Below are 57,671 nucleotides of genomic sequence, written 5' to 3' on the forward strand. Positions count from 1 at the left end.
AAAGCCAAAGCGGATGCAGAAGCATTACAAGCAAAACTTGCAGCCGATGCAAAAGCAAAAGCAGATGCAGAAGCACTACAAGCAAAACTAGCAGCTGATGCAAAAGCCAAAGCAGATGCAGAAGCATTACAAGCAAAACTAGCAGCCGATGCTAAAGCCAAAGCCGATGCAGAAGCATTACAAGCGAAATTAGCAGCAGACGCAAAAGCCAAAGCCGATGCAAAAGCGAAAGCCGACGCAGAAGCATTGCAAGAGAAATTAGCAGCTGATGCCAAAGCGAAAGCCGATGCAGAAGCACTACAAGCAAAACTAGCAGCTGACGCCAAAGCGAAAGCGGATATGGAAGCATTACAAGCTAAGTTATTGGCAGATGCTAAAGTTAAGGCGGATGCAGAAGCTACTGCCAAAGCACAAGCTGATGCAGAAGCTAAAAAATTACAATTAGAAGAAGAAGAGCGCCAGGCAAAATTAGCAGCAGATGCCAAAGCCAAAGCGGATGCAGAAGCATTACAAGCTAAGTTAGCAGCCGATGCCAAAGCGAAAGCTGATGCAGAAGCGTTACAAGCTAAGTTAGCAGCCGACGCAAAAGCGAAAGCCGATGCAGAAGCAGATGCCAAAGCGAAAGCTGATGCGGAAGCATTACAAGCGAAATTAGCAGCCGACGCTAAAGCGAAAGCCGATGCAGAAGCGTTACAAGCAAAATTAGCAGCAGACGCCAAAGCGAAAGCTGATGCAGAAGCATTAGAAGCGAAATTAGCAGCAGACGCCAAAGCGAAAGCCGATGCAGAAGCACTTCAGGCGAAATTAGCAGCCGACGCAAAAGCGAAAGCCGATGCAGAAGCATTACAAGCGAAATTAGAAGCTGATGCCAAATCTAAAGCCGATGCAGAAGCACTTCAGGCAAAACTAGCAGCAGATGCTAAAGCTAAAGCAGATATGGAAGCAGCGCAAGCTAAGTTATTAGCAGATGCCAGAGCTAAAGCGGATGCAGAAGCAAATGAAAAATTACAAGCTGAAGAAGAAACAAGACAATTAAAACTGGCTGAAGAAGCACGTGAAGCAAAATTATTAGCAGATGCCAAAGCCAAAGCTGATGCGGTAGCGCTACAAGCAAAACTAGCGGCAGATGCAGCAGCAGTAGCAGCAGCAAAAGCGGCTTCAGCACCGAAAGATGATACAGCAAGAGCGATTGACAATTTAACGCAGTCTTTAGATGCTTCAGGAAAAACACAAAGTGATTTATTGGAACAGTTTAATGCAACGGTAGCCAACAAACAAAAAGATTTGGACGACTTAAGAGAAGAGAATGACTTAAGCGATAAAGGGATCTACAAAGAGCCTAAACCGTTCAAAAGTGTTGCTGCTGAAAACAGTCAGTTAGAAGCTTTAAAATCACAATTGGCTGATGCAAACAGAATACAAAAAGACGAGATTGCTAAACTGACAAATTTATACAACGAAAGACTTAAAAAAGTACCAAATAAAAATGATGCTTTAAACAAAGCTTATTTGGAGAAAATAAATCAGTTGAAAGCAGCACAGCTTAAAATGGAACAAGACAGTGCAGCTTTACTTGCCAATTTAGAACGTATTAAGGCAGAAACTGAAATTGAGAAAAAACGTAGAATTAAACGAGCTGCATACGAAAATGATCAAGGAAGATATGAACAGGATTTGGCTGCTCTTAAACGTATAAAAGAAACAACAAAACTAAGTAATACACCACTAACAGCAAGTGATTTTGATTTTGGAGAAGATCAGTCAAACATGCAGATTATTAAGAATATTAAAAATTCTGACAATGGGTATTATTTAATTGTTGCTGTACACAGCAGTGTGGAGAAGAGAGATGAATTCCTTGCCAAAGCAGTAGCTTCAGGAGTTTCAAATGTGAATTTCTTTTATAATGTGACAACAAGTAAATATTACATTTATTACGATAAATTCGAAGGATTATCAGATGCTCAAAAAGCACTGGAAGCTAAAGGCAGCAAACCATACAATGGGAAAATGGTTATCGCTAAAGTGGAAAATTAATATCAATAAAAAGTTGTGCCCTTCTTAATTTTTGGGAAGAGTCTAAATAATAAAATTTTAAAATACTAATTGTTTTTATTCACTAATGCCCCTTAGAGAATAAAGTTTAAGTAAATAAAAAGGACTATGAAAAAACCTACTATTTTTAAAACGTTAATCGCAGTTGTACTGTTATTGCTAAGTTTTTCTTCTTATTCTCAGTTAAGAAAAAGCTTCAGTTCGCGATATACGACCAGTTTGAATGGAGATATTTTAGTTATTGGAAACAATATCTTAAATAGAGATAACGGAACTGGGCAAAAGCCAAATGATGCGTATAATGATGTTGGTAGTGGAAGTCAGTACAATGACCGATTCGATATGCGAAATATTGATATCGACAATGAAACCAGCTTTAATTCAAGTTCTGCAACATTAACAATTCCACAAGCCAGTAAAAGCTGTTTTGAAATTGTTTATGCTGCTTTATATTGGTCAGGAACCTATCAAGGATCTGATCGAAGCAAAATCAATCAAGTTAGATTAAAAACACCTGAAGCAGGTGCTGCTTATAAAGCGATTACCGGTACACTAATTTATGATGAAGGAGGTACAGGTGTTACGGATGTATATAAATCAAAGCCATATGCTTGTTTTAAAGACATTACTGACGAAGTTAAAGCAGCGAAAGAAGGTGTTTATACAGTAGCTGATTTAGTATGTTCTGAGGGGATCTTAAATGGTGACGGTGGTAATTCTGCCGGTTGGTCTATTTTTGTGATTTATAAAGATCCGTTGCTTCCAAGTAAATATATTACCAGTTTTGATGGTTTTAGTATTATCAGAAGTACTGATGCACCATTAGATATTCCTATTTCGGGTTTTAGAACGAATCCTTTTGGAGACGTAAATGTAAAATTAGCTTTTAGTGCATTAGAAGGGGATAATAGAATTACAGGTGATGGTCTTTTCATTAAAGGAGCAAAATCAGCTGCTTACGGACCGATTAAATCTCTAGTGAGACCCATCACATTCAGTGAGCCAAACTTTTTTAACAGTACCATAACTGATGGAGATATTATTCTGGCGGGTCGACAACCAGCCAGTAGAAATACATTAGGTTATGATGCCGGTGTTATTAAGGTTGATAATGATAAGAATAAAATAATGCAGAATGATGAGACCAATGCTACGCTTAGGATTAGTACATCAGGAGACTCTTATTTTATGTTTTTTAATGCATTATCGGTAGAAATTATCGCTCCGAAAATAGTACTTAAAAAGAATGTATTAGATGAAGATGATAATAATATAGGATCGCAACCGGTAAAACTGGATCAGGAACTTAGATATGAAATTAAATTTAGAAATGAAGGTAATGACAATGCTAAAAGGTTTACTATTACCGACGTTCTTCCTAATAATGTAATTTTTAATGGTACAGCGGATATCTTAAAAACGTATCCGGGTATTAATGCTACTTATACAGCGGCAACAAGAACACTGGTATTTAGTATACCGGATAGTTTTGTTCCTGCAGATGGAGCAGAGTACATTCTTAAGTTTAAAGTTAGAGTCGTAAAAGATTGCAATGAATTAGTGGATGCCTGTTCTAATGAAATAAAAAACACGGCTATTTCTAAATATTATGGAGATAAAAATACCAGTCCGGAAGGATTTGGTGAAGGTAGTTTTTCTACTATTTCTTCCTGTAATGTTGGAGAGCCTACATCGACCAATTTCTTAGTTGGTATTGATGATTGTAAGTTTATAAAGGATGTATCAATATGTGATAGTGCCATTCTAAAAGCAGCGGGTGGTTATACTACTTATGTATGGAAGGACAAAAATGGGGTTGTTTTTGGGGGTAATAATCAGCAAGTAACAGTAACTAAAGCTGGAACTTATACTGTCGAAAATAGTGGTACGGTAGATTGTAAAGACATCATACAAACTTTTAACGTAATTGATTATCTTACAGGAGCTAAGAAAAATCCAATTAAAGGAGACAACATAGATCCTCTAACAGGTGAGGTGATTAATTGTGTGCGAGACGGTAAACCTTTTCCTAAAATCTTTTTATGTGGTTTAAACGATAAAAGACCATTAGTGACCGGAATTATTGGAGCAGAAAGTATTGTTTGGCAGGAAACTAAAGATCTTCCGGCAACTCCGGGCCCGGATACCTGTCCTTATGAAGGAGCAACAAACTGGACAACTGTTCAAACCGGACCTGACTATATTGCCGACAGACCTGGTGTCTTTAGACTTGTAGTGAATTATGGTAATACTTGTATCGCGACTTATTATTTTAATGTATATCAAAATTTACTAGATCCAAAAGCAGATAAACAAGATATTATTTGTGATACTAAGGGATCGATCACGGTTACAAACCCGCTTCCAAATACCGGATATTCTTATAGTCTTGACGGTGTAAACTACCAAGCTTCAAATGTATTTAATAATTTAGCGAAAGGGTCTTATGATGTTCAGATCAGACAGACTGTATTTGTAAACGGAGAAATTTCATCTTGTCCGTTTCATGTTCAAGTGAATGTCGAAGAACTTATTTTTAGCACAGAAATTACAGCAACACATCCACGTTGTAACGGTGAATTAGGGACAGTAAAAGCGGTTATTAATAATGTACCGGGTCAATTCAGATTTATCTTAAGAGCAGTGGGAAGTACTGTTGAGATTCAGAATTCAGGACTTATTGATAATAATTATGTAACATTTACAGGTGTTGCACCAGGTAAGTATGAGGTTTTAAGCACAACAAATCATAATGGTTGTAACAAAATCGACGAAATAGAAGTTTTCGATTATCGTTTAACAGCTTCGGCTAATCTTACTAAACCACTTACAGCTTGTGCTAATGGTGAAATTTTAGTATCAGTAAGCGGTGGAACTCCAAGACCAGGACCACCACCTTATTATTTATACTATGTAAATGGTAGTACAGATTATGTTACAGATCCTAAAATTCCGGTAACAAGACCTTTACCGGCTAGTGGAGAATACAATATTGTGGTAGTAGATGATAAGGGATGTCGTGTTACAATACCACCAATAAAAGTTACGGATATTCTTAAACCTACTGTAACATTCAATACCAAAAATGGTAAATGTTATAATGATAACGGAGGTGAAATTTCAATGGTGGTTACGCCATCAAATTCTGGTTATACAGTTTCTTATAATGTAGATGGTGGTGCTTATACTACATCGCCTACTACTAACCTGAATCCGGGTAAATACAGTGTAATCGTTAAATATACTTATGGTACAGATGAATGTTTTGATCTGGCCAGAGAAGTAATTGTTGGAGGTCCAGCATCAAAATTGACTGCATCAGCGGGAGTTGCCGAATTATCAGGTTGCGGACCAACTGGTCATGAAAACCAAGGATTGGTAAGAATTACAAATGCTCAGGGAGGTATTCCTTTCGCTGCGCCAAATTTATACCGTTATAGTTTTGATGGTGGAGGTACATGGATTACTTCAAATCAGGCTTATGTAGAGCCAAGAGCCACACCTTATGTTTTATTGATTAAGGATGCTGCAGATTGTATTTATGAAATGTCGGGTATTGTTTTAGATCCGAAACCGGCTGATCCGGTTTTCACTGTACAACCAACAGCCTATACTTGTGACGGAAAAGGAACCACTACGGTTACCGTAACAACCGATCCAAGTACGTCTTATACCTATGAGTATTATTTAGGAACAACCTTAAATACTAATGTGCCACCAAATGTCTTTAAAGATGTTCCGGCCGGTACTTACGATATTATTGTAAAATATAAATTAGTTGGTGCTCCAACTTTCAGTAATTTATTAAATGAAGATTTCAGCAATGGACCTGATACAACTTCCCCTGGAATTAATACCGTTTATTGTCTTGAAAGACAAGATAACGTGGTTGATTGCGCCCGATTTAATTCGGTTTTACTTAATGACGGAGAGTATGTTGTTACAAAGGCATTATTAGCAGCACATAATCTTTATTTTGGATGGGTATTACCAAAAGATCATACAGCGGTATTAAATAACACCCCTAATATAAAAGACGGACGATTTTTAGCAATTAATATTGGTGGTAAGGATGAAGATATTCCTGAAGGAACAATCATATACAGTAAACCAATACACGATATCATACCTGATCAGGATGTTAAGGTTACTTTTTATGCTATGAACTTGTTGAAAAAGACTACTCGAAAAGAAGCTCCGGATTTAACAATTGAACTTCATAAAAATGGTTCTGTAGTTCCAGGAGCTACAGTAAAGACCGCTAAAATTTCCGCAAACGAGCAATGGAATAAATTTGAGTTGACAATAAATCCAGGGAATAATAAAGATTTGGATTTTGTAATTAAAACAAACGTTGCAATCTCTGAAGGTAGTGATTTGGCTGTTGATGACATTTTGGTATATCAATTACCAAAATCATGTTTGTCTGAGCAGAAGCTTAAACTTATTATTCAAGATAAAAAAGCATTTACAGCTACTGTAAAAGGAATTAAAAATATAAAATGTAACGGAGACAAAGATGGTGGTTTCAGTATTGTTGCTGAAAATTTCGATACAGCGAAAGGTTACTTTTATTCCATAGATGGAGGAGCGACATGGGCAAAATCAACAACTGCTCAAGTCGATATTTCAGGTAAAGCAGCTGGTGACTATGATGTTCGTGTAAGATACGATGACCCTGCAGCACCGTCAGGAATACTTTGTAGTGTTACGATACTTACAAAAATTACGACACCTACTCCATTCGTTCTAACAGCTAAAGCAAGTATTGCAAATTGTAAAACCAATGCAACCGTTACAGTAACGGCGGCCGGAGGGGTTGAACCTTATGTTGTAACATTAAAAGATAAAAATTCACCGTTTACTAAAACTTTCCCAGCGGATGGAATACTAACGAATATCCCACCAGGAACTTATACGGTAACCGGAACAGACGGAAATTTATGTCCGGGTACTACAGGTACAGATTTAATTATTGATAAACCGGTAAAACCTACAGCAGAAGTAGTGGCCAATACAGGTTTGTGTTTTGATAATAATAAAGCGGAAATTACGGTTACTATTAACGGTGGTATAGGACCATATACTTACCAGGTAAAAGTTAACGGCGGAACTTACAGCGATCCTAGTCCTAGTTTTGCAGGGCCAAGTTTTAAGTACACGGCAACGGCTACAGGAACGTATGACTTCTTAATTACAGATGATAATAATTGTGAAGCTCTTGCAGTAAGCCAAAAAATTGACGCCAAAATTACGGCGAAAACAGAAATTAAAAATACACTAAGCTGTGACCCGGTTGCGCCAAATGCTACTATAGAAGTTACTATAGAAGGTGGTACTGCGCCGTATAAGTATGTGGTTAAAAGAGGTGCTACTATTTTATTTACAAGTGGTACTATTACAGGACCAACTTTTACCTATTCTGCAGATACAGCCGGAACATATACTTTTGATATAGAAGACGCTAACAAATGTACTTTTAGTATTGACCGAAAAGTTGACGGTAAAGTAGCTGTAACAGGAAAAGAAGAAGTAGAAAATGTAACTTGTTTTGGAGCTAACGATGGTAAAGTTAAACTTATAGGTTTAACAGGAGTAGCTCCGTTTACTTACCAGTTTAATGGTGTTGGAGCCTTTACTACTACAGATACTTATGGTCCGTTGGTAGGTTCAGTTGCTGGTACTACTTATACTTATATCGTTAAAGATGATAAAGGTTGTACCAAATCGTACTCGTTTAAGGTTTTCCAACCTGCAGATTTAGCAGGTACAGCTTCAATAACAACCCCATATACTTGCGATAATCCTGCGACTATTACAGTTGCAAGTGCAAGTCTTTTTGGTGGAAATGGTTCTTATAAGTTTACATTGTATAAAGATGGAGTAGCAGTAGCCGGTCCACAATCAACATATGTATTTGGTAATTTAACAGCAGCGGGTGTTTATACCGTAACTATTACAGATGCCAAATCATGTCCTAAAACAATTCCTGCGGGAACTATAGTAGCGTTAAACCCGCCTAAGGGAATGACACTTACTCCTACAGCAGTAACTTGTCCAACTAATAAAGCGGATGTAACCATTTCAAATGTTGTCAATGCAGCAGGAATTGCTGTGCCAACTACAGGGTTAAAATATAGAATGCTTTTACCTACAGTTGGTGCTTATCAGCCAAGTAACGTATTCGCTGGTTTAGATGCCGGTATTACTTATAAGTTTGAAGTAGCAGATGCAAATAATTGTAAATTCGAGAAAGAAATTTCTATTGCCTCATTGCCAACTATTTCGCTAACAGTTAAATCACAAATCAATGTGATGTGTTTGGGAGATTCTAAAGGATCAGCCATATTTACCGTTTCAGGAATGGGGAATAGTGTAGCTTATAGTTATACAGTAGATTCTGGGGCAGTTCAAACCGGAACATCTCCGGCAGCAGGAACTTCATTTGAGATCTCTGTACCAAATTTAAATGCAGGTACACATTCAATTATTGTTACTAATACAGCAACTACTTGTTTTGCTACGCAAACGGTAAATATTTTAGCACCGACAGTAGCTTTAGCTTTAAATTTACCAACATTAACGCATGTTACTTGTAAGGTAAAAGGAACCGCTATCATAAACGCAGTTGGAGGTTGGTTGCCATACACTTATGTAGTGACACCAACTGCTCCGGCAGGTACTGCTATTACACAAACGGTTAAAACTTTTAATAATTTAACAGCAGGAACGTATTCTGTTGTCGTAACCGATTTAAATGGCTGTTCAAAAACTCAAGATTTCACGATCAATGATAAAGTAGCTATAGACGTAAAAATAGATGTAACCTCAGATTTTTGTGCTAAAGGAGCCGGAGCTACCATAAAAGTATCTCCTAATGCAGCACCAAACTATGTCTATAAGTTAGACAACGGAACCACTCAGAATCATGGAACGTTTACAAATGTAACTCCTGGGGATCATAAAATACTTGTAACAGATACTTTTACAGGGTGTTATGAAACTTTAACAGTGCCAACGATTGCTTCACCAATAACAGCAAGTATCAAGATAGATAAAGATTTGGATTGTTCTCTTGGTTCACCGGATGCAGTAATTAGTGTATTTAATATTGCGGGCGGTTATCCAAATTATAAATACAGAGTTAATACAACAGGTACATTTACTTCGGAACCTTTCACGACACTTTCGACGGGACAAACATCGTTTACGCATCCGGTTAGTAGTGCTGCTACTTATTATTTTGAGATTTCAGACACTAAAACTTGTTCAGCAGTTGTAAATCAAAAGATAAACACATTGGTAAAACCGATTGTTACTTCTGCAACTCCTACTGCTATAAAATGTAAAGGAGGCGCTACAGGAACAATTACGGTAGTAACAAATCCTGTTGCAGGAAGTTATACCTATGTTTTAACACCAACTGCACCAACAACAGGTTCAGTAGTTTCACAAACAACAAGTAATGTATTTACAAATGTAAAAGCAGGAACATATAGTGTTACTGTGATAGATGCAAAAAGCTGTCCTTCTCTACCTGTATCCGTTACAGTTACAGAACCTGCGATTGCTTTGAGTGCTACTGCTAATGCAACAAAATTAAAATGTGGCCCGGCAAATGCACCAGAAGCTGCTACAGTCACTGTAACGGCAATTAATGGTACTCCATTTACAGGAGGAAAATACAAATACGATTATGGTGATGGAAGAGGGTTTGTAGATTCAAATACATTTACAACCGATAAGCCTGGTTTGGTAACAATTACAGTAAAAGACGCCAATGATTGTACAACAACAGCAACTACTACTATACTTGCATTAAAACCACCAAGTGCTTTGATTTTTGCACAGCAACAAGTAATCAGTTGTGATCCTACGAAATTAGATACTGATTTAACAGTAACAATAACGAATGGTATATCACCATTTAAATTCGAAATCACTAGTACAACAGCTGCAATTGCACCGGCAAGACCTGTTGAAACAGGAATTGTTGCGCAGTCGCACACTTTTACAGATTTAGCACCTGGTAAATACTACTTTACTATTACAGATGCTAACGGTTGTACAGTAAGTGATAATTTTGAAATTATCAATGTAACACCAATTAATGTGAACGGTGTAGTTGATACAAACGTAAGTTGTAATGGAGTAAGCGATGGTAAAATTAAGTTTACTGTTGGAGGAAATTCAACAGGTTTTACTTATGTGTTAAAAAACAGCGCTAACGCTACTATTGCTGGAGGAGTTAGAACAGGTAATGTTGTTGTTTTCAGTAACTTACCAGGAGGAACAATATATACGATTACGGTAACAAATCCAACTACAAAATGTAGTAACACGGCTTTTGTAGACCTTGCTAATCCAAGTGTAATTACTATTGCCAGCGCGACGGGGACCAAAGTGTACTGTGACAAGCCTAACACAGAAATTACAGTAACTGCTTCTGGAGGTACAGGTACATTGTATTATGCTGTAGTTTCTGCAAAAGCAGGAACACCAACACCGGTATTCCCGGCAGATTTTACAAATACAAGCGGAATATTTGCTAAAAATACGCTTGTAGATGGTGAAAGTTTCAATGTATTTGTTAGAGACACTAAAGGTTGTCCGGCTACGGGAACTGTTTCTGTAGTACGTGATGCAACACCAACAATAAATCCGATTCCGGTAACTTGTTATACAGGAGGTAATCTTAGTATTACAATGTCAGGAACTGTTTACGCAGGTTCAGGTATTTTATATGGTGTTGACGGGAATTACTCTTCAAACGCAGTTAAAACTATTCCGGGACCTGGTTCTTATGATTTGACTATTAAAGACGATAACGGATGTATATCACCTGTTTTTGTTTTAAATATCAGTAACCAATTAAAACTTACCGTAACACCGGTTAAAGATGTTACTTGTAGTATAGTTGCTCCTTTTACAACCACAAATGCGCAGGTTACATTGTCTGCTGTTGGTGGTGGAGCTACTTATGTTTATGAGTATAGAAAACATCCTTCTATGACTTATTCCCCAGTAGTTGGTACTGTTTTTGAAACGTCATCACCTGGTGATTACTATTTCAAAGTTATTTCTGGCGGATGTGAGGCAGAAAGCACAGTTGCGGTAACCGTTACAACGCCAGTACCTCCGGTTATTACTGCCGTAGCGACAGGAACAAAATGTACTTCTAATAAAGAAGGAACCATTCAAATTTCGGTTACTTCCGGTGGAGTTCTTCCGTTTACTTATACAATTGATAATTGGGTTACAAGTAATACGACGGGGTATTTTACAGATTTAGCGGGAGCAGTAGGAACTGGTTTAGGATACACCTATCAGGTTCGTGATGCTAAAGGTTGTGTGGTGTCAGGAGCGGCGCAAGTATTTGTTGTGGCACCGGATCCTATTGATTTTATTGCAGATGACCAACCAATAAAATGTAATCCATCAGGTGGAGGTTCAAGCTTAGGCTCAATTGAAGTGAAAAATGTTACTGGTGGAACAGGGCAATATACTTATTTCATTAGAAATAATTTTGGTTATCAAGATTCTTATACAACTACGGCCAGAGAAGATCACAAGTTTGATATCATTAATTTTGGTATTTATACTGTTGAAGTGCAAGATGCAAACGGTTGCCCACAACGAAAAGTAGTAGTGATGGCTTCACCTCCAAGTGATTTGGATATAAATATTACGTCAACTACATCGACTTGTGCATCAGGAGGTACTGCAATCGTTCAGGTTGTTGCTTCGGTTGGTAGCGGAAATTATGAGTTTGGAATATTAGAATCTAATGTAGCTCCATATACGACGACCTATTATCCACCAGATGTTCCTAATGGTAGTACAAAAACATTTAATTCTCTTATACCGGGTGTAACTTATACATTTGTGGTGCATGATGTAACAACAAAATGTTATTTCTTAAAATCGGCAAGTGGTCCTATAGCACCATCTTCTAGTTTAGTTGGAACACCAACTGCTCAGAACGTTACTTGTAACGGAGCTGGTGATGGTAAGGTAACATTTACGGTTACAGGATATGCTGGATCGACAACGACTGTTGATTACCAAATTTTCAGAGATCAGGATAATAAGGTGATGAGTCCGGTATTAACGGAGACTATTACAGGTACATCATTTACTAAAACATATCCTGCAACAGGGCCTGGAACATTAATTCCGGGAAGATATTATATCGTATTCACAGAAAAGAACGGAGCTGTTATTGGATGTAAAGCTGCTTCAACTATGTTTGAAATAAAAGAAGCAACAACACCTTTAACATTACTGGCGTCTTCTCTTAAAAATGATAACTGTAATCCAAAGGCTGGTATTGTTAGTGCTCAGGCTTCTGGTGGAGCGGGTTCTTATTTATACCAAATTGTTACGGATAACGGATCAATTGGTTTTAATGCTGCTGATGATACTAAACCAACTGTAGCTTCATTTTTACCTACTCATAGCACAGGTACATTCTATGTGGAGTCAGGAGATTATTTGGTTTGGGTTAAAGACGCCAATAACTGTATTACAGAAAAAACAGTTAAAGTTCTTTTAGATCCAAATCCGGTATTTGCTTTAAGTGTAGTGAATCATTGTGCTTTAGAAGGAGCATTTGCTGTTACGGTTACAGTAACAGACCCAACACCTTCAATGGCGCCATATAAAGTAAGTGTTAATGGTGGAAATCCAGTTCCACTTACCACATTAATTTATACAGCTTCTGGTCTTAATTCCGGAATGCAAACGATTATTATTACGGACAAAAATGGTTGTCCAATTACACATACTATAAACATAAATGCAACGCCAATTGCGGTGGCTACTATCGACAAAGTTTTGGCTTGTTCTGTGACAGGAGCTGTTGTTGAAGATGCTGTTATTCATGTTGAAGTTAAAAATGGAACAACTCCATATACGTACCAGGTTAAGAAAGGCCTTGGTGGTTTTGCAGCATTTACTCCTGTAACAACTGTTGTTGCCGGTGTAACCTCATTTGATTATACGGTTCCTGCAGCTGCTGCAGATACGTATGTATTCAGAATTACAGATTTAAATGGTTGTCCTATTGACACAAATCCTATAACTATTGACGCCATTGTACCAATTGTACCGGCTGCAAATCCTATTCAACCTTTATGTTTTGGAGGTACAGGAAGTGTTAAGTTATCGGCTACAGGTGGGAAAGGACCTTATACATATAGTTTTGATGGATCATTATTCACAACAAAAACTATTTATGACGTTGCGGCCGGAACTTATAATTACATTGTAAAAGATAATTTAGGTTGTGAAGCTCCAGGTTCTGTAATTTTAGGTCAGCCAACAGAAGTATTTATTTCTGCTCCGGTTATTGACCCATTAACTTGCGGTCCTTCAAATGTTGGACAAGACGCTAAAGTTGTTTTGTCTGCAACAGGAGGTAGTGGTAGTTATGAATATAGTTTTAACAATAGTGCGTTCACTACTAAAAACACTTATTACGTTAGTGATACTAAAGCGGATCAATTAAATATTCCATTTAGTGTAAGAGATACAAATGGTTGCGCTAAGTCAGGTACTGTTGATATCCTTAAATTAAACCCTCCATCGGATTTTGATTTGACACCAGGAGTAGCCATTACGTGTACACAATTGACAACAACTGTTGTTGTTTCAGGAGTTGATAATGGTGTTGGTGCCCTTACGTATCAAATTGTTTCACCTGTTAGTGAAATGATTGATAATGGTCCAGTTGCTACTTTCGGAAATATTAAACCGAATATAGATTACGTATTCCAGGTTAAAGATGCAAATGGTTGTATTTTCCAAAGACCATTGCGTATCAATGACGTTACAAAAATTAATATTGTTGTACAATCTACAACAGGTATCACTTGTTCTACAGCCATAGACGGGAAAGCTTCTTTCTTCGTATCAGGTTTTGGTTCAGTGGTAGGAGGAACTTATCGTTATGAATTAGATGGTTTAGCTGCCGTAACAGGTTTAACTGCAGCAAAAATTGATCTGATAGGATTAGCTGCTGGTCCGCATTCTATAAGAGTGTACGATGATGTAACAAATTGTGAAATGACTAAGCCATTTACAATTACTGCTCCGCCTGCTGCACTTACGATGAGTAAAGTGGTTACGCCATTAGGTTGTACTACTTTTGGTGGGGTTGTTATAACAGCTCTGAATGGTTGGGGTAATTACACTTTTAGTGTGACGCAACCTGATACAGTTGTTTTGACAAATACCAACGGAACTTTTAGTGGTCTTACACAAACAGGAACTTATGCTATTGCTGTAAGAGATGCTAACGGTTGCGTGCTAACAGATTCATTTACGTTAACAGCACCGGTTAAGCCAACTATTACAATAGATGCTTCAAATTATTGTTATGTAAGTGATAATTCAACAACTATAAACGTTAGTGCTACTTCTGTAGGTGCGCCACATGCAGTAACACCATACGAGTTTAGTATTGATGGTACAAACTGGCAAACTAGTGGTTCATTCCCAGGTTTAAAACCAGGTGATTACACCATTACAGTTAGAGATATATTTGGTTGTACAGCTACTGCAACAACTAAGATCAATGGTCAGCTTTTTGCTTCGGTAGAAAACAGAAAAGACCTTTATTGTACAGGTGTTCTTGACGGAACAATCAGAGTAAAAGCTGTTGGAGGTTATCCTGCTTACAGCTACACAGTAGCAATAAACGGAGGACTTCCTTCTGCACCGGTAGCATTTGCTAATGCCGCTGCTACTTTTGCTGACTATACGGTAACTGCTGCAGGTAGTTATGTATTTACAGTATACGATACTAAAGGATGTTCTTACCCAATTCCGGCGATTGTTATGACAGCTCCAACTCCGGTTGTGTTTACTGCTACTCCAACTTCGCCAAGTTGTTCAGGTACTCAGGGTACTACAGGAGACGGTTCAATTTTAATTAATTTGGCTGCTTCTAATAATAATCCGGATTATACCTACACTATTCAGCGTACAGCGCCAACGGTTGGTACTGTTGTTACTCAGGTGAATAATCCATTATTTACAGATTTAATTGCAGGTACGTATTCAATTACGGTAACTTCTGCCAGAGGTTGTTCAGATTCTGATAACGTGGTAATTAATGAACCAAATCCGGTTGTAGCTTCGGCTGTTGCTTCGCCATTTACATGTTCTGCTACAAATACTGTTAACACAACAATTGTTACCGTTACTGGTGCAGGTGGTGTAGGAGCAGGTTTAGTTTCAGATTATACGTATAGCGATATCGCAACTGGTAATTGGAAGACTACGAACGTATTCAACGTAGACAACAAATCTGCTCAGACTCTTACATTCTATGTGAAAGATGCAAACGGATGTGTTGATGATGTTCAAATTTCAATAAATGCATTCCCTAGATTGATTTCTGCTACAACTAGTTTAGATACTAAAGCAGATTGTACCAATGCAGGTGAAATTATAAACGTAGTTATTGCTGGTGGTACTGCTAATTTTGAATACCAGGTATATAAAGATGGTGTATTGTTTGGTGGCGTAGTTCAGGTTCCGGTTGGAACAAGTACGTTCAAATACATAGCCGCAGATGCCGGTCATTCATACCAGTTCTTAATCAAAGATAAAACGACTTTATGTACTGTTCTTTCTGATGTTTATAACGTTCCGTTATTTAATATTATGAAAGTAATTGCAAATGCTTCTTCAATGGTAACCTGTGACGGGTTTAGTGATGGAAAAATTACTATTACTATTGAAAATTATACAGGAACTTACAACTACAGAGTGCTTCTTGCAGGAGCCCCTGTAGCTTCAGGAACAGCTATAAATGCAGGTACTAACAATCCGTATATCATTACAGGATTAGCAGCAGGAAAAGATTATGAAGTTGAGGTTACACAAACAGCATACCCTTCTTGTATCGTACTTTCAAATAAAGTAACTCTTACACAACCACCGGTATTAAATATTAGTGGATTGAAAGTAAATGTTGCTAATCAGAATTGTAATACAAAAGGAGCAGTGCTTACGGTAGATAAAACAACTATTGTGGGTGGTACACCGGATTATATCTTTGCTTTTGTACCTGCAGGAACTTTACCGGTTGCTACAGACTACGATGCATCAGGAACTAAAACAATTGCAACGACTAAGATCGCTCCATTGTTTGATGCATGGGATGTTTATGTGAAAGACCTTAACGGTTGTTTTGCTTTCCAAACCGTACAGATTTCTGTAGACCCTCTACCGGTAATTACCGATGTAAAAGTGGCCAGCCAATGTGCAAGCGCTGCAGGGTATAGAATTGATGTTACTGCAAACGGAGTTGGTCCTTTAAAATACAGTTTAGACGGAAAACAATTCCAGGACGATAGTTTCTTTACTGTTTTTGCAGCAGGAAACTACACCGTAACGGTAATGGATGCAAACCAATGTAAAACAACAGCAGCTGCTCCGGTTACGATTTTAAATCCACTTGAGTTGCGTGCAAGAGTTAGTATTATGCCGGTTTGTAATGCTACAAATGGTGAGATTACATTAGAAGCTTTGGGTGGTACTGTTACACCTCCAAACAGTTATGTATATACGAAAGACAATTGGGCTACAAGTCAGGTTCAACCTAACTTTACAAATCTTGCTCCGGGAGTTTATACTTTTAAAGTAAGAGATATTGTTACATTATGTGAAAAAGAAGTAGTAAAAGAAATTGAGGTTCCTACATTGGTAACCGGAATTAAGTTGGCTCCAACAGCTGTTTCTTGTAATGGTGGTTCAGACGGAACTATTACAGTAACGTTAGCTGCATCAAATAATAATCCTAAATATACGTACAGTTTAACTGGTCCAGCCGGATTTACTCCAAGACCAGCTCAGGATTCACCAATTTTCAATGACTTACCATTCGGATTATATACCGTAAGTGTATTGTCAGGAAGAGGATGTCCTGGTACAGCAACTGTTACAGTGCCTCAACCACAAGCTATTACAGTATTGTTGCCAACAGTTACGCAATACCTTTGTACTGCGGGTACTAATGACGCAAACAATGCTACAATCACGGTAACCCCGGGTTCTGTTGCAGGAGGTTCAGGTAATTATGTGATTTACGAATTCTTTAGAAATGGAGTTTCTGTTCAAAAAGACGGCAGAAATACCTTTACAGAATTTGATTATTTAGGTGGTACATACACCGTAACTGTTTTTGATTCTAACAATTGTCAAGGTCAGTCTAACAGTGTTGTTATTGCTCCATATGCTAACATCAGTGATTTAAAAATTGATGTTACTACAATTACTTGTAAAGACGATGAGTCGATTCGTGTTTCGGCAATCTCAACAATAGGAACATTACCAACGTTAACGTATACTCTAGAAGGTGTTGACGGTACGGTTTACCCTATTACATCTAGTCCTACAGGATTGTTTACAGGATTAAAAGTTGGTCTATATAAAATTATCGTGACTAACACGGTAACGGGATGTAGCATGGAAAAATTCCATAAAGTGAATGAGCCAAATACGTTCAAAATCGTAGCTTCAAATGTGAAAAATGTTATTTGTTTTGGTGAGGCTAACGGTAGCGCTACTTTAACATTGGTTGACAACATTGTTCCAACAGATGAAGCCGGTATCTTTACTTATGTGATTACACACAAAGAATCAGGTGCAACTCGTAATGGAGTTACTACTTCGGCTAAATTAGATCTTACCAATTTGGTAAGTGGTACTTATACAGTAGATGCTACATTAAACAGCACTCCATTCTGTCCAGTTCAAACTGAATTTAGTATTGAAGGACCAACAGCTGAATTAACAATTTTAGCATCTAAAGATGATATTACTTGTGCTGTAGGGAATAAAGACGGTAGAATTTCAGCTTCTGCTGAAGGTGGATGGCCAGGTGGTTATGAGTTTAAATTGGTAGGACCTGTAAATGTGGCTTACTCTTCAGATAGAATTTTCCCAGGATTAATTCCGGGATCTTATACGGTATTTGTGAGAGACAGTAAAGGATGTGAAGTTTCTACACCAGTGTTGTTAGAGATTCCAAAACCAATTGACGTTGTGATCAGCGCTACACCATTACTTGCTTGTTATGATGACGAAAATGGAGTGGTTACGATTAATACAGTAACAGGTGGTTCAGGTAACTATACGTATACTTTGAACGGAACTTTAGTAGACGGAACAGTAATCAGCCAACAATCACAAGGAGCCCTGCAATTTACAGGACTTAAAGCCGGAACGTATTCTGTAACGGTTAATGATAGTTGGACTTGTAAAGGAACTTCTAATACAGTGACTATTGCTGAGCCTACAAAAGTTAAGGCTTCACTAGATACGAAAACGAACGAAACTTGTAAAGTTTTCCCAGTTCTTACACTTAGTGCTACAGGAGGTACTGCACCTTATTTCTATAGTGAAGATGGTACCAACTATATTTCAATGACAGGTTCGTCAATTGATATAACGTTACCATTTATAACTACTAAAACGACTTACAAGTATTTTGTAAAAGATGCAAACGGATGTACAAGTTCGGAGTCTAATTATGTAGAAATGCCTGTAATTCCAGCGTTAACATTTGATAAGTTAGTTGATATCGATATCATGTGTAGTGGAAGTGCCACAGGTGCTATTACCGCGATTGCTAAAGGAGGTTTAGGAAACTATATCTATACTTTACAAGATGCTGCAGGAAAAGATATTACTCCAGCTCCGATTCAGCTTACACCAGGTGTCTTTACCGATTTAAAAGTTGGAAGATATATCGTGAAGGTAAGCAGTGTAGATTGTGAGCAACCTTCGGCTGTAATCGATATTACAGAACCAAAAGCACCTTTAACGGCAGTAGCAATTGCTACAGATATAAGCTGTAACGGTTACAATAACGGTATAATAACAGTAAATGCACAAGGTGGAACAGGAGTTTATAAATATGCTATAGAGCCTGAATTCAAACAGTTCTTTGATGATAATAAATTCGTAAACTTGAAACCAGGATTCTACGATGTTATGGTTCAGGATGAAAATGGTTGTTATATCATAATCAAAGATGTTGAGGTTAAACAACCGGATCCAATCGTAGTTACTGAAATTGTAGCCAATACAAAACCAGAACTATGTAAAGATGATAAAGATGGTTATTTTGAAGTAGAAGTAAAAGGCGGAACAGGTCCTTACAGCTATAGTCTGGATAATGATAAAGGACCATTTACAGTTGGTGCAGTTGGACAAACGGTATTTAGTTTCCCTAACCTAATAGGTGGTGGACACACGGTTTACATTATAGACAGTAAAGGTTGTTTTGGTGAGCAGTTGATAACATTACCATTCCCGGTTACGCTTGACCCTAAAGTTAAAATTGATTATCCATGTGTTGATAGCGATCAGGCAACAGCTACTGTTACTGTAAGTGTGGATCCTAGTAATTATGATTTATCACTTATCACGTATGAACTTGACGGTGTTGCTAATACAAATCCGAATAATCCGGTATTTTTAAATGTTGCTCCTGGTCTTCATAAGGTGACTGCAATTCATGCCAACGGCTGTTTCAAGTTCACTGATGATTTCACTGTTAAAGCTTACACCAAATTGACTTTAGCTGAGACTACCGGTCAACAGGAAATGAATGTAATTTCTGTTACGGCTGCTGGTGGATCTCCTGCTTACGAATACAGTTTTGAAGGAGGACCGTTTACATCTTCTAACAAATTTAAATTCTACAAAACAGGAACTTATAAAATTATAGTTAGAGATCAGAATGGTTGTGAAGCTGAATTAAATCTTTACAGAGAATTTGTAGACGTTTGTCTTGACAATTATTTTACACCAAACGGTAGTTATACCGAATGGGGTCCTGGTTGTACCAATATTTACAACAATCTAACGTTCTCTATCTTTGACAGATACGGTCGTGAAGTTGGTAAATACCGTTACGGTCAAAAATGGGACGGTAAATACAATGGTATAGAATTACCTTCTGGTGATTACTGGTATGTTCTTAAACTAAATGATGAGAGAGATATGAGAGAGTTTGTTGGACATTTCACTTTATACAGATAACAAAATAATAGCCCCTATGATGTTATCTAAAAAAATTATTACAATGAAAAAATTAATTTTATCCTTAGTACTTATGGCTGTAACGACAAGTTACAGCCAGGAGTTAAACCTACCGGTATTTACGCAGTATCTTGCCGACAACCCTTTTGTTCTTTCTCCTGCCTATGCAGGTATTGGCGACAATCTTAGAATTAGGGCCAATGGACTTACGCAATGGGTTGGTGTTAAAGACGCTCCTCAAAACCAGTCTGTGTATGCAGATTTCAGGATTCTCGATCGTTCGGGAGTTGGTATTTCGATGTATAATGATAAAAATGGATACACCAGACAAACCGGTGCTAAAGTCTCTTTTGCACACCATTTGATCTTAGATTATTATTCTAAACAATATTTATCATTTGGTATTTCATATAACTTCAATACTTTCCGAATTGATGTTAATGAGTTCGAGAGTACGACCAATAGACCATTGGATGCCTATGTTACAGATGACCGATATACAGCAAACAATAACTTTGATGTCAGTGCCTTATATCGTTTCAAAGATTTTTATGTTAGTTTTAATGCCAACAACCTCTTAAAGAAAAATATAGACAAGTTTGGTGTTACCGGCAAGGATGCCAGCAGAGCTCTTGAACCACGATTGTTATCCAATTATCAGGTATATACCGGATATGTATTTAGAGATTCAGAAAACAGTCGAATAGAATACGAACCATCTGTGTACTACCAGTATTTTGCAAATGATAAACGTTCCAGTACCGATTTTAACTTCAAGTACAGACATTACAACCGTTACGAAGACTATTACTGGGTTGGGGTTTCGTATCGATTCCTGAACGATCAGTTTGGAAAACCTTTGGCAGTAGGACCAATGGCCGGATTTATGAAATCTAAGTTCTACTTCGGGTATTCGTATCAGGTGATGTTCAATGATCTTGGAGCTTACAACTCAGGAACGCACATGGTCACTATCGGATTCGATTTCTTAGGATCTATTAGTAGCTGTCCTTGTACACAAAGTCCGGTTCACGATTAATAAAATTTACAGTTGAGGTATACTGCAAACTAATTTTCTGACAAGATCAGGAGTTTTAGTTTGCAGTATGTTTTAACGGTTAGTATATAAATAAGCATTTTTATCTTTTTTAAATATAAATTTGTTTTTTTTCATAATTTACAACGTTTTCGTTTTCATAGACCCGCTATTTTTGTTTTTTTCGAATTTAATACTACTTTAAAAGTTCTATATTTGTTTTTCTTTCAAAATATTAAATAAGTATCAAATGAAAACTTTAAACAATTTCGATTTTAAAAATAAAAAAGCAATAATCCGTGTTGACTTTAATGTGCCGCTGGATGAAAAATTTAATGTAACGGATGCTACGCGTATCGAAGCTGCAAAACCAACCATTGATGCTATTTTGGCACAAGGCGGAAGTGTAATTTTAATGTCACATTTAGGAAGACCAAATGGTGTTGAAGAGAAATACTCATTAAAGCATATTTTAAAGACCGCTTCTGAAATTTTAGGAGTTCCTGTTCAGTTCGCTGAAAACTGTGTTGGAGATGTTGCTCAGACTGCTTCAAAGAATCTTAAAGCGGGAGAAGTACTATTATTGGAAAATTTGCGTTTTCATAAAGAAGAAGAAGCTGGAGATGTGGCTTTTGCGAAAGAATTAGCGTCACTTGGAGACATCTATGTAAATGATGCCTTCGGAACAGCACACAGAGCGCATGCTTCTACGACTATTATTGCCCAATTCTTTCCAACTGAAAAATGTTTTGGAACCTTATTGGCAAAAGAAATAGAAAGCTTAAACAAAGTACTTAAAAACAGTGAAAAACCGGTAACTGCTATCTTAGGCGGATCTAAAGTATCCTCTAAAATTACGGTTATCGAAAATATTCTGGACAAAGTAGATCACATGATCATTGGAGGCGGAATGACTTTTACGTTCGTTAAAGCGCTTGGTGGTAAAATTGGAAAATCTATTTGTGAAGATGATAAACAAGAATTAGCGCTTGAAATCCTAAGATTAGCTAAAGAAAAAGGGGTACAGGTTCACATTCCTGTTGATGTTGTCGCTGCTGATGATTTCTCTAATACGGCAAATACGCAAGTAGTAGATGTTACAGCAATTCCTGATGGATGGCAAGGTCTTGATGCAGGTCCTAAATCTTTAGAAAGCTTCAAAAAAGTGATTTTAGAGTCAAAAACAATTTTATGGAATGGTCCATTAGGTGTTTTTGAAATGGAATCTTTTGCTAAAGGTACAATTGCCCTTGGTGATTATATCGCAGAAGCTACAGAAAACGGAGCTTTCTCTTTAGTTGGAGGGGGTGATTCTGTTGCAGCAGTGAAGCAATTTGGTTTCGAAGATAAAATGAGTTATGTGTCTACAGGTGGTGGTGCTATGCTTGAAATGTTAGAAGGAAAAGTACTTCCGGGAATCGCTGCGATTTTAGATTAAATCGTAGTTTTAACATTTTTTTAGATAGTTTTCAGCTGTAAACCATTTAAGTTTGCAAAATGATGGTGTTATAATGCTTTGAATTATAGCCTATTGAAATAAATGTTCTATGATTGTAAAAAAAATTTCCTTAGCGGTTTCAGCTTTTTTTTCGATCGCTGCTTTTGCACAAGATGTTGCAAATACAGACGCTCCAATTAAGCCTGAAGTAAAAATATCGTATTTAGATTCGGTTAAGAGTACTTTCAAAAAAGATGAACTGGCTACACGTGTAGACAGTCTCTGGATGAATGAATTAGTGAGCCTGGATATATACGACGATTTAACAAAAGACATTCAAACCATCAATTCAGATGTGTCGGTCAATGAAGAATTGCCAACCGAGTTGCTCAAGCAGCGACTGCAGGCCATGAATGGGAAATCGCCTTTTGAAATTGAATACAATCAAGGACTTGAGAATATTATAAAATCGTTCTTGAAAAACAGGAAAAAATCGTTTTCACGATTGATGTCCTTATCAGAATACTATTTTCCAATTTTTGAGGACGCCTTTGCCAAGCAAAATGTTCCTTTGGAAATTAAATATTTAGCCGTTGTAGAATCTGCTTTAAACCCTAAAGCAGTTTCTAAAATGGGCGCCACAGGAATTTGGCAATTCATGTACGGAACCGGAAAGCAATACGCGCTTAAAATCGATTCCTATATTGACGAACGCAGTGATCCTCTAAAAGCAACTGCAGCCTGTTCAGAATACATGACCAAGATGTTTAACATCTTTGGCAATTGGGAACTTGTTTTAGCATCTTACAACTCAGGACCCGGAAATGTGACCAAAGCAATTCGTCGTTCGGGCGGAAAAACAAAATACTGGGACATTCGCAATCACCTTCCAAAAGAAACACAAGGGTATGTTCCTGCTTTCCTGGCGACCATGTATCTTTTTGAATACCATAAAGAACACGGTATTAATCCACAAAGAGCTGTAGTAAAAAACTTCGAGACCGATACGGTTCAGGTTAAGTCGCAAATGTCATTCAAACAAATAGCTGATTTGTTAGATATGCCACAAGCACAGATTCAACTTTTAAATCCTTCATACAAATTAAATATAGTACCGTTTTATCAAAACGAAGCGCATTATCTGCGTTTACCAAAAGATAAAGTAGCAACTTTTGTTTCAAATGAGGATAAAATTTACGCATACGTAAAACACGATTCTGAATTTAAAGGACTTCCTACCCAACTGGCTATGAAGGTTGCGCCTAAAGCGAAAGCGAAAGTAAAAGTCGATGCGAAAGTAGAAAAAGACATACAAGATATCCAATTTTATAAAGTTCGTAAAGGAGACAATCTAGGTTCAATTGCAAGTAAATATGATGTTTCGATTCCGGAATTAAAAAAATGGAACAATATCAAAACGAACACGGTAGCTTACGGTAAAACGTTAAAGATCAAAGCAAATGATCCGCTAGCTAAAAATTCGAAAGAGTTGAAAACTCCGGATTTGGATAGAAAAGCGAATGAAGAAGCTATTGCAGCTGCAGATCATAAAGAAAAAGCAACGGAGCAGTCTCAGGAGTATATTGTGGCAAGCGGAGATAATTTAGGCAGTATTGCTAAAAAATTCGGTACGACTATTGCTGACTTAAAAGAACTAAATAGTCTGACTTCAAATAATATTGTTTTAGGAAAAACTTTGGTAGTTTCTAAAAACGCAGCTGTTATTGAAGAGGTTACTGTAGAAACGAAAGCAATTGCTTCAAATTCTGTTGATTCATTCAAAAAGAAAGCAGCATCAAAAGACTTAGGTAAAGACTATTACGTTAAAAAGGGAGATTCATTGTATAGCATTTCTAAAAAGTATCCTGGAGTAACAATTTCAGATATTAAAAAGTGGAATGGAATTAAAGATGATGATTTAAAACCGGGAATGAAACTTAAAATAAACGGATAATAAAAAATCTTAACTAAATTTGGGTTTTATTTCATAAATTAAAAAAATGCATAAAACCCATTTTTTATTGCTTTTACTTTCGTGTTTGTTCGTTTCTTGTTTTAAAAACGACAAACATCCTGAGCCTGTATCAGGCAAAACAAACACCATTTCTGTTATCATCGATGATCAGTTGTGGTATGGCGAAGTGGGCGACAGCGTCAGAAATAAATTTGCCTCTCCGGTTCTTGGTCTTACACAAGAAGAACCTTTGTTTACGATCAATCAATACCCAGCCAAACTTCTTGAAGGCTTCGTTACCGACAGCCGAAGTATTATTGTCATAAAAAAAGGCACGATCGATAAGTTCGAGATAAAACACAATCCCCATTCTTTACCGCACAACACTTTTCGGATTTATGCAAAATCGGTTGATGACATCATTTGCAGCATCGAATTAAATTCGGCTGAAATGATCAAAATGATCCGCGATGCCGAAATTCAGAAAATTCAGGAAGATAACAGCAAATCACTTTTGCATCCGACTATTATAAAGAATAAATTTCATATCGATTTGCAAATTCCCAGCGGATACGAATACATGTTGCATAAAAAGAATTTTATCTGGCTAAAAAAGGAGATCATTAGTGGCAGTACAAGTTTGCTGATTTATCAAGTTCCCTTAAAAAAACTTAAACGAGGGTCTAATGTTGTAGAGGATATTGTTAAAATGAGAGATTCTGTTGGCCGATATATAAAAGGGCGGGAAACCAATACGCAAATGATAACGGGTGAAGCCTATGCACCCTATTTTTTAGTGACGGAATTAAACGGAAAGAAGACTTTTGAGACCAAAGGAACCTGGGAATTAAAAAATGATTTCATGACCGGACCGTTTATCAATTATGCTATTATTGATGAGGCATACAACAGAATTTTGGTTATCGAAGGATTCTGTTATTCCCCGTCGGACGAAGAACGTGATTTAATGCTGGATCTTGAAGCGATCATAAAATCAGTTAAAGTAGATAAAAGATAGCTTCTGTTTTTTCGTTACTTTTGTTTAATAAACTTTAAATGAGATAATTATGAAAAAAATTTATGTGATAGTATCGATGTCCGTATTTTGTTTTTCTTCTTGTAAAAAGGATGGGAAAACCGAAGCCGATAATGCTAAAGTTGCGGACAGTATAAAAACAGAAGAAGCAATTGCAGAACGACCTCTCGATTCTGCGGCACAAGAAAAAGCATGGATTGCTTATGGAACCCCTGGAACTCCGCACAAAATGATGGCTGACGAAAATGGTACCTGGAAGTGTGACATGACTTTTTGGATGGAACCGAACGGCAAACCTCAAAAAGCCAGTTCTACAGCAGTCATTAAAATGATACTTGGCGGTCGTTATCAGGAATCCAGTTACAAAGGAATGATGATGGGACAATCCTTTGAGGGTAAAAGCACCTTAGCCTACAATAATGCCAGTAAAGAATACACCACTACTTTTATTGATAATATGGGAACCGGTATGTTGGTAGCCATAGGCAAGTACGATGAAAAAAGTAAAAGTATAGAATTTAAAGGCGACATGATAAACCCATTAAACGGCAAAAAAACACCGTACAGAGAATTATACACTTTCGTAGACGCCACAACCCGTAAAATGGAAATGTTTGAAGTCAAAAAAGGGGAGGAATTCAAGAGTATGGAAATCCTGATGAAGAAACAGTAACCCTATTTCTACAAGGCAAAAAAGTGGCCGTCTCAAATTATTGGGACGGCCACTTTTTTTAAACTTTATGGCCCTTGCATAAAGTTTTTCAGATCAAGCTTTGCGAACTTTGCGTTTTTTACAAAGCCCCACATATCAAAAAAAACCTTGCGATCCTTAAGGTTAAAAACAAGTTTTTACAAAATAACGATCAATTTCTGCTTCATACTATTGTCACCCTGAGCGAAGTCGAAGGCTAGTTAAATAAAAAGGGGGGCTTCGACTTCGCTCAGCCTGACATACGGGTAAAAAAAACTTAGCGAACATTGCGTAACCTCTTTGCGCCCCTTGCGGTTAAATCAGTTTTAAGATATTTTTACCACACTTTGTAAGAGTTTCGTACATTTGAAGTTACATGTAACTACCTAACGTTTAACCTATGAGAACACTTCGAAGTAAATATCTAAGCAACATCCCAATTAGCGAGGATAACTATAAAGTTGATTTTATAATTTTAGAGAAGTATCAAAGTTTTTCCTCAGAAATATTGAGGCTTTCATTACTTGGTTTAACGATATATGGATTTTTAATTACCAATGTACTATTTAAAGTTACAGATGATGGAAAGAAAAATATATTTATCGATCCATTTTCCGAAAATAAAATGCTGCTGTTTCTTGGCGCAATAACATTGATAGCAACAGCGCTGGTAGCGTTAAGTCACCGCTATTTTTCGACTGATTGTATGACTCATTTCATAAGAGGCTTTCGCTTGCGACAAAAATTGTCAGAAATGGAAAAGAAAGTAATAAACAACAGACCAGAACTCATTCGACTTAAGGAAGTTATAAATAGTGAAGAAATAAGCTTTGAGAAAGATTTGCGTTATTGTAAGTGGCTGTTGTTTGCTTCCTGCTTTTTTTTAATTGCTGGTATTTTATTAATCATAATTGCATTAGCATGCTCGTTTAACAGCCTGTTGGTATAAGGGCAACTATAGTTCAAACCTGGTAAATCCTTTCGCAGGGCTATTCAAGGATATGAACTTTATCTACACCTTCAGATATTAATTCAAGCAATTTGGAATTAACATTTTCAAGCAGATGAGCTTCGCCTATTGAGTGTCGTTCGGTTTGTCAGCCTCCCTAATAAAACAATCCGCAAAATCTGCAAAATCTGCGTGCAAAAAAACTTTGCAAGCCATACATTTTGATTCTTTAATGATCGTATTCCGCTTTTATCATTGAACTAATAAGGCTCCTTTATGGCGCTGACCTTTCGACGAAGGGGAAATCACATCCAATATTCGACAAAGATTGGCGCTTTTCTTTACGGAATTTCTTATGCGATTTACTTCGTCTATACGCTTTCGCTCGATTCTCCTTGGTCGAAAGGACAAATTAAGGATATTGTTTAAATTAGGGGGAGTAGACAAACTAAATTTAATATTGATTTTTGTTACTGCTCCATAGGTTTTGGACTTGATATCATTTAACAGTTAAGCGACCCATTAAGTCTGTAAAATTAATTTAGTTCTTTAACACAACTCTAAAGAATAATTTTTCTATGTTTGAAATATAGAAAAGATGGAATCCATTTTTACAATAGCACAAAAACAGAATCAGATGGAAATAAAATGGAAAATAAAGCCCTTTGAGGCATTAACAGCACATGAGGTATATGATTTGCTCAAACTAAGGAGTGAGATCTTTGTAGTCGAGCAAAACTGCGTTTATTTAGATCCTGACGGTAAAGACAAGCTCGCTTTGCACCTAATTGGCGAGTACGATGGAAAAGTAGTCGCTTATTCGCGATTATTTGATGCCGGAATTAGTTTTGACTATGCGTCAATCGGCAGAGTGGTGGTCGATGCCAATTATAGAGATAAGAAATGGGGACACGATTTAATGCGCGAGGCCATTGCAGGCATAAAAGTCAATTTTGGTACCGATAAAATTACAATCGGAGCGCAGTTGTATCTAAAGAAATTCTACGAAAGTCACGGTTTTGTTCCAACTAGTGAAATGTATCTGGAAGACGATATCCCGCATATTGAAATGCAACGGACTTAAGTTAAAATCAAACTTTGGTAATCACAAACTCCACGCGTCGGTCTAAGTTGTCTCCTTTGCCAAGCGGATATTTATTGCCACAACCTTGATACGTCATGCGGCTCTTGGATATTTTTCGACCCATCAAATAGATAAAAACGGTTTTGGCCCGGTTCCAGGAAAGTCTCCTTTCCTTAGTAACTTTGTCAATTCCGTCGCTATAAATTTCAGGCGTGCAACAGACATGTCCTCGAATTTCGAACTCAAGTGTTTTCTTTTGCTCAAGAATTTTGGCGATTTTGTCTAATTCTTTTTTGGAGTTATTCGTGAGTTTAGAACTTCCTAAATCAAAGAGAATATTGTCAAGATAGATTTTATCGCCCACTTTTAAGCGGTTTTTAAACGAAGTATGAATACCTTTTCCGAACGAGTTCTTTTTTACGGCGATCAAATCGACACGGCGGTTTTGCGAGCGCGTTTCGTGCAGGTTTTCTACCGTATCGGGTTTGATGATCACCCGGCCTTTTCCTTCAAGGATAATTATTTTACTTTGGTTAAAACCATTTTCTATTAATAATTTCTGAATGGTATTTACACGATTATTAGACAATCGAAAATTGTATTCATCATTTCCGCGATCGTCACAATACCCATAGATCTGTACCGATTCGATTTTTGAAGTGTCAATGGTTTTTATAAATTTTGTAATAACGTCTGTTTGTCTTTCTGTAAGATCATATTTGTCAAAATCAAAGTAAACCGTTTCAACGGGTTTCTTTTGAGCTGACAGGTGGATGAAAATAAAGAAAAGAAACAGTGTTTTACAAAATTTCATTTTTTACATTTTTAAAATCGTTTTATATTCAGTCTGATTGTTTAAAACGTTTACGGCCTTTTTAATTTCTGAATTGTTTTTAATGTAAAATTGATACAAACCTTCCTGATATTGGTACCTTTTGATAAGTTCCTCCTGAATCAGGTTTTTAATTTCTTTCTGGTTTTTATCTAGCAAAGTAGTTTCGCTTTTCTCAAGGGCGTTTAATAATTGTTGGTATTCAGGCGCAATTGTTTCGTCTATTTTTTCGTTTTTGGCTGCAGCCAAAGTGTTTTTCAAAGCCACTTCTGTTTCTGTGTCAAAAGTAATTTTGTTAGTTTTTAAATACTGTTTAAAACCAGTGTAATCAGCATCGGTTACAACAGGGATTTTATCACCCAGATTCGGATTTTTATAGTAGTAAGTTGTAGCATAGTCAAAGATACCGTCGTTTTTTAATAACGCAGTGGTGATCGGACTCATTTTGGCCTCGTCTAATTCAATATCCGGTAAAACGCCACCACCATCATATACGGTTCTGCCTTTTCGGGTTTTAAAAGCAGTAAAGTTTTTGGAATCCGTTTTTTGTGCCACACCATTTTTGTCTTTATGCGCATAATCCAAAGCCTGTATGCAACGACCGGAAGGCGTGTAATAACGTGAAATAGTCACTTTTAGCTGTGTTCCGTAAGTCAGATCAACAGAACGTTGTACCAGACCTTTTCCAAAACTGCGACTTCCCAGAATTACAGCACGATCTAAATCCTGCAAAGCTCCTGAGACAATTTCTGATGCCGATGCACTTCTTCCGTTTACCAAGATGGCTAAAGGAATCTCTGTATCTACAGGTTCACGTTGTGTTTTGTAAATGTTGTTGTGTTTTTCAATTCGTGATTTTGTGGTCACAATAACCTCATTCTTTGGAACAAACAAATTACAAATATCGATGGCTTCGTTTAGCAAACCTCCGGGATTTCCGCGTAGATCAAGTACAATTTGTTTGGCACCGTCCGCTTTTAATTTTTCTAAAGCCTCTTTGACTTCCGCCGCAGCTTTTCTGCTAAAATGGGCCAAAACAATATAACCGGTTTTATCATCAATTTTTCCGTAAAAAGGTACCGATTTAATATCTACCTCGTCTAAAACCAATTCTGTTGTAAATGGTTTTCCCTGACGCAGGTATTTTATGGTGATTTTAGTGTTTTTTGCTCCTTTTAATAATTGCGAAGCATCATCTTGAAAATCGGCAATTAAGACATCCCCAATCTGGATAATTTCATCTCCCGCTTTTAGTCCGGCTTTGTCAGCTGGATAATTTTTATAAGGTTCACGAACAATCAGACGGTCTTTTTTTCGGGCAATCAGAGCACCAATTCCGGTATACTCACCTGTGTTGTTGATTTTGAAGTTGACAACATCCTGTTCATTAAAATAAACCGTGTACGGATCTAAGCTGCCTAACATACTTTTAATGGCTTTATCCATTAAATCTCCCGGATTAGTGTCGTCCACATAATTGGTGTTCACCGCTTTGAATAAGGTGGTGAAAATTTCGATTTGCTTGGCTATTTCGAAAAAATCGTCTTTGAAACTGGTTCCGATAAATAAAAACCCGGCCGCAACGACAGGAATGACAAACTTCTTTTTGAAATAAGGATACATGATTATATTTTTTTTCTTTTAAATCTTCTTCTAATGTAATAACCCAACACGCCAAATAATAGTATAAACGGCCAGACACTTATGATCCAGATAAATAAACCGGATAATTCGAAAAAACCGGATTTTATAGCGTTTAGTATTTTTGAACCGTAGGAAACCTTAACGCCTTCTCTTTCGGCTGTTGTTTTATAAAACTCAATATAAAAAGTGCTTTCCGAAACACGACTTTCTAAGTATTTTAATTGCCCTTCTTTTGCTTCAATTTCTTCGCGGATAGCAGAAATCTGTTTTTCTATTTCTAATATTTCACTGATTTTAGTGGCTCTTTGAAGGATCTCGAGATAGCGGGTTTCTAATTTGCGTTTTGTTTTTAATCTGGAATCCAGGTCGATATATTGTGTTGTTACATCCTCACTGGAAATCTGCTTGGTATCAAAATATGAAACTCCTTTTGAAATGGATTGCAGGAAAGCATCAAAATTCTGACTGGGAACATGAACGGTTATGTTTCTGGATGCTGTATTATATCCTTTTTCTTCCGTATCATTCTGTACGTTTCCTTTGTTGTCTTTTATCGCTTTTTGGATTTGTTCAAAAGTGCTTTCTAAATCACTCGTTTCAAATCGCAAAGTGGCTTGTCGGATTATTTTTTGCGGAATAGCATCTGGTGCCGGACTTTCTTTGTCATAACTTACATCCGATTCCATTTTTGCGGCAGGAAGTTTTACCGCCGAAATCTTAATGTCGTTAGTAACTTCATCTTGTTGTTCCTTTCCACAACCCGCTAAAAACAATACAAAAAAGAATACGTAGAAGATATATCGCATAAAATTTCAATTTAGAGCTAAAACTACAATTTTTTTAGAATTTTTTATCTAATTTGATAAATTAAGTTGTCTTTCGAATCTTATAACTCAGTTTTATTCTCAGAATCGTTCGTTTTGTTTAGCTGCAGAAGGAATTTTTCAAACAACTGGATTGTTTTGGTATTGATTTCTTCGTAAGACAATCGGTCTTTAGTTTGGTAAAAAAGCATAAAAGAATAGTTTCCTTCCAGATTGTCCCAAAGTAAGTGTTTGTTGAGGCGATAGGTTTCCCTTAAAACACGTTTGAAGTAATTGCGGTCGACGGCCTTTTTGAAGTACTTTTTTGAGACCGAAACGCCAACTTTGATTTCTTCTTCAGCTTCCACTTCTCCAACATGATAAACCAAACGCAACGGGTATTTTGAAACTGATTTTCCTTCAGAAAACAGTAAACCAATTGTTGTTTTGCTTTTTAAGCGTTCATTTTTGGGATAGGTAAAGTTCATTTAGTTCAGAAAAAATTTGCAAAATTATCAGGCAAAGGTACAATTAAACCAGAAATACGGTTATTGTTTTTAATTTTAATAGCGCTAAAAATTTATTTATTACTTTTGGCCTTTAATTTTTTCAAGCATGCAAAAGATAATTTCGTATCCCATATCCGTAATTTATTATTTATGTTTTGGATTGTGTCTGGTTGTTTTTCACCCAATTCAATGGATCTGCCTAAACGTTTTTGGTTATCAGGCTCATAAAAAAAGCGTTGATTATTTAAACTTCTTCCTTTTAAGATGTACTAATCTTGCGGGAACAACTTATAAAATAGAGAACAGGGAGATAATTCCTACCGGAGTTCCCTTAATATTTGTGTCGAATCACCAAAGTATGTACGATATCGTGGCAATGATTTGGTACTTTAGACGATTTCATTGTAAATTTGTCAGTAAGAAAGAGTTAGGTAGTGGAATTCCAAGTGTCTCATTCAATTTACGACATGGAGGATCTGTGCTAATTGACCGTAAAGACCCTAAACAGGCGATCCCGGTAATCAAGGGTCTGTCTGAATATATTGAAAAAAACACGAGATCTGCCGTTATTTTCCCCGAAGGCACAAGAAGTAAAACCGGAAAACCGAAAGAATTTGCCCAAAGTGGATTAAAAATCTTATGTAAATATGCACCATCAGCCTATGTGGTACCAATAAGTATCAATAATTCATGGAAAATGGTACGTTTTGGTTTTTTTCCTGTTGGTTTAGGAAATCACCTTACCTTTACAGCTCATAAAGCGATGGCGGTAAAGGATTATGATTTTGCCGAGTTAATGGCGCTTACAGAAAAGGCAGTTGTAGAAGGAGTAAATGAATATAAATAGATTTTTGCTTGTAGTGTATGCTAAAGCTTAAATCCCAAATCTAAAATAAGTAATGTCTATAAAAAACATTAGATTAGAAGTAATGCAGTTTTTGGAAAAAAACGTGGACAGCTTCGTTGAGCAGTATTTAATTCCAGTGGAAAAAATTTGGCAACCGTCTGATTTTTTGCCTAATTCTGAAGGAGATAACTTCTTTGAAGAGGTAAGAGAGTTGCGCGAGATTGCTAAAGAATTGCCATATGATTTCTGGGTAACACTTGTTGGTGATACGATCACAGAAGAAGCTTTACCAACTTACGAATCCTGGTTGATGGATGTAGAGGGAATAAATCAGGTAGAAAATGGTGGAAATGGTTGGTCAAAATGGATCCGTCAATGGACGGGTGAAGAAAACCGCCACGGAGATTTATTGAATAAATACTTGTATTTGTCAGGACGTGTGAACATGCGTGAAATCGAAATGACCACACAGCATTTAATCAACGATGGTTTTGATATTGGAACGGGATCTGATCCGTATAAAAACTTTGTATACACCAGTTTCCAGGAATTAGCAACTTATGTTTCACACAATAGAGTAGCTCAAATGGCGAAAAAATTTGGTGACAATAAGTTGTCTAAAATGTGTAAAATGATTGCGGGTGACGAAATGCGTCATCATCATGCTTATAGCGAATTTGTAACTAGAATTTTCCAGGTTGATCCAAGCGAAATGATGTTGGCGTTTCAATATATGATGAAACAAAAAATCGTTATGCCGGCGCATTTCCTGAGAGAATCAGGTCAAAAGATTAGTTCTGCTTTTGAGCAATTTTCAGATTCAGCACAACGTATCGGTGTTTACACAGCAAACGATTATGTAGATATCATGCAAAAACTAATCGATAAATGGGAAATTGATAAGATTTCTAATTTAACAGATGAAGCCGAAAAAGCACGTGATTATTTAATGAAATTACCAGCTCGTATGGCAAGAATCTCTGAGAGATTGGTTATTCCACAGGAGTCGCATATCTTCAAATGGGTAGAACCGGCTAGATTGTAAATCTTAGACTTAAGATTTTAGATTTTTTGGCGAGGCTTGAATTTCTGATTTTGATTGATTTTTGATATTGCAATTAAGTTGCATTTAATAAAAATAATAAATTAATGTTGATTGTTGAAGCTAACAAGTCTTTGATAATCAACATTTTTTATAAGGTTAATTTCAGTTTAGATTTAAATGAAAATAAGGGAGCTCAAGTAAATCTTTGTACCGATACTAAACATAAATAGAATTCGTTTAACAGTAAAAAAGTTATGAATATTACAGACCTAATAAACAAAACGATAGTTTTTGTAAAAGAAAAATTGAACGATGCTGAAGGAGGACACGATTGGTTTCATATCGAGCGCGTGTATAAAAATGCGCTTTTAATTGCTAAAAACACAACTTGTGATCTTACCGTAGTGCAATTAGGAGCTTTGCTTCATGATATTGCCGACAGTAAATTTCATAACGGAGATGAAACGATTGGACCAAAGACTGCTCGTTTGTTTCTGGAATCAGAAAATGTTTCTGAAGAGCTTATTGTACACGTGATAAAAATCATTGAAAACATCTCTTACAAAGGCGGTAACTTCGAAAAGAAGTTTTCTTCTATAGAGCTAGATATTGTCCAGGATGCGGATCGTTTAGATGCCATTGGAGCTATTGGAGTGGCCAGAGCTTTTAACTATGGAGGCTTTAAAAACAGAGCATTGTATAATCCCGAAATTGCTCCGATTACAAACATGACCAAAGAGGAGTACAAGAATAACAATGCACCCACAATAAATCATTTCTACGAAAAGCTTTTACTCCTAAAAGACAAAATGAATACCGAAACCGGAAAACAAATCGCCGCCGAAAGACATCATTTTATGGAGTTGTTCCTGTCGCAGTTCTATGCTGAGTGGGAGGGTGTTAAGTAGTTTGCAGTCTCAGTCTCAGTCTCAGTTTTCGGTCTCAGTTTTCAGTTTTCGGTCTCAGTTTTCAGTTTTGGTTTCGATGACCGTCTTTCTGTCTTCATGAGTGAAAAGCGAACTTTGCGGAAAAACTTTGCGAACTGTGTTTTTACTTTGTAATTAAAAAATTAACCAAGGCTCGAAAAGATTTTCTTTTGCAGGCATATTTGCTTCGCCAGTTCGCTATCGATCGGATAGCAGATTGCACACATTTTTTATAAAAGGTAAATAAGATCAGCCTAATCTGCTAAATCTGCGTGCAGAAAAAATAGGGTATAAAAGTAAAAAGGAGTCGTAATGTTATGCTCAAACTTTGCGTTGCTTGCAGTTAAATCTCAAGGGAAATATAGTTGCTAAGTTTAAAATCTCAGAATCTTAGCAACTCAGAACCTCAGAGCCTTTAGAAAAAAATCACCCACACCCGCAATTGTCATCACCACAATCTTTCTTCTTCTTAGATTTCCAGAAGAATTTTTTGATCAGAAAGGCAACGGCGAATCCTAATACGGCGAAGGCAATAATTTCTTGTACCATGGCTTTTTATTTTAAAATTTGGAAAGCAATTAGTGCGGCAAAATAAGCCAAAGCACTCATAAGGAATAGCTGCATAGCCGGCCATTTCCACGAATTGGTTTCTTTTTTTGTGATGGCAAGTGTACTGGCACACTGCATCGCAAAGGCATAGAATAACAAGAGTGAAATTCCGGAAGCAAAATTAAAGATCTTTTCACCGGTTTGCGGATTGACTTCCTGTTGCATCTTACTTTTTATAGTGTCTTCGTTTTCACTGTCACCAACACTGTAGATCGTCGCTAAAGTCCCTACAAAAACTTCACGGGCAGCAAAAGAGCTGATTAGTGCGATTCCTATTTTCCAATCGTAACCCAATGGTGCAATTGCCGGTTCGATGGCTCTTCCCATCAATCCGATATACGAATTCTCTAGTTTTTGAGAGTTTACCTCGTTTTGAAATTCAACCTCATTCAAGTGCTTTTCAGCGGTTCTTTCTTTTACGATGGCTTCTGCGTCGTTAAAATTCTTTCCTGGTCCGTAAGACGCCAAAAACCACAAAATAACCGATATGGCTAAAATGATTTTACCTGCACCTACAACAAACGCTTTGGTTTTTTCAACAACATTGATGGCAACATTCTTAAATAGAGGCAATTTATAACTCGGCATTTCGACAACGAAATACGTTTTAGTGTTTAATTTTAGAACTTTATTTAAAATATAGGCCGAAATAATCGCACCCGCAAATCCTAAAACATACAGAAGCATTAGCGTTAAACCTTGAAGATTCAGGATTCCGAATACTCGTTTACTTGGTATTACTAAAGAGATAATAATCGCATAAACCGGTAATCTTGCGGAACAGGTTGTAAATGGTGTTACTAAAATGGTAATGAGACGTTCTTTCCAGTTTTCGATATTACGGGTTGCCATGATCGCCGGAATAGCACAAGCTGTTCCCGATATTAATGGCACCACACTTTTTCCTGAAAGCCCAAATCTGCGCATGATTTTATCCATCAAAAAGACGACGCGACTCATATAACCGCTTTCCTCTAAAATCGAAATGAATAAAAACAGAAAGGCAATTTGAGGAATAAAAATGATTACTCCGCCAATTCCCGGAATTATTCCTTCAGAGAGTAAGTCTGTGAGAATACCGCTTGGTAATGTTTCGGCTGTCCAAGCACTTAATGCTGCAAAACTACCGTCAATAAAATCCATTGGAATCGTAGACCATGAAAAAATAGATTGGAAAATAAGAAACAAAATCCCAAGAAAAATAGCATATCCCCATACTTTGTGGGTCAATACACGATCTAATTTGGCTCTGATATCTTTTGCCATTGAGGCATCCACTTTCAATCCTTCTTTTAAAACATTATTTATAAATTGATAACGTTTTATGGTTTCCTGCTGCTGTATACGTTTTAATTCAGAATGTGATTTTGTAAATGTATTGCGAATTTCATGTCGATCTAAATTCGAAAAGTTTACATCTTGGGTAATAACCAGCCACAATTTATATAACAATTGATTCGGGAATGCCTGTTGTAAGCTTTCAAAATAAGCTTTATCCATAACCGATGCATTCAAGCAAGGTTCTGTTGGGAGTGTTTTGTACGAAACAATTAATTCTTTTAACGCATCGATTCCGTGCCCTTTGCGCGAACTGACCAAAGCAATTTTAGTCTTAAGTTGCGCTTCAAGTAGCGGAATGTCAAGCGTAATTCCTTTTGTTTCCATGCGATCGGCCATGTTGATGACTAATATCGTTGGAATTTCAAGGTCTTTTATTTGGGTATAAATAAGAAGATTTCGTTTTAAATTCTCTACATCCGTAATAACAATGGCAACATCGGGATATAATTTGTCGTTTTTGTTAAGCAAAAGCTCAATCACAACACTTTCATCCATAGAACTTGCGTTCAGACTATACGTTCCCGGAAGATCCAGTATGTTTGCTTTGATGTTTTGAGGGAGTTTACAGAAACCCATTTTTTTCTCAACGGTAATCCCCGGATAGTTCCCAACGTGTTGGTTTAGTCCGGTAAGTTGATTGAATACTGAAGTTTTTCCTGTATTTGGATTCCCAATAAGGGCAACATTGATATTTTGAACACTCATTACAAATTGGTTTTGATAAGTTCAACTTCAATTTCACGAGCAGTTTCTATGCGAATAGCCACATGAGAACCATTAATGTCCAAGTACAAAGGATCTCCAAAAGGGGCAATCTGAAGTAATTCTACTATGCTGCCCGGCAAGCAACCCATTTCTAATAATTTGAGAGGAATAACATCGATATCAAAATCTTTGATAATGGCTTTCTCGCCTTTTTTCAGAGTGTGGATAGTATTTTGCAAGCTTATTTAGATTGAATTTAGATTGCAAAAATAGGTAATTATTCTGTATTTAATGGCGTTTAATGCTTACACAAATGCTAAATGTTTCTAAAAATTGAGAGATTTTACTCTTCACAAAGGAAATTGATGTCTTCTATCAGACGTTTTACGTCTTCTTTATTCGTTCCGTCGTAGAAACCTCTAACGCGGCGTTTTTGATCTACCAAAACAAAATTCTCGGTATGAACCATATCGTATAGTTGATCGGGTCTGCCCAATTTTACTGCCAGATAGGATTTTCTGGCCATGGTGTAAATCTCTTTTTTGTCTCCGGTTACCAAATTCCATTTGCTGTCCACTACACCATGTTTTATGGCGTACGCTTTTAAAACAGGAATGCTGTCCACTTCAGGAAATACAGTATGGGACAATAACATCACTTTTGGGTTATTAAGAACGGCCTTTTGAACATCGGCCAGATTGGTTGTCATTTTAGGACAGATAGAACCACAAGTTGTAAAGAAAAAATCGGCTACATATACTTTACCTTCATAGTTTTTCTGTGTGATAGTATCTCCGTTTTGGTTTACAAAAGAGAAATCGGCAATGGTGTGGTACTTACTTTTGTATTGAACCGTACTGTCCACCATTTCCGGATTTACATCGGCGGGATTGTAAATCGGTAATGTTTTTTGCGGTTTTAAAGCAGAATAAAACAAAGAAAGAGTTATAACAGAAAATACAGTTAATACGATAAAGAATTTGCGGTATTTGTAAAGTAAGGATTTCATAAACTTGATTTGGCGCAAAAATACAAAAAGCAGTTTTTAAAACCCTTATTCCTTGTTTTTTTAACTTTGGCGATGTACTATTTTATATTATTTTTTTAATTTTCTAATCGATTTGTTTACGAGATACAATCCAATCAAGGTTACGATCACTCCAATTGTAATGGCCTGCGTAAGCATTTCCCCAAAAATAAAGGAGCCTAATAAAATAGCTACAACCGGATTGATATACGCATAAATGCTGCTAACTTCAGTTGGAAGATGTTGCAGAGAATATATAAAAGCAATAAAAGTTAATACAGAACCAATGATTACCAAATAGGCAATCGCCCACCAGGAAGTTGTTGGTATTTGACTGTAAGGGATATTAATTCCGGAAAGCTCTGTTACACTCAAAAGGATAAAACTTGAAATCAGCATTTGTAATCCCAAACTAAAATACGGATTAAAACTGGCTGCTTTTTTCTTGGTATGTAAAATCCCGAAAGCCCACGTAATGGTCGATGCAACAGACAGGAAGATTCCAAATTGAAAATCCGGTCGCAGAAAATCACCCAAATGATCCATAAAAATAATACAGATTCCTCCAAAACAAATTAAAAGTCCTGTTACGGCCAGTTTTGCTATTCGCTCCCCTTTAAAAAAACAAATAACAACAATCCAGATCGGGAAGATCGCACCAATGATGGCGCCAAGTCCGCTGCTTATGTATTTTACGCCCCAGGTGCTTAAACCGTTACTGCAAACAAAATTTAAGATGGCTAGGATCAAAATCGTTGTCCATTGTTTGCCTTTGGGCCAAGGTTCTTTTTTATATAAGAAATAACCAACATAGAGTATCCCTCCTAAAAACTGACGAATGGTTGCCAGTTGTAAAGCAGGCATATGTTTTACACCTTCTTTTGAGGCCAGCCAAGTAGTTCCCCAAAAGAAACTTACCCAACATAAGGCGAGAATTGGTAGTCCGATAGCTTCAACTCTACCGGATAATGCGGCTTGTATTCTTGCTTTCACTTTTGTTTGAATTGGTTTGGCAAATATTCCAAAAACAATTTCAAATAGCGGTTAAAAAGGGAATATATATTCATGAAATTTTTAGCTTATTGTGATGAAATATTTGCATTAAAAAAGCTGTGGCAGATTATTGTTCAATTTTAACATAAAGTTTGAAATAATAACAATATGTTTGTGTTAAACCTTAAATAATAAATTATAATGATTAAACAGCTAAACAAGCCTATGTTTTGTGTTGTTTCTGCAATGTTTACATTTTTAGCTGCGCAGGCTCAGGATGCAAAACCAAAGGAACCGGGTATCAATGTTTCGTACATGAATACCAAAATTAGTCCAAGTGAAGATTTTTTTCGCTACGTAAACGGAAGTTGGTTAGACAAAACGGAAATTCCTAGTGACAGAAATTCATGGGGAAGTTTTAACGAATTGAGACAAAGAACGGATGATAATTCGCTTGCTATATTAAAAGAAGCTTCGAAAGATCCAAAGTACAAATCAAACACAGATCAAGGTAAGGCAATTGCTTTATACAATTCTATTTTAGATACTGTTGGAAGAAACAAACAAGGTATAAAACCGATTGAGCCTATTTTAAAGAAAATTGATGCTATTAAAAACGTAGCGGATTTACAAAATTTCCTTATCGAAATGGAACCTCAGGGTGGTGTTGGTTTTTTTGGAGTTGGAGTTAGTGCTGATGCGAAAAACAGTAATGTGAATTCGGTGAGTATGGGTCCAGGACGTTTAGGTTTATCGGATAAAGATTACTACAATGCTGATGATAAAGATTCTAAAGAAAAACGTGCTAAATATGAACTTCACATTGCCAGAATGATGCAGTTTATTGGCGAGTCTCCTGCAAAAGCAAAACAAAGTGCAGCTCAGATTTTAGCTTTAGAAACCGCTATGTCTGCACCAAGATTAGATCGTGTAGAACGCAGAGACCGTAGAAAACAATACAACCCAACTGCTGTTGCTGATTTAAAAAAGACAGTTCCTTCTATTCAATGGGATAAATATTTTGCCGGAATCGGAATGGCAAAAGTTGATACTGTTATTGTAACTCAACCGCGTTACATGGCCGATCTGGAAAAGATTTTTACAGCAAAAAAAGTAGAAGAGTGGAAAGAATACCTAAAATGGTCTGTTCTTAACGGATCAGCTTCTTTGTTATCGACTGATATCGAAAATGCTAATTTTGATTTCTACGGAAAAACATTAACCGGAACGTTAAAACAACGTCCGCGTGAAGAAAGAGCTTTGCAGGTAGTTAATAATACTGTTGGAGAAGCGTTAGGGAAATTATATGTTGAAAAATTATTTCCTGCTGAAGCAAAAGTGAAAGCGCAGAAAATGATCCAAAATGTGATTTTGGCATACGAAAACAGAATCAATGCTTTGGCATGGATGTCGGCTGAGACAAAAGTAAAAGCAATTGAAAAGTTGAAGAAACTTACCGTTAAAATTGGTTATCCGGACAAATGGAAAGATTATTCTGCTTTGACAATCAAAAATGTTGCTGAAGGAGGAACGTATTTCTCTAACATGCAAACGTTCTCTAAATGGGATTTCAAAGAAGATTTAGCTAAATTGGGCAAACCGGTTGACAAAACAGAATGGGGAATGTCTCCACAAACGGTAAATGCTTATTTTAATCCTTCTTATAACGAAATTGTTTTCCCTGCAGCTATCCTACAACCTCCATTTTACAACTACCAAGCTGATGAAGCGGTAAATTATGGTGGAATCGGAGCGGTAATTGGTCACGAAATTTCACACGGATTTGATGATTCAGGTGCTCGTTACAACGCTGACGGAAATTTAGTTGACTGGTGGACTGCTGATGACTTGAAACAATTTACAGCACTTGGTGGGGCACTTGCAGCACAATACAGTGCTTTAGAGCCGTTACCTGGAATTCACGTAGATGGTAAATTTACTTTAGGGGAGAATATTGGTGATTTAGGTGGAATAAACGCTGCTTACGATGGACTACAATTGTATTTAAAAGCAAACGGAAATCCTGGTTTAATTGATGGATTTACACCGGAGCAACGTTTCTTTATTTCTTGGGCTACGGTTTGGAGAACAAAATCAAGAGACGAAGCAATCAAAAGTCAGGTGAAAACAGATCCGCACTCTCCTGGAATGTACAGAGCGTATGTGCCAATTCAGAATGTAGATGCTTTTTATGATGCTTTCGGAATTAAGAAAGGGGATAAAATGTATGTTGACCCGGACAAACGAGTTAAAATCTGGTAATCAGAAACTATAAAATAAACAAACCGTCTCCCTAACAAGAGACGGTTTTTTTGTGTGGTAGTGTTTCGTTTGTGGAAAGGTTTCACGCGGATTTTGCAGATTGAGGGGATTTTTTCTCTATTAAAAGATCAGTTTAATCTGCAAAATCAGCGTAAGAGAAAATATACTGCCTGGTTTCTTTACTTATTACTGGATAGCAATATAAATAGGAACTTCTGCATCCTCGCGATTTTGGGCTTTCTCCCCATAAACTTCAAAATCGGCGGTAAAAGTGCGGTTCAGATTGGAGTCCCAGATTTTCATCCATTCGTTATAGACGGCTCCTTCTGCTAAATTTCCTTTTGCGGTGAACGTTTGATATTGTACTCCTTCGATTGTTTTTGCGATCATTCCTTCAGGAATAACCTCTAAATTGTTTACCACGCAACCTATAATGGTGGTATAAGGTTTGGTGTGGTCTTTTTCATAATCGGTGTACATACAGATGATGTCCTGCGATATCTTGTTTGGAATTTTTTCACCGACAGCCTCAGAGAAAAATTTGTTCCAAAGTGCCGGAATGTCCTTACTGGATTGCCCTTCTTCATTAGTCGTTCGCATTGAAATACCAATTACATTGAATTTTTGAGTGTACATGTTTTTTAATTTTTAGTTTAATATGATACAAAACTAAAATAGTGCTGTGACAACCTTATGTCAAGGGTTCGTTTTTTGTTGCGGTTTAAGGAATAGTTTTGAAAGAACAGTATAAAAAAACGGCGCTGAATTAGCGCCGTTTTACTTTTTTATGTATTTCCGAATTACTTTAGTTTACTGTAAATATAGGTTTCTATAGCTTTCAGTTCTTCATCAGACATGGCCTGAGTTACCGGAAAATTAGTTTTCATAACGGCAAACTGACTAGGATCTACGATTGGCTCTGCATTTCCTTTCAAGAAAGTAACAATGTCCCCATTTTTGTCTTTGTAGATTTTTGCAATTTCCTTAATACTTGGACCAATCACTTTTTGATCTACCTGATGACAGGAAGTACAGTTTCCTCTTCCTTCAAAAATTTGTTGTCCTAAAGCTTCCGGAGTTGTGGCTTTTGCCGTTTCTCCTTCTGAATACGCTTCTGTTGTTTCCGGAACAGGGTTTTCTGCAGTTTCTTTTTTACAGGAAGCCAAAGCTAAAACGGCAGATAGAAATAGTATTTTTTTCATGATTAATTAATTTTACCAACCAACATATTTAGGGGGTTCGATTTGATTTAAATTTAAATAGACAATTAGTTGTCCGCGATGATGTGTGACATGATCCTGCATTAAATTTAGAATTTGGAGCCTTGTTTTCGGCCCGGCAAAAAAATCTACTTTCTCATTTAAATTTGGATTTTTGTCCTCTTTTATGGTGTTTTTTGCTTTATCAAAAGCGCTTTCAATTTCTTTTAAAATAGCTTCTTTTGATGTGATTTTTGAACGATCTTTCTTTTGGTATTTAGCAGTAGAAAAATAAGTAGTACTCAACCAATCCATATTTTCTAAAATATGAAATACTTGCTCTTTAAAACTCATTTCTCTTGCGGTAGCCTTAAAATCATATTGATTCTCAGGCATTGCTTTCGCGATGTCATAAAGATAGGTTTTAGAATTGTCCCACTTTTCTATAAAGGTAGTTGTGATTTCTTGTTGAGCAGAAACAACAGCCGATATAAACAGTACTAGAATACAGATCGTTTTTTTCATCTTTATTTATTTAAAAGTATGGAGGCTTCTTTAGCAAAATAAGTCGAAATTAAACTGGCTCCCGCGCGTTTGATACACATTAACTGTTCCATCATGATTTTATCATGGTCTAACCAACCTCTTTCTGCGGCTGCTTTAATCATGGCATATTCTCCCGAAACATGGTACACGGTAACAGGAACGTTCACAGCGTTTTTTATTTCACGAACAATATCCAAATAGGCAATTCCCGGTTTTACCATAACCATATCAGCTCCTTCTTCTACATCCCATAAAGCTTCTTTGATAGCCTCAATACGGTTGGCATAATCCATTTGATAGGTCTTTTTATCTTTTGGAACTACCACATCAGCTTCTCTTGGTGCAGAATCTAATGCATCGCGAAATGGACCGTAAAAAGCAGAAGCATATTTAGCCGAATAACTCATGATACCCACATTATGAAAACCGGCTGCATCTAAGCCTTCTCTTAAGCGCAAAACACGTCCGTCCATCATATCGCTCGGTGCCACAAAATCGGCTCCGGCCTGAGCGTGAGAAACGGCCATTTTGACCAAAGCTTCAACGGTGCTGTCATTTTCTACATCGCCATTGGTTATAATTCCGTCATGACCGTAGATAGAATAAGGATCTAAAGCTACATCCGGCATAACAATCATTTCAGGACAAGCTGCTTTGATGGCACGAATGGCCTGTTGCATCAATCCGTCTTTGTTCCAGGCTTCTTTACCGGTATTGTCTTTTAAGTTTTCGCTGACTTTTACATAAATATTAACGGCGCGAATCCCCAAAGCATAAACTTCTTTGACTTCTTCAACGGTTAAATCAATTGATCTGCGATAAATTCCAGGCATAGAAGGAATTTCTACTTTTACATTTTCGCCTTCAGCAATAAACATAGGAAACATAAAGTCTGATGGACTCAAACTGGTTTCGCGGACTAAAGAACGAATGGATTCATTTACTCTTAATCTTCTGCCTCTGTGTAATGGGAACATATAATTTTAGATTTTTGGATTTTAGATTTTAGATTTTGACTTCTTGAAATCATAAGTCATGGATCTGCTTTCTTAAAATCGTGTTGTTGTTTTAGTTTTATATTTTAAATCCAATCAATCGGATTTTCAAGAACATTTAATAATTTCTCTTCCTCACTTCCCGTTTCCGGATGATGATCGTAAACCCACTGCACATGAGGTGGTAAACTCATCAATATACTTTCGATTCTTCCGTTGGTTTTTAAACCGAATAAAGTGCCTTTGTCATGAACTAAATTAAATTCAACATAACGGCCACGACGGATTTCCTGCCAGTTTCTTTGTTCAGGTGTGTATGGAAGATTTTTTCTTCTTTCTACAATCGGAACGTAGGCTTCAAGGAAACTATTTCCCACTTCACTGACAAAATTGAACCAGTTTTCCATTGACATTTGTTCATTTGCTTTGCAATAATCAAAGAACAGACCGCCTAGTCCGCGAGCCTCATTTCGGTGTGCATTCCAGAAGTAAGTATCACATTGCTTTTTATATTTTGGATAAAACTCCGGATTGTGTTTGTCACAGGCCGTTTTACAGGTTTGGTGAAAGTGTTTTGCATCCTCTTCGAATAAATAATAAGGCGTTAAATCCTGTCCACCACCAAACCATTGCTCGATTACTTTTCTTGGACCTGTACTGTGCGAAGACGAAGAATCATACATTTCGAAGTAACGCCAGTTGGCATGAACCGTAGGAACCATTGGGTTTTTTGGGTGTAAAACCAAACTTAGTCCGCAGGCAAAAAAATCTGCTTCGCCAACACCAAACATCTTTTGCATGGCTTCCGGTAATTTTCCGTGAACGGCTGAAATGTTGACACCACCTTTTTCAAAAACAGCTCCATTTTCGATTACACGGGTTCTTCCGCCACCACCTTCCGGACGTTTCCAAAGGTCTTCACGGAATTTTGCAGTTCCATCAACGGCTTCTAATCCGGCGCAAATCTGATCTTGTAGTTTTTGTATGTAGGCGTAAAATTTATCTTTCATTGTTTTCGTATTCTGATTTAAGCAAGCCAAAATAAACGGTGTTCTGCAATTCGCCAGCACCGTTTCTAAATTCGTCGCGTAAAATTCCTTCTTGTTTGAAGTTGTTTTTTAATGCAATCTGCTGACTTGCGAAATTAATTTCTGAAGTACAGATGAAAACTTTATTCATCAATAATTCATTGAAACAAAAATCAAGCGCATCAGAAGCCATTTTTGATATTATTCCTTTTCCCTGAAAATCCTCGTCAATGAAGTAACCGAGTTCGCATTTAGAGTTGCGATAATCTATAGATTTTACACACAGATAACCAATTAAAGCATTGGTGTCAATTGCTCTTGCGAAAAAGAAATAACCTTCTTTGTTTTTCTCTTTCTCAAGATTGACAGTCAGGAAGCTCTCTGTTTTCTTAAGCGTGTCAGAGTTGGCCAGTGTTAGCGGAAAGGTTTGTGCAATATGACTTTTATTCTTATCAATAAGTTGGTAGAACTCTTGGGGAAGAATGTTTTTAATTCGGTCAGTTTTCCAATCGGTATTACTCATCTCTATTTGTTTTTAGCAGCAGTGATTTTAGTATTAATTCCAAAAGAAAAGACCTTGCTTTCCTGCTGGATGTATTGATAAACAGCCAAAGCTTTTTCGTGAAAAGTGTAACCTTCGGCTTTGGAAAAATGCATTAGGAAATCAGCAAATTGTTCGAGATGATCCCAGTCAAAATGAAGTCGGAGCAATAAGGTGATCAAATCTTCATTTGAATAGTCAACTAATGTTTCGATATTTAAACCGAATTCTTTTAATTGATTATCGATGTCAATTTTATCTGAGTCGCTTAATGGCTGAGGTACAAAGACAATAGTTCGCAACGTTTTTAAAACATTATCGATTCTAATTTTTTCCTCGTCTCGTAAACCTTTGTTAAGCATGATTTATAGCGTTTTCAGTCTTAGTCTCAGTCTCAGTTTTCAGTTTGTTAAGAGATAACTGAAAACGGAGACTGAAAACTGCAAACTAATTCCCGTATTCCTTCACCGCGTCAATAAATGCCTTGGCGTGATCTACAGGGATATTTGGTAAAATTCCGTGACCTAAATTTACGATGTATTTGTCTTTTCCGAATTCGTCGATCATTTCGTGAACCATTTTCTTGATGGTTGGAATTGGAGAAAACAATCTTGACGGGTCAAAATTTCCTTGAAGCGTGATGTTTCCACCAGACAAGTAACGTGCATTTCTTGCAGAGCAAGTCCAATCTACACCCAAAGCCGAAGCTTTACTTTTACCCATTTCACCCAAAGCAAACCAACATCCTTTTCCGAAAACAATAACAGGAGTAACCTCTGCCAAAGCATCAATAATTTGGTTGATGTATTTCCATGAGAATTCCTGATAATCAACAGGAGAAAGCATTCCTCCCCAAGAGTCAAAAATCTGAACGGCATTAACACCTGCTTTTACTTTTTCTTTTAAGTATAAAATGGTAGTGTCTGTAATTTTTTGCAATAATGTATGTGCTGCAACCGGGTTTGAAAAGCAAAATCCTTTCGCAGTATCAAAACTTTTAGAACCTTTTCCTTCAACAGCATAGCAGAAAATTGTCCAAGGTGAACCGGCGAAACCAATTAAGGGTACTTCGTCGTTCAACATTTCTTTAGTCAATTTAATGGCATCAAAAACATACCCTAAAGTTTCATTCACATCTGGAACAAAAACCTGATTTACTTGCTCCATTGTGCGAATTGGATCCGGAATAATTGGGCCCAGATTATCTTTCAATTCAACGTGAATTCCCATAGCGCGAGGTACCACCAAAATATCCGAAAACAAAATAGCAGCATCGGGAGCAATTCTGCGAATAGGCTGAACCGTTATCTCTGCAGCCAATTCCGGAGTTTCACAACGGGTAAAGAAATCGTATTTATCACGTAAAGCTCTAAATTCCGGTAAATATCTTCCTGCCTGACGCATCATCCATACGGGTGGACGTTGAACAGTTTCTCCTTTTAATGCTCTTAAAAATAGATCGTTTTTTAACATGTTTTTTATTTTTACACCTAACAGGTTTTTAAAACCAGTTAGGTGTTGTGTTATAATTATTTATATTCGTTGATCACATCTTCAATCACATCCTCAATAGTAGGCTGATCGGCGATTATGATGTTTTTTGTAATTTTCTCTAATGCTTGAGCTGTAGTTTCGCCAATACAGAAACAAGTCTCTTTTTTTATAGTATTCTCTTTTAAATAACTATCAACGCCCGAAGGACTAAAAAACAAAATAGCAGCTGCTGCGGTTTTTATCTTCTGTGGAGTTAATGAAGTTTCATAAACCTGAATCTCATTTAGCTTTACATTGGCATCTTTTAAAGCTTTAGGCAACGTTTCTCTGCGAAGATTTCCGCTGAAAAAAGTATAGCTTTCCTGAGAATAGATCAAAGTGATAATCTCAGCCAAGTCCGAGGCATAACCAGTGTAAGCGACTACGTTGAATCCGCTATCTGATAAAAGAATCTTAGTTTTTAACCCAACGCAAAAAACATTTTTGGACTTTAATTTTTCACAGTTTGGATCTGCTAAAATACTGTGAACAGCATTTTGACTGGTAAAAATCAAATTATCGTTGAGGTCTTTAATTTCAAAAGGTTTGTTTGCGGTTTGTATAAAATCGGCTTCGATAAGTTCAAGACCGGCTTTTTGCAGTTCTTGCTTTTGAATGTTCGAAAGCGTTTTAGTCGACAGTATTTGAATTGATTTTGTCATTATTTTTTCAGAGATTCTTTAATTGTTTGCATCAATTCGGTTCCGCCATTGTTCAGGATTTCCTGAGCAGCAAAGAATCCTAGTTTTTTCCATTCTTCAATTCCAACAGTTTTGTTGATTTCCAGTTTTTGTTTTCCATCAATTGAAAGCAAAACACCTTGAAAATGAAGGGTGTCTTCGTCTTCATTATACGTGACCAAAGCTCCAATTGGCGCGGTACAACCACCCTCTAAAGTTCTTAAAAACTGACGCTCGATATAGGTGCAAATTTCAGTTTCAATATGATTTAATTGGGATAATGCGTCTAAAGTATAATTGTCATTTTCCATTGCCACAACGAGCATTGCTCCTTGAGCTGGCGCAGGAATCATCCAATCTAAATCGATACAATTTTGCGGTTTTAGGTTGATACGCTCCAAACCTGCAGCGGCAAAAACAGCTCCATCCCAGTTATTGTCTTGTAATTTTTGCATGCGGGTGTTTACGTTTCCGCGTAAGTCAACCACAGTATGATTGGGATATTTATTGAACCATTGCGCCTGACGTCTAAGACTTCCGGTGGCGATGGTACTTGGTGTAGTAAAATCAGGATTTCCTTTATGAACTAAAATATCCAGCACATTGGCTCTTTCCAGCACCGCTGCCTGAACGATACCTTTTGGCAAAGCGGTCGGAACGTCTTTCATCGAATGTACCGCAATATCAACATCACCATTAATCATAGCAATGTCTAAGGTTTTGGTGAAAATTCCTGTAATTCCAAGTTCGTAAAGAGGTTTGTCGAGAATAATATCACCGGTAGATTTTACCGCTACAATTGAGGTTTCATAACCTAAATCGTTAAGTTGTTTTTCGACGGTATGTGCTTGCCAAAGTGCTAATTCGCTATCGCGCGTTCCAATTCTTATTACTTTTTTGTTCATTATTGTTTTTTTAAACCATATAAGTTATGTAAGCTCATTTAAGTTTCGCGTGGCATAGTGTTAGCGGCTTTTTATTTGAATTTGTATAACTTATTTTTTTTAACCATATAAGTTATGAAAGCTCATTTAAGTTTCGCGTGACATGATGTTAGCGGCTTTTATTGAATTTGCATAACTTATTTTTTTAACCATTTAAGTTATATGAGCTCATTTAAGCTTTCCGCAAGATGATAGTAGCGGCTTTTTTTAATATGAACTTATATAACTTATATGGTTTAAATATTTTCTCAAGCTTTATGAAGCCTTTATTTTGAAGACTTTCTCGATCCATTCGATGCTTTCATCGACCATGGTGTTGTCGTCTTTTAAGTGATTGGCAAAATGAGTGGTGATTTTTTGAATGATTCTTGCACTGATAATTTCAGCTTGCTCTTCATTAAAATCAGTTATTTTTCTGCTTTGAAAATCCAGTTCTGAATTTTTTATAGCGTTCAGTTTTTCTTTTAAAGCATTAATGGTAGGAGCAAATTTTCTTCCTTTAGTCCAGGTTATAAATTCTTCCTTTACCTCTTCGATAATCGCTTCTGCTGCAGGAATGTGCAGTTTACGGTTTTCTAAAGTTTCGTCTGTTAGCTGAGACAAATAATCCATGTGGATTAAAGTTACACCTTCTAAATCCTCTACATTTTCATCTACATTTTTCGGAATAGAAAGATCCAGAATTAATAATGGTTTTTTAAGATTTAGAATCGCTTTATCAACCGTTGGGTTCTGAGCTCCTGTTGCCACAACAACAACATCGGCTTTTTGAAGTTCAAGGTGTAATTCTGAGTAGTCTTTAACAATCAGATTTAGTTTTCCGGCCAATTTCTCGGCTTTGTCTTTCGTTCTGTTAATTAAAGTGATATGTTCGTTTTTGGTATGTTTTACCAGATTTTCGCAAGTATTTCTTCCGATTTTTCCGGTTCCGAACAACAAGATGTTTTTATTACTGATGTCGGCAACATTTTTAAGAATGTATTGTACAGATGCAAAAGAAACTGAAGTAGCACCTGAACTGATTTCCGTTTCGTTTTTGATTTTCTTACTCGCCTGAATGACTGCATTTACCAATCTTTCTAAAAAAGCATTGGCCAAATTCATTGATTTTGAATGCGAAAAGCTGGTTTTTATTTGAGAGATAATTTCGAAGTCACCCAAAATCTGACTGTCTAATCCTGTTCCTACGCGAAACATATGATTAATCGCTTCTTGGTTTTTATAAACAAAACCCACCTTTTGAAAGGCATCAACAGAACCATTGCTGTTATCACAGATTAGCTTTATCAATTGAAACGGGTGTTCTGCAAAACCATAAATTTCAGTTCTGTTGCAGGTCGAAGTTACGATTAAGCTTTCGATCCCTTCGTTTTTGGCTTGTTCTAATAGACGCGTTTTGGCAATTGCGTCCAAACTAAATTTACCTCTGACCTCTGCATCGGCTTTTTTGTAACTCAGACCAACTGAGTAAAAATAAAGATGTTTTGGTGCGTTGTTGTTTTCCATAAATCCACTTTCATAAAAGTGCAACAAAATTATCATTATAGCTTTTATAAAAGTAACGCTCAAAGTACTTTTTGTGTCGCTATATGTTTTTTTGATTCTAAACAGCTGTTTTTATGCAAAAAGGATTATTTTTGTAGCAAAATCAAGTTGTTAGAATTGATTTGTTTAGAGTCATTCTAAATAAGATTTTGTTTTTTAAGCAATTTATCCTTCAAAAAAATATCGCTATGAGTTCTCAGGAAATTATAAAAATTGAAGACGATTTTACGCTAATCCGTTTTCAGAATGACAGTCCGGAGCCATTTTTTGCACAGCATGAAGTTGGTAGTGGTCTGATACAGTTTCACTTCGGTATAAAAGGGAACGCTAAATTTTTATTCAATCAGGGTAATTATGCTTTGGAATTGAAGGAAGAAAAATCGCTGCTTTTATACAATCCGCAGAAAGAATTACCGCTTCATTTAGAACTTGCTCCAAATTCATGGGTGATTTCTGTAATTGTTTCAATAAAGAAATTTCATGCGTTATTTTCTGCCGAAGCCGATTATATTACTTTTTTAAGTCCTGATAATAAGGATAAAAAGTATTATAACGAGGGAAATATTAGTCCGTCTATGGCGATTGTATTGAGTCAATTGTTTCATTATAATTTACATCCTTCTATTAAAAACCTATACTATAAAGGAAAAGGATACGAATTACTAAGTTTGTATTTTAACAGAACCGAAGACCCAAATGCAGAACAATGTCCGTTTTTGATTGATGAAGACAATGTTTTGAAAATCAGAAAGGCCAAAGAAATCATTATAGCCAATATGGCTGAACCACCCGGTTTACAAGAACTGGCGGATGAAATTGGATTAAATCTGAAGAAACTAAAGATGGGTTTCAAACAAATTTACGGCGATACTGTTTATGGTTTTCTGTTTGATTACAAAATGGATTTCGCCAGAAAACTACTTGACAGCGGTTCTTATAATGTAAACGAAGTTGGATTGAAGATAGGCTATAGTACAGGAAGTCACTTTATAGCGGCCTTCAAGAAAAAGTTTGCTACAACTCCAAAAAAATATTTGATGTCGATTAATACAAATGTTTAGTTTTTTGCCACTAATTGCACGGATTTACACGGATGTACAATCTGCTGAAACGGCATAAAAGAATCTAAGAGATTGTTTTTTGATATTCAACAATAAATAAAAAATAACATTTATCATATTTCTAAAAAGTTGTAAGAGCTACTTTTGCGGAAAATTTAATTAAACAAAAGCTTAAAGCCCAGAGCTTAAAGCCTAAAGCAATAAAAAAGATAATGAAAGGCGTATTATTAGTAAACTTAGGATCTCCGGAAAGTCCAACTGCAAAAGACGTAAAACCTTATTTAGATGAATTTTTAATGGATAAATACGTGATTGATGTTCCGTATTTATTGAGAGCCTTTTTGGTTAGAGGTATTATTCTAAGAAAAAGACCGGAAGAATCAGCACATGCCTATGCAAAAATTTGGTGGGACGAAGGTTCACCATTAGTAGTGCTTTCCGAGAGAATGAAGAAAAAAGTACAACCTTTAACGGCTGTTCCGGTTGCATTAGCGATGCGTTACGGATCGATGACAATTGAAAAAGGGCTTCAGGAATTGCATGACAAAGGAGTTACTGAGGTATTGCTTTTTCCGTTGTACCCGCAATATGCGATGGCTTCGACTTTGACCATTTTAGTGTTAGCAGAAGAGATTCGCAAGAAGAAATTTCCAAACATGAAGTTTACGGATGTTCCTGCGTTTTACAACAAACCGGATTACATTAAAAACGTTGCCGATTCTATTGAGAAAAATCTAAAAGGTTTTGATTACGATCAGTTGGTTTTCTCTTATCACGGAATCCCGGAACGTCACGTTCGTAAAACAGATAAAACAAAATCACATAAAAAGTTTGTTACTAACGTAATGTGTTGCGAAGTCGGAACTCCTGAAGCGGAATTTTGCTACAGAACACATTGTTATGAAACGACACGTCTGGTAATAGAGCGATTAGGAATTCCAAAAGACAAATATTGTGTGACTTTCCAGTCCAGATTGGCCGGTGATAAATGGCTTGAGCCTTATACAGATGTCGAAATCGACAAAATGCCTTCAAGAGGAATTAATAAAATTGCAGTTGTAACCCCTGCCTTTGTTACCGATTGTTTAGAAACACTGGAAGAAATTGCAATGCGTGCCAAAGAAGACTTTGAAGCCAACGGAGGGAAAGAGTTTTTGGCCATTCCATGTTTGAATGATGATGACGAGTGGTGTCAGACGGTTAGTAATTGGATTAATGATTGGGCGAAATAGAAAATAGAACAAAGAGTTAAGAAAAAAGAAAGTACTAAATGGAATATTATAATTACCTAAAATCCTTACATCTTATTTTTGTAATTACCTGGTTTGCGGGATTGTTTTATATTGTACGTTTGTTTGTATATCAAATAGAAGCCAACGAAAAGCCTTCTCCTGAAAAGGAAATTTTACAGGCGCAATATAAAATTATGGCCTACCGTTTGTGGTATATCATCACATGGCCGTCTGCAGTTTTGGCAAGTATTTTTGCTTTTTGGATGTTGTTTTTTACAGATTTAGGAAACGCCTGGCTCAAAATGCCGTGGATGCATGTTAAATTGTGTTTCGTGTTTTTATTGTATTTGTATCACGGCAAATGCCATCAGATTTTCAAGCAATTGCAAAACGATGAGGTGAAATACACCAATAATTTTATGCGTTTGTGGAATGAAGGGGCAACGATTATATTATTCGCAGTCGTTTTTTTAGTAGTACTAAAAAGCGCGATCAACTGGATCTACGGTGTAATCGGAATCATGGCATTCTCGATTTTAATCATGTTAGGATTTAGATTTTACAAGAGAATTCGGGAGAAGAAATAGAGTTTTTGTTTCAGGTTCAAAGTTTCAAGTTGTTATTCTCAAGAACCTGAAACCTGAAACCTGAAACTTTGAACCTGAAACAAAAAAAAACTATGTTGAACAACTTCAAAATGTCGATGCTTTCTTTGCGTACCAGGATTTTCCTGTCGATGATTGTATTGATTGTTGTGGCATCTTTTTTATTGGCGTCTATTTCGATTATTCAGTTTAAAAATGAAGCCAAAGAATACCATCAGGAACGTTTAGAGCGCAAGGAAAATGCCGTAAAAGAACACATCAATTATGTGTTGTCTACTACAACTTATCCGCTGAAAACGGGGAATCTGGATTTAATTTTTAAAGATAAAATCCACGAATTAGCTCAGATTCATAAAATTGAGATCAATATTTACAGTCTGGACGGGAAATTGCTAAAATCGTCCAAAGAATCTTTTGCTGTAGATAAAGCACCACCGCCAATTCCGGAATACATTCTTAAATTGGTTCGCTCTTCTATCGAAAAGCGTTTTGTAGATATCAAAACCATTGATGGAGTCAAGAACAGATCTTCCTATAGCTTAATTAAGGATGAAAAATTCAAGCCCTTGGGGATTTTGAATCTCCCTTACCTCGAAGATGACGGCTATTATGACAATGAATTAAACACCTTTTTGATTCGTTTGAGTCAGGTGTACTCGTTTATGCTTCTGGTAGCTTTTGCTTTAGCCTACTTTTTATCGACCTATATTACGAAATCATTGAAAACCATTTCGGACCGATTGGAAGAAACCAATTTAGATCAGAAGAATGAGAAGATTGTTTTGGAGGCGAATAGCAAAGAAGTAAACTTCCTGATCAAAGCCTATAATGGAATGGTGGATAAACTGGAGACCAGTGCTATAAAACTAGCCCAGAGTGAGCGGGAAGAGGCATGGAGGGAAATGGCAAAGCAGGTGGCGCATGAGATTAAAAATCCGCTAACGCCAATGCGTCTGACGGTGCAGAGTTTTCAACGAAAGTTCGATCCCACAGTTCCCGATGTCAAACAAAAGCTGAATGATTACTCCGAAACGCTGATTCAGCAAATTGATACCATGACGGCAGTGGCTTCGGCATTTTCGAATTTTGCATCCATGCCGGCGCAACAGAACGAAACCTTAAATGTAGTGGAGGTTGTGGAGTTGGCATTGGATATTTTTAATGAAGATTATATCGTTTTTGAAAGTCAGGAAGAGGAAATTATCTCTAAGATGGATCGTACACAATTGATCCGTGTGATTACCAATCTGGTTAAAAATGCCACACAAGCTATTCCGGAGAATCAAATTCAGAAATCTATTTTAGTTACCGTGAAACGTCGGAATAATAATGTCGAAATAGCGGTAAAAGACAATGGAATCGGGATTCAGAAACAAGATAGCAGCAGGATTTTTGAACCAAAATTCACTACCAAAACCAGCGGAATGGGTCTTGGACTAGGAATTATAAAAAACATAATCGAAAATTACAAAGGAACAATTACCTTTGAATCAACATATGGAAAAGGAACTACATTCAGAGTTTCTTTACCAATCATAAACTCTTAAAATAAGCGTCATGAACTACGAGAATCTTTTAATTTCTATTGAAGAGAATATTGCAACCGTTACTATTAACAGGCCAACGAAACTAAATGCGTTAAACAAAGCGACGATTAGTGACCTGAATAAAGCTATAAAATTGTTAGGTAAAAATAACGATGTCAGAGTTATTATTTTGACCGGAAGCGGCGAAAAAGCATTTGTGGCGGGAGCCGATATTTCAGAATTTGCAAATTACACGATTATTGAAGGCGCACAATTGGCTGCCGAAGGACAGGAAGCGCTGTTTGATCATATTGAGAATTTGAAAAAACCGGTTATCGCTGCTGTCAATGGTTTCGCTTTAGGCGGAGGATTGGAATTAGCGATGGCATGTCATTTTAGAGTAGCCTCAGAGAATGCTAAAATGGGATTACCCGAAGTAAGTCTGGGATTAATTCCGGGATATGGAGGAACACAACGTTTGCCTCAGCTTGTTGGTAAAGGACGAGCCATGGAATTAATAATGACAGCCGGAATGCTTGCTGCCGAAGAGGCTAAACAATACGGTTTAGTAAACCATGTAGTCCCTCAGGCAGAACTTTTAGAATTTACTAAAGGAATTGCACAAAAAATTATCAAAAATGCTCCTTTTGCAATCAGCAAAGCCATAAAGTCGATCAATGCGAATTTTGTGGATGGTAAAAATGGTTTTGAAACAGAAATAAAATCATTCGGAAAATGTTTTGGAACGCAGGATTTTAAAGAAGGAACTACTGCTTTTTTGGAGAAAAGAAAACCTGAATTTACAGGGAAGTAATAAAAATATTTAACCGCAAGGTTCGCTAAGCTTTGCGAATCTCGCGGTTAAAAAATCAAACAATAATTATCATGTCCTACGAACCAATATTTGCTCTTTTCAGCGAACGCGTGAAAGAAAGCATTCAAAGCGGCACCTTTGCCAAATTAACTTTAGCCAAAACCATTGGTGATACCGAGATCAAAAACATCTATTTCAGACTGGTTCTGAATGAAGATAATACCTATTCGATATCGTTAACAACCCGTTATAAAACCGAAGAAATAGAAAGTATCCATACTTTAGACGAGGCTTTATTGGTGCTAGGTTCGTATATTAAAAATCCATTTTTGACGGCACTTTTGTTTACAACAGACAATGACCTGACGTTTAAAGTCAACAAGAAAAATGCCGGTAGCATCATCGAGCAACCGCCGACTTTTAAAAATGCTTCGCCCGTAATGCTTGAAATGATTGAGAAAGGGATTGTTTAAGTGTTGTTGAACAGCATGGTGCGTTAGAATAAATCATAAAATTATAATTTAAGTTTACCCCAAATGAAGAAAAGAATTACTCTTTTTATGTTGGCATTGACTTTTGCTTCTGCAACGGTTTCTGCTCAAACGAAAATGAAAGAATATAAAGCAGGACATACTTTTACCGTTAATTTGCCTGACTATATGAATAAAACGGCCGGTATAAATACATCATCGGCTATTGAATACAAAAGCGAAGTCAAAGAAACCTATGGGTTTGTAATCTATGATTTGAAGGAAGATTTGAGTCTTGTAGAGCTAAATTATGCTTCAGCAAATGACTTTTATGAGGACTTTATGAAGGATTTCCTTAGTGATGTAGAGAAAAAAACGGTTTCGACTCCTGTTTCAAAGAAGATCAATGAAACCAATTTTCTGGAAGCCGATATTAGCTATTATGATAAAGATGCCGCGATGGATATTTATTATTTAGTTGGAATTGTTGAAACTAAAAAAGCCTTTTATAAAGTGTTTTCATGGACTTCAACGGCAAATAAAGACAAGTTCAAGGGCGATTTTCAAAAGATACTCTACAGCTTGAAAGATTAAAAAAAATCCCAAAACTTTAAGTTTTGGGATTTTTTTTGTTTCTAAACCAGTTTCACAAATAAATTGGAAGCAATTTTATTGGAAATCGATAATTCTCTACCGTCGACTTTTATTTTTACTGATAAATCGAAAGACTCTTTCGACAAGAGTTCAATTTTGGAGCCTAAAGCAATTTCCTGTTTGTCCAGATATTTTAAAAACTCCGAAGAGGTGTCTTTTACGCCGACACAAACGCCAATTTGACCTTCGTTTAACTCTGACAGCAGATGTTTCTCAATTTTAACGATACGACCGTTAGCATCCGGAATCGGATCACCGTGCGGGTCTTCTGTCGGGTTTCCAAGAAAATCATCCAGACGGTTGATCAGTTGCTCGGATTTAATATGTTCTAACTGTTCTGCAATATCGTGGACTTCATCCCAACTGAAATTTAATTTTTCAACTAGAAATACTTCCCACAAACGATGTTTTCTAACAATCATCTTGGCAGCCAGTTTGCCGTTTTCCGTTAA

At 36.7% G+C, this 57,671-nt stretch carries 40 protein-coding genes and 1 pseudogene (1 of these 41 running past the window's edge); 20 read left to right on the top strand and 21 right to left on the bottom strand.

The features are described from left to right. The 9 genes and pseudogenes from AB674_RS21875 to AB674_RS11945 all read left to right on the top strand — a co-directional run. Nucleotides 1-2,037: pseudogene (locus tag AB674_RS21875) on the top strand (hypothetical protein); the annotation flags it as partial. 126 nt (nt 2,038-2,163) lie between these two features. After that, complete coding sequence (locus AB674_RS11910; protein WP_047776859.1) at nt 2,164-20,115, top strand: T9SS type B sorting domain-containing protein; 17,952 nt, start codon at nt 2,164-2,166, stop codon at nt 20,113-20,115. Between the two features lie 43 nt (nt 20,116-20,158). Further along, nucleotides 20,159-21,154: a type IX secretion system membrane protein PorP/SprF gene (locus AB674_RS11915; protein ID WP_047777093.1), complete on the top strand. Its 996-nt coding sequence runs from the start codon at nt 20,159-20,161 to the stop codon at nt 21,152-21,154. Nucleotides 21,155-21,401: 247 nt separating this feature from the next. Then, nucleotides 21,402-22,589, top strand: coding sequence for a phosphoglycerate kinase (locus AB674_RS11920; RefSeq protein WP_047776860.1), 1,188 nt, complete (start codon nt 21,402-21,404; stop codon nt 22,587-22,589). Between the two features lie 109 nt (nt 22,590-22,698). Further along, nucleotides 22,699-24,543, top strand: a complete 1,845-nt coding sequence (locus tag AB674_RS11925; RefSeq protein ID WP_047776862.1) for a lytic transglycosylase domain-containing protein — start codon at nt 22,699-22,701, stop codon at nt 24,541-24,543. A 46-nt stretch (nt 24,544-24,589) separates the two neighbouring features. Next, nucleotides 24,590-25,561, top strand: coding sequence for a DUF4837 family protein (locus tag AB674_RS11930; RefSeq protein ID WP_047776863.1), 972 nt, complete (start codon nt 24,590-24,592; stop codon nt 25,559-25,561). A 49-nt stretch (nt 25,562-25,610) separates the two neighbouring features. Then, on the top strand, nt 25,611-26,252 hold the full coding sequence (locus AB674_RS11935; protein ID WP_047776865.1) for a DUF1579 domain-containing protein: 642 nt from the start codon (nt 25,611-25,613) through the stop codon (nt 26,250-26,252). Nucleotides 26,253-26,670: 418 nt separating this feature from the next. Then, on the top strand, nt 26,671-27,219 hold the full coding sequence (locus AB674_RS11940; RefSeq protein ID WP_047776866.1) for a hypothetical protein: 549 nt from the start codon (nt 26,671-26,673) through the stop codon (nt 27,217-27,219). A gap of 637 nt (nt 27,220-27,856) precedes the next feature. Then, nucleotides 27,857-28,303 carry a GNAT family N-acetyltransferase gene (locus AB674_RS11945; protein WP_047777095.1) on the top strand — a complete coding sequence of 149 codons (447 nt, stop codon included), beginning with the start codon at nt 27,857-27,859 and terminating at the stop codon, nt 28,301-28,303. A 7-nt stretch (nt 28,304-28,310) separates the two neighbouring features. Here the strand turns inward: AB674_RS11945 and AB674_RS11950 are convergent, their stop codons facing one another. The 4 genes from AB674_RS11950 to rnpA all read right to left on the bottom strand — a co-directional run bounded on the left by AB674_RS11950 (nt 28,311) and on the right by rnpA (nt 32,070). Continuing rightward, nucleotides 28,311-29,117 (bottom strand): OmpA family protein, encoded by an 807-nt coding sequence (locus AB674_RS11950; protein WP_047776867.1) that lies wholly within the window; start codon nt 29,115-29,117, stop codon nt 28,311-28,313. 3 nt (nt 29,118-29,120) lie between these two features. Next, on the bottom strand, nt 29,121-30,758 hold the full coding sequence (locus AB674_RS11955) for a S41 family peptidase (protein ID WP_047776868.1): 1,638 nt from the start codon (nt 30,756-30,758) through the stop codon (nt 29,121-29,123). Nucleotides 30,759-30,760: 2 nt separating this feature from the next. After that, entirely contained in the window at nt 30,761-31,585 is an 825-nt protein-coding gene (locus tag AB674_RS11960; protein ID WP_047776869.1) for a DUF4349 domain-containing protein, read from the bottom strand. 80 nt (nt 31,586-31,665) lie between these two features. Then, nucleotides 31,666-32,070 carry a ribonuclease P protein component gene (rnpA, locus tag AB674_RS11965; protein ID WP_047776870.1) on the bottom strand — a complete coding sequence of 135 codons (405 nt, stop codon included), beginning with the start codon at nt 32,068-32,070 and terminating at the stop codon, nt 31,666-31,668. Between the two features lie 127 nt (nt 32,071-32,197). Between rnpA and AB674_RS11970 the strand changes: the two genes are divergently transcribed. The 3 genes from AB674_RS11970 to AB674_RS11980 all read left to right on the top strand — a co-directional run bounded on the left by AB674_RS11970 (nt 32,198) and on the right by AB674_RS11980 (nt 34,891). Continuing rightward, nucleotides 32,198-32,938, top strand: coding sequence for a lysophospholipid acyltransferase family protein (locus AB674_RS11970; protein WP_047776871.1), 741 nt, complete (start codon nt 32,198-32,200; stop codon nt 32,936-32,938). Nucleotides 32,939-32,990: 52 nt separating this feature from the next. Further along, nucleotides 32,991-33,983 carry an acyl-ACP desaturase gene (locus AB674_RS11975; RefSeq protein WP_047776872.1) on the top strand — a complete coding sequence of 331 codons (993 nt, stop codon included), beginning with the start codon at nt 32,991-32,993 and terminating at the stop codon, nt 33,981-33,983. Nucleotides 33,984-34,237: 254 nt separating this feature from the next. Further along, nucleotides 34,238-34,891 (top strand): HD domain-containing protein, encoded by a 654-nt coding sequence (locus AB674_RS11980; protein WP_047776873.1) that lies wholly within the window; start codon nt 34,238-34,240, stop codon nt 34,889-34,891. Between the two features lie 444 nt (nt 34,892-35,335). Here the strand turns inward: AB674_RS11980 and AB674_RS22570 are convergent, their stop codons facing one another. From AB674_RS22570 to AB674_RS12000, 5 genes are all read right to left on the bottom strand, one after another. Then, entirely contained in the window at nt 35,336-35,458 is a 123-nt protein-coding gene (locus AB674_RS22570; RefSeq protein ID WP_117610320.1) for a FeoB-associated Cys-rich membrane protein, read from the bottom strand. Nucleotides 35,459-35,464: 6 nt separating this feature from the next. Beyond that, the gene (gene feoB, locus AB674_RS11985; RefSeq protein ID WP_047776874.1) at nt 35,465-37,564 is read right to left on the bottom strand and encodes a ferrous iron transport protein B; all 2,100 of its coding nucleotides are present in this window, start codon (nt 37,562-37,564) and stop codon (nt 35,465-35,467) included. Further along, on the bottom strand, nt 37,564-37,803 hold the full coding sequence (locus AB674_RS11990) for a ferrous iron transport protein A (protein WP_047776875.1): 240 nt from the start codon (nt 37,801-37,803) through the stop codon (nt 37,564-37,566). The genes feoB and AB674_RS11990 overlap by 1 nt, the downstream gene beginning before the upstream one ends. Nucleotides 37,804-37,907: 104 nt before the next feature. Continuing rightward, nucleotides 37,908-38,573 carry an SCO family protein gene (locus tag AB674_RS11995; RefSeq protein WP_047776876.1) on the bottom strand — a complete coding sequence of 222 codons (666 nt, stop codon included), beginning with the start codon at nt 38,571-38,573 and terminating at the stop codon, nt 37,908-37,910. Between the two features lie 87 nt (nt 38,574-38,660). After that, nucleotides 38,661-39,584, bottom strand: coding sequence for a DMT family transporter (locus tag AB674_RS12000; RefSeq protein ID WP_047776878.1), 924 nt, complete (start codon nt 39,582-39,584; stop codon nt 38,661-38,663). 201 nt (nt 39,585-39,785) lie between these two features. Between AB674_RS12000 and AB674_RS12005 the strand changes: the two genes are divergently transcribed. Further along, nucleotides 39,786-41,846 carry a M13 family metallopeptidase gene (locus AB674_RS12005; RefSeq protein ID WP_047776879.1) on the top strand — a complete coding sequence of 687 codons (2,061 nt, stop codon included), beginning with the start codon at nt 39,786-39,788 and terminating at the stop codon, nt 41,844-41,846. 186 nt (nt 41,847-42,032) lie between these two features. Here the strand turns inward: AB674_RS12005 and AB674_RS12010 are convergent, their stop codons facing one another. The 11 genes from AB674_RS12010 to hemA all read right to left on the bottom strand — a co-directional run bounded on the left by AB674_RS12010 (nt 42,033) and on the right by hemA (nt 50,818). Beyond that, nucleotides 42,033-42,482, bottom strand: a complete 450-nt coding sequence (locus tag AB674_RS12010) for a GyrI-like domain-containing protein (RefSeq protein ID WP_047776881.1) — start codon at nt 42,480-42,482, stop codon at nt 42,033-42,035. 164 nt (nt 42,483-42,646) lie between these two features. Beyond that, nucleotides 42,647-43,048, bottom strand: a complete 402-nt coding sequence (locus tag AB674_RS12015; protein WP_047776882.1) for a c-type cytochrome — start codon at nt 43,046-43,048, stop codon at nt 42,647-42,649. 12 nt (nt 43,049-43,060) lie between these two features. Further along, a complete protein-coding gene (locus tag AB674_RS12020) occupies nt 43,061-43,570 on the bottom strand; it encodes a DinB family protein (RefSeq protein WP_047776884.1) in 510 nt (169 codons plus the stop codon). A gap of 2 nt (nt 43,571-43,572) precedes the next feature. Further along, on the bottom strand, nt 43,573-44,568 hold the full coding sequence (gene hemB / locus AB674_RS12025) for a porphobilinogen synthase (RefSeq protein ID WP_047776886.1): 996 nt from the start codon (nt 44,566-44,568) through the stop codon (nt 43,573-43,575). 104 nt (nt 44,569-44,672) lie between these two features. Beyond that, the gene (hemF, locus tag AB674_RS12030) at nt 44,673-45,596 is read right to left on the bottom strand and encodes an oxygen-dependent coproporphyrinogen oxidase (protein ID WP_047776888.1); all 924 of its coding nucleotides are present in this window, start codon (nt 45,594-45,596) and stop codon (nt 44,673-44,675) included. Then, entirely contained in the window at nt 45,586-46,137 is a 552-nt protein-coding gene (locus tag AB674_RS12035) for a GNAT family N-acetyltransferase (RefSeq protein WP_047776889.1), read from the bottom strand. The genes hemF and AB674_RS12035 overlap by 11 nt, the downstream gene beginning before the upstream one ends. A 2-nt stretch (nt 46,138-46,139) precedes the next feature. Continuing rightward, a complete protein-coding gene (locus tag AB674_RS12040; protein WP_047776891.1) occupies nt 46,140-46,517 on the bottom strand; it encodes a hypothetical protein in 378 nt (125 codons plus the stop codon). 85 nt (nt 46,518-46,602) lie between these two features. Beyond that, on the bottom strand, nt 46,603-47,628 hold the full coding sequence (gene hemE / locus AB674_RS12045) for a uroporphyrinogen decarboxylase (RefSeq protein WP_047776893.1): 1,026 nt from the start codon (nt 47,626-47,628) through the stop codon (nt 46,603-46,605). A 56-nt stretch (nt 47,629-47,684) separates the two neighbouring features. Next, nucleotides 47,685-48,350, bottom strand: coding sequence for a uroporphyrinogen-III synthase (locus AB674_RS12050; RefSeq protein WP_047776895.1), 666 nt, complete (start codon nt 48,348-48,350; stop codon nt 47,685-47,687). Then, complete coding sequence (gene hemC, locus AB674_RS12055; protein ID WP_047776896.1) at nt 48,350-49,273, bottom strand: hydroxymethylbilane synthase; 924 nt, start codon at nt 49,271-49,273, stop codon at nt 48,350-48,352. Before hemC ends, AB674_RS12050 begins: the two co-directional genes overlap by 1 nt. A 294-nt stretch (nt 49,274-49,567) precedes the next feature. After that, a complete protein-coding gene (hemA, locus tag AB674_RS12060; RefSeq protein ID WP_047777096.1) occupies nt 49,568-50,818 on the bottom strand; it encodes a glutamyl-tRNA reductase in 1,251 nt (416 codons plus the stop codon). A gap of 227 nt (nt 50,819-51,045) precedes the next feature. On the opposite strand from hemA, the gene AB674_RS12065 reads away from it, so the two are divergent. The 7 genes from AB674_RS12065 (at nt 51,046) to AB674_RS12095 (ending at nt 57,159) form a co-directional block, all read left to right on the top strand. Then, nucleotides 51,046-51,918, top strand: a complete 873-nt coding sequence (locus AB674_RS12065; protein ID WP_047776898.1) for an AraC family transcriptional regulator — start codon at nt 51,046-51,048, stop codon at nt 51,916-51,918. A gap of 212 nt (nt 51,919-52,130) precedes the next feature. Beyond that, nucleotides 52,131-53,150, top strand: coding sequence for a ferrochelatase (hemH, locus tag AB674_RS12070; protein ID WP_047776899.1), 1,020 nt, complete (start codon nt 52,131-52,133; stop codon nt 53,148-53,150). Nucleotides 53,151-53,188: 38 nt separating this feature from the next. Beyond that, the gene (locus AB674_RS12075) at nt 53,189-53,737 is read left to right on the top strand and encodes a CopD family protein (RefSeq protein WP_047776901.1); all 549 of its coding nucleotides are present in this window, start codon (nt 53,189-53,191) and stop codon (nt 53,735-53,737) included. A 149-nt stretch (nt 53,738-53,886) separates the two neighbouring features. Beyond that, nucleotides 53,887-55,302: an ATP-binding protein gene (locus tag AB674_RS12080; RefSeq protein WP_082210630.1), complete on the top strand. Its 1,416-nt coding sequence runs from the start codon at nt 53,887-53,889 to the stop codon at nt 55,300-55,302. A gap of 10 nt (nt 55,303-55,312) precedes the next feature. Then, nucleotides 55,313-56,095, top strand: a complete 783-nt coding sequence (locus tag AB674_RS12085; protein WP_047776904.1) for an enoyl-CoA hydratase/isomerase family protein — start codon at nt 55,313-55,315, stop codon at nt 56,093-56,095. A 71-nt stretch (nt 56,096-56,166) separates the two neighbouring features. Beyond that, nucleotides 56,167-56,568, top strand: a complete 402-nt coding sequence (locus AB674_RS12090; RefSeq protein WP_047776905.1) for a hypothetical protein — start codon at nt 56,167-56,169, stop codon at nt 56,566-56,568. 63 nt (nt 56,569-56,631) lie between these two features. Further along, on the top strand, nt 56,632-57,159 hold the full coding sequence (locus AB674_RS12095) for a hypothetical protein (RefSeq protein WP_131701540.1): 528 nt from the start codon (nt 56,632-56,634) through the stop codon (nt 57,157-57,159). Between the two features lie 41 nt (nt 57,160-57,200). Here the strand turns inward: AB674_RS12095 and AB674_RS12100 are convergent, their stop codons facing one another. Then, nucleotides 57,201-57,671, bottom strand: partial view of a metal-dependent transcriptional regulator gene (locus AB674_RS12100; protein WP_047776909.1) — the 3' portion only. 183 nt of this gene lie beyond the right edge of the window; 471 of the gene's 654 nt are visible here — the last part of the coding sequence; the start codon falls outside the window, past its right edge — the gene reads right to left on this strand; it ends in the stop codon at nt 57,201-57,203.

The sequence above is a fragment of the Flavobacterium sp. ABG genome (assembly GCF_001027725.1).
In the GTDB taxonomy this organism is placed as follows: Bacteria; Bacteroidota; Bacteroidia; order Flavobacteriales; family Flavobacteriaceae; genus Flavobacterium; species Flavobacterium cupriresistens.

Bases quoted from the DNA above. Each gene is read 5' to 3' on its own strand.
- AB674_RS11945 (WP_047777095.1), top strand. From the start codon at position 27,857: ATGGAAATAAAATGGAAAATAAAGCCCTTTGAGGCATTAACAGCACAT.
- AB674_RS12040 (WP_047776891.1), bottom strand. From the start codon at position 46,517: ATGCTTAACAAAGGTTTACGAGACGAGGAAAAAATTAGAATCGATAAT.
- feoB (WP_047776874.1), bottom strand. From the start codon at position 37,564: ATGAGTGTTCAAAATATCAATGTTGCCCTTATTGGGAATCCAAATACA.
- AB674_RS12075 (WP_047776901.1), top strand. From the start codon at position 53,189: ATGGAATATTATAATTACCTAAAATCCTTACATCTTATTTTTGTAATT.
- rnpA (WP_047776870.1), bottom strand. From the start codon at position 32,070: ATGAACTTTACCTATCCCAAAAATGAACGCTTAAAAAGCAAAACAACA.
- AB674_RS11950 (WP_047776867.1), bottom strand. From the start codon at position 29,117: ATGAAATTTTGTAAAACACTGTTTCTTTTCTTTATTTTCATCCACCTG.
- AB674_RS12085 (WP_047776904.1), top strand. From the start codon at position 55,313: ATGAACTACGAGAATCTTTTAATTTCTATTGAAGAGAATATTGCAACC.
- AB674_RS12005 (WP_047776879.1), top strand. From the start codon at position 39,786: ATGATTAAACAGCTAAACAAGCCTATGTTTTGTGTTGTTTCTGCAATG.
- AB674_RS11915 (WP_047777093.1), top strand. From the start codon at position 20,159: ATGAAAAAATTAATTTTATCCTTAGTACTTATGGCTGTAACGACAAGT.
- AB674_RS12090 (WP_047776905.1), top strand. From the start codon at position 56,167: ATGTCCTACGAACCAATATTTGCTCTTTTCAGCGAACGCGTGAAAGAA.
- AB674_RS12010 (WP_047776881.1), bottom strand. From the start codon at position 42,482: ATGTACACTCAAAAATTCAATGTAATTGGTATTTCAATGCGAACGACT.
- AB674_RS11955 (WP_047776868.1), bottom strand. From the start codon at position 30,758: ATGTATCCTTATTTCAAAAAGAAGTTTGTCATTCCTGTCGTTGCGGCC.
- AB674_RS11980 (WP_047776873.1), top strand. From the start codon at position 34,238: ATGAATATTACAGACCTAATAAACAAAACGATAGTTTTTGTAAAAGAA.
- hemF (WP_047776888.1), bottom strand. From the start codon at position 45,596: ATGAAAGATAAATTTTACGCCTACATACAAAAACTACAAGATCAGATT.
- AB674_RS12050 (WP_047776895.1), bottom strand. From the start codon at position 48,350: ATGACAAAATCAATTCAAATACTGTCGACTAAAACGCTTTCGAACATT.
- AB674_RS11920 (WP_047776860.1), top strand. From the start codon at position 21,402: ATGAAAACTTTAAACAATTTCGATTTTAAAAATAAAAAAGCAATAATC.
- AB674_RS12095 (WP_131701540.1), top strand. From the start codon at position 56,632: ATGAAGAAAAGAATTACTCTTTTTATGTTGGCATTGACTTTTGCTTCT.
- AB674_RS11910 (WP_047776859.1), top strand. From the start codon at position 2,164: ATGAAAAAACCTACTATTTTTAAAACGTTAATCGCAGTTGTACTGTTA.
- AB674_RS11935 (WP_047776865.1), top strand. From the start codon at position 25,611: ATGAAAAAAATTTATGTGATAGTATCGATGTCCGTATTTTGTTTTTCT.
- AB674_RS11970 (WP_047776871.1), top strand. From the start codon at position 32,198: ATGCAAAAGATAATTTCGTATCCCATATCCGTAATTTATTATTTATGT.
- AB674_RS11975 (WP_047776872.1), top strand. From the start codon at position 32,991: ATGTCTATAAAAAACATTAGATTAGAAGTAATGCAGTTTTTGGAAAAA.
- AB674_RS12015 (WP_047776882.1), bottom strand. From the start codon at position 43,048: ATGAAAAAAATACTATTTCTATCTGCCGTTTTAGCTTTGGCTTCCTGT.
- AB674_RS11940 (WP_047776866.1), top strand. From the start codon at position 26,671: ATGAGAACACTTCGAAGTAAATATCTAAGCAACATCCCAATTAGCGAG.
- hemB (WP_047776886.1), bottom strand. From the start codon at position 44,568: ATGTTCCCATTACACAGAGGCAGAAGATTAAGAGTAAATGAATCCATT.
- AB674_RS11960 (WP_047776869.1), bottom strand. From the start codon at position 31,585: ATGCGATATATCTTCTACGTATTCTTTTTTGTATTGTTTTTAGCGGGT.
- AB674_RS12065 (WP_047776898.1), top strand. From the start codon at position 51,046: ATGAGTTCTCAGGAAATTATAAAAATTGAAGACGATTTTACGCTAATC.
- AB674_RS12035 (WP_047776889.1), bottom strand. From the start codon at position 46,137: ATGAGTAATACCGATTGGAAAACTGACCGAATTAAAAACATTCTTCCC.
- hemE (WP_047776893.1), bottom strand. From the start codon at position 47,628: ATGTTAAAAAACGATCTATTTTTAAGAGCATTAAAAGGAGAAACTGTT.
- AB674_RS22570 (WP_117610320.1), bottom strand. From the start codon at position 35,458: ATGGTACAAGAAATTATTGCCTTCGCCGTATTAGGATTCGCCGTTGCC.
- AB674_RS12020 (WP_047776884.1), bottom strand. From the start codon at position 43,570: ATGAAAAAAACGATCTGTATTCTAGTACTGTTTATATCGGCTGTTGTT.
- AB674_RS11925 (WP_047776862.1), top strand. From the start codon at position 22,699: ATGATTGTAAAAAAAATTTCCTTAGCGGTTTCAGCTTTTTTTTCGATC.
- AB674_RS12080 (WP_082210630.1), top strand. From the start codon at position 53,887: ATGATTGTATTGATTGTTGTGGCATCTTTTTTATTGGCGTCTATTTCG.
- hemC (WP_047776896.1), bottom strand. From the start codon at position 49,273: ATGAACAAAAAAGTAATAAGAATTGGAACGCGCGATAGCGAATTAGCA.
- hemH (WP_047776899.1), top strand. From the start codon at position 52,131: ATGAAAGGCGTATTATTAGTAAACTTAGGATCTCCGGAAAGTCCAACT.
- AB674_RS11995 (WP_047776876.1), bottom strand. From the start codon at position 38,573: ATGAAATCCTTACTTTACAAATACCGCAAATTCTTTATCGTATTAACT.
- AB674_RS11930 (WP_047776863.1), top strand. From the start codon at position 24,590: ATGCATAAAACCCATTTTTTATTGCTTTTACTTTCGTGTTTGTTCGTT.
- hemA (WP_047777096.1), bottom strand. From the start codon at position 50,818: ATGGAAAACAACAACGCACCAAAACATCTTTATTTTTACTCAGTTGGT.